The 57,671-nt window shown below is 34.8% G+C and carries 47 protein-coding genes, 4 tRNA genes and 1 pseudogene (1 of these 52 running past the window's edge); 10 read left to right on the forward strand and 42 right to left on the reverse strand.

Translation table 11 applies throughout. The features are described 5' to 3' along the window. Window positions 1–492 precede the first annotated feature (492 nt). Together M0P98_01945 and M0P98_01950 are read right to left on the reverse strand one after the other, a co-directional pair. Entirely contained in the window at window positions 493–3,084 is a 2,592-nt protein-coding gene (locus tag M0P98_01945) for a UvrD-helicase domain-containing protein (protein MCK9265639.1), read from the reverse strand. After that, window positions 3,071–5,716 carry a PD-(D/E)XK nuclease family protein gene (locus tag M0P98_01950; GenBank protein ID MCK9265640.1) on the reverse strand — a complete coding sequence of 882 codons (2,646 nt, stop codon included), beginning with the start codon at window positions 5,714–5,716 and terminating at the stop codon, window positions 3,071–3,073. Before M0P98_01950 ends, M0P98_01945 begins: the two co-directional genes overlap by 14 nt. 783 nt (window positions 5,717–6,499) lie before the next feature. Between M0P98_01950 and M0P98_01955 the strand changes: the two genes are divergently transcribed. Next, a complete protein-coding gene (locus M0P98_01955) occupies window positions 6,500–7,405 on the forward strand; it encodes a lysophospholipid acyltransferase family protein (GenBank protein ID MCK9265641.1) in 906 nt (301 codons plus the stop codon). A 46-nt stretch (window positions 7,406–7,451) separates the two neighbouring features. Here M0P98_01955 and M0P98_01960 read toward each other — a convergent pair whose 3' ends face one another. From M0P98_01960 to M0P98_02025, 14 genes and pseudogenes are all read right to left on the reverse strand, one after another. Beyond that, the gene (locus tag M0P98_01960) at window positions 7,452–8,240 is read right to left on the reverse strand and encodes a prepilin-type N-terminal cleavage/methylation domain-containing protein (GenBank protein ID MCK9265642.1); all 789 of its coding nucleotides are present in this window, start codon (window positions 8,238–8,240) and stop codon (window positions 7,452–7,454) included. 99 nt (window positions 8,241–8,339) lie between these two features. Continuing rightward, window positions 8,340–8,624 carry a hypothetical protein gene (locus tag M0P98_01965; GenBank protein MCK9265643.1) on the reverse strand — a complete coding sequence of 95 codons (285 nt, stop codon included), beginning with the start codon at window positions 8,622–8,624 and terminating at the stop codon, window positions 8,340–8,342. A 404-nt stretch (window positions 8,625–9,028) separates the two neighbouring features. Next, a pseudogene (locus M0P98_01970) lies at window positions 9,029–9,121 on the reverse strand (prepilin-type N-terminal cleavage/methylation domain-containing protein). Window positions 9,122–9,346: 225 nt separating this feature from the next. Beyond that, entirely contained in the window at window positions 9,347–9,979 is a 633-nt protein-coding gene (locus tag M0P98_01975) for a protein-L-isoaspartate(D-aspartate) O-methyltransferase (GenBank protein MCK9265644.1), read from the reverse strand. Between the two features lie 96 nt (window positions 9,980–10,075). Further along, window positions 10,076–11,119, reverse strand: coding sequence for an amidohydrolase (locus tag M0P98_01980; GenBank protein ID MCK9265645.1), 1,044 nt, complete (start codon window positions 11,117–11,119; stop codon window positions 10,076–10,078). A 24-nt stretch (window positions 11,120–11,143) separates the two neighbouring features. Continuing rightward, the gene (locus M0P98_01985; protein ID MCK9265646.1) at window positions 11,144–11,893 is read right to left on the reverse strand and encodes a prepilin-type N-terminal cleavage/methylation domain-containing protein; all 750 of its coding nucleotides are present in this window, start codon (window positions 11,891–11,893) and stop codon (window positions 11,144–11,146) included. A gap of 22 nt (window positions 11,894–11,915) precedes the next feature. Continuing rightward, window positions 11,916–12,716: a type II secretion system GspH family protein gene (locus M0P98_01990; GenBank protein ID MCK9265647.1), complete on the reverse strand. Its 801-nt coding sequence runs from the start codon at window positions 12,714–12,716 to the stop codon at window positions 11,916–11,918. Between the two features lie 216 nt (window positions 12,717–12,932). Beyond that, on the reverse strand, window positions 12,933–13,625 hold the full coding sequence (locus M0P98_01995) for a glycosyltransferase family 2 protein (GenBank protein ID MCK9265648.1): 693 nt from the start codon (window positions 13,623–13,625) through the stop codon (window positions 12,933–12,935). After that, entirely contained in the window at window positions 13,615–15,630 is a 2,016-nt protein-coding gene (gene recG / locus M0P98_02000; protein MCK9265649.1) for an ATP-dependent DNA helicase RecG, read from the reverse strand. The genes M0P98_01995 and recG overlap by 11 nt, the downstream gene beginning before the upstream one ends. 60 nt (window positions 15,631–15,690) lie before the next feature. Beyond that, window positions 15,691–16,467, reverse strand: coding sequence for a prepilin peptidase (locus M0P98_02005; protein MCK9265650.1), 777 nt, complete (start codon window positions 16,465–16,467; stop codon window positions 15,691–15,693). A gap of 38 nt (window positions 16,468–16,505) precedes the next feature. Further along, window positions 16,506–17,210 carry a hypothetical protein gene (locus M0P98_02010; protein ID MCK9265651.1) on the reverse strand — a complete coding sequence of 235 codons (705 nt, stop codon included), beginning with the start codon at window positions 17,208–17,210 and terminating at the stop codon, window positions 16,506–16,508. A gap of 266 nt (window positions 17,211–17,476) precedes the next feature. Continuing rightward, on the reverse strand, window positions 17,477–19,756 hold the full coding sequence (locus M0P98_02015; GenBank protein MCK9265652.1) for a hypothetical protein: 2,280 nt from the start codon (window positions 19,754–19,756) through the stop codon (window positions 17,477–17,479). Continuing rightward, complete coding sequence (locus M0P98_02020) at window positions 19,756–20,529, reverse strand: hypothetical protein (GenBank protein MCK9265653.1); 774 nt, start codon at window positions 20,527–20,529, stop codon at window positions 19,756–19,758. The genes M0P98_02015 and M0P98_02020 overlap by 1 nt, the downstream gene beginning before the upstream one ends. A 59-nt stretch (window positions 20,530–20,588) precedes the next feature. Continuing rightward, on the reverse strand, window positions 20,589–20,972 hold the full coding sequence (locus M0P98_02025) for an acyl-CoA thioesterase (GenBank protein MCK9265654.1): 384 nt from the start codon (window positions 20,970–20,972) through the stop codon (window positions 20,589–20,591). A gap of 220 nt (window positions 20,973–21,192) precedes the next feature. Between M0P98_02025 and M0P98_02030 the strand changes: the two genes are divergently transcribed. From M0P98_02030 to M0P98_02040, 3 genes are all read left to right on the forward strand, one after another. Continuing rightward, window positions 21,193–21,268 (forward strand) — tRNA-Pro (locus tag M0P98_02030). 61 nt (window positions 21,269–21,329) lie between these two features. After that, window positions 21,330–21,402 (forward strand) — tRNA-Lys (locus M0P98_02035). A 359-nt stretch (window positions 21,403–21,761) separates the two neighbouring features. After that, on the forward strand, window positions 21,762–22,745 hold the full coding sequence (locus M0P98_02040; protein ID MCK9265655.1) for a deoxyhypusine synthase family protein: 984 nt from the start codon (window positions 21,762–21,764) through the stop codon (window positions 22,743–22,745). A 29-nt stretch (window positions 22,746–22,774) separates the two neighbouring features. On the opposite strand, the gene M0P98_02045 is transcribed toward M0P98_02040, so the two are convergent. The 6 genes from M0P98_02045 to M0P98_02070 all read right to left on the reverse strand — a co-directional run bounded on the left by M0P98_02045 (window position 22,775) and on the right by M0P98_02070 (window position 34,786). Further along, window positions 22,775–24,469 carry a hypothetical protein gene (locus M0P98_02045; GenBank protein ID MCK9265656.1) on the reverse strand — a complete coding sequence of 565 codons (1,695 nt, stop codon included), beginning with the start codon at window positions 24,467–24,469 and terminating at the stop codon, window positions 22,775–22,777. A 42-nt stretch (window positions 24,470–24,511) separates the two neighbouring features. Further along, entirely contained in the window at window positions 24,512–25,789 is a 1,278-nt protein-coding gene (locus M0P98_02050) for a Gfo/Idh/MocA family oxidoreductase (protein ID MCK9265657.1), read from the reverse strand. 48 nt (window positions 25,790–25,837) lie between these two features. Further along, window positions 25,838–26,140: a DUF4387 domain-containing protein gene (locus tag M0P98_02055; GenBank protein MCK9265658.1), complete on the reverse strand. Its 303-nt coding sequence runs from the start codon at window positions 26,138–26,140 to the stop codon at window positions 25,838–25,840. A gap of 3 nt (window positions 26,141–26,143) precedes the next feature. Further along, window positions 26,144–27,514 (reverse strand): DUF1446 domain-containing protein, encoded by a 1,371-nt coding sequence (locus M0P98_02060; protein ID MCK9265659.1) that lies wholly within the window; start codon window positions 27,512–27,514, stop codon window positions 26,144–26,146. A gap of 44 nt (window positions 27,515–27,558) precedes the next feature. After that, on the reverse strand, window positions 27,559–31,716 hold the full coding sequence (locus M0P98_02065; protein ID MCK9265660.1) for a right-handed parallel beta-helix repeat-containing protein: 4,158 nt from the start codon (window positions 31,714–31,716) through the stop codon (window positions 27,559–27,561). A 460-nt stretch (window positions 31,717–32,176) separates the two neighbouring features. Then, window positions 32,177–34,786 carry a hypothetical protein gene (locus M0P98_02070; GenBank protein ID MCK9265661.1) on the reverse strand — a complete coding sequence of 870 codons (2,610 nt, stop codon included), beginning with the start codon at window positions 34,784–34,786 and terminating at the stop codon, window positions 32,177–32,179. A 213-nt stretch (window positions 34,787–34,999) separates the two neighbouring features. Between M0P98_02070 and M0P98_02075 the strand changes: the two genes are divergently transcribed. Both M0P98_02075 and M0P98_02080 read left to right on the forward strand, forming a co-directional pair. After that, window positions 35,000–35,071: transfer RNA gene (locus tag M0P98_02075), tRNA-Glu, on the forward strand. Between the two features lie 51 nt (window positions 35,072–35,122). Beyond that, window positions 35,123–36,160 carry a zinc-binding alcohol dehydrogenase gene (locus M0P98_02080; GenBank protein MCK9265662.1) on the forward strand — a complete coding sequence of 346 codons (1,038 nt, stop codon included), beginning with the start codon at window positions 35,123–35,125 and terminating at the stop codon, window positions 36,158–36,160. A gap of 57 nt (window positions 36,161–36,217) precedes the next feature. Here M0P98_02080 and M0P98_02085 read toward each other — a convergent pair whose 3' ends face one another. The 6 genes from M0P98_02085 to M0P98_02110 are packed head-to-tail and all read right to left on the reverse strand — an operon-like array spanning window position 36,218 to window position 40,839. Next, entirely contained in the window at window positions 36,218–37,126 is a 909-nt protein-coding gene (locus M0P98_02085) for a LysM peptidoglycan-binding domain-containing protein (protein MCK9265663.1), read from the reverse strand. 2 nt (window positions 37,127–37,128) lie between these two features. Beyond that, the gene (locus M0P98_02090; GenBank protein MCK9265664.1) at window positions 37,129–37,791 is read right to left on the reverse strand and encodes an OmpA family protein; all 663 of its coding nucleotides are present in this window, start codon (window positions 37,789–37,791) and stop codon (window positions 37,129–37,131) included. A 58-nt stretch (window positions 37,792–37,849) separates the two neighbouring features. Then, window positions 37,850–39,079, reverse strand: a complete 1,230-nt coding sequence (locus M0P98_02095; GenBank protein ID MCK9265665.1) for a hypothetical protein — start codon at window positions 39,077–39,079, stop codon at window positions 37,850–37,852. 2 nt (window positions 39,080–39,081) lie between these two features. After that, the gene (locus M0P98_02100; GenBank protein ID MCK9265666.1) at window positions 39,082–39,855 is read right to left on the reverse strand and encodes a TonB family protein; all 774 of its coding nucleotides are present in this window, start codon (window positions 39,853–39,855) and stop codon (window positions 39,082–39,084) included. Next, the gene (locus tag M0P98_02105) at window positions 39,813–40,211 is read right to left on the reverse strand and encodes a biopolymer transporter ExbD (GenBank protein MCK9265667.1); all 399 of its coding nucleotides are present in this window, start codon (window positions 40,209–40,211) and stop codon (window positions 39,813–39,815) included. Before M0P98_02105 ends, M0P98_02100 begins: the two co-directional genes overlap by 43 nt. A 25-nt stretch (window positions 40,212–40,236) precedes the next feature. Then, a complete protein-coding gene (locus M0P98_02110; GenBank protein MCK9265668.1) occupies window positions 40,237–40,839 on the reverse strand; it encodes a MotA/TolQ/ExbB proton channel family protein in 603 nt (200 codons plus the stop codon). Between the two features lie 215 nt (window positions 40,840–41,054). Here M0P98_02110 and M0P98_02115 point away from each other — a divergent pair, with 215 nt between their 5' ends. The 3 genes from M0P98_02115 to M0P98_02125 are packed head-to-tail and all read left to right on the forward strand — an operon-like array spanning window position 41,055 to window position 43,886. Next, complete coding sequence (locus M0P98_02115) at window positions 41,055–42,386, forward strand: DegT/DnrJ/EryC1/StrS family aminotransferase (GenBank protein MCK9265669.1); 1,332 nt, start codon at window positions 41,055–41,057, stop codon at window positions 42,384–42,386. A gap of 28 nt (window positions 42,387–42,414) precedes the next feature. Next, window positions 42,415–43,443, forward strand: coding sequence for an alcohol dehydrogenase catalytic domain-containing protein (locus tag M0P98_02120; GenBank protein ID MCK9265670.1), 1,029 nt, complete (start codon window positions 42,415–42,417; stop codon window positions 43,441–43,443). Between the two features lie 23 nt (window positions 43,444–43,466). Then, window positions 43,467–43,886, forward strand: a complete 420-nt coding sequence (locus M0P98_02125) for a secondary thiamine-phosphate synthase enzyme YjbQ (protein ID MCK9265671.1) — start codon at window positions 43,467–43,469, stop codon at window positions 43,884–43,886. Here the strand turns inward: M0P98_02125 and M0P98_02130 are convergent, their stop codons facing one another. Then, window positions 43,887–44,264, reverse strand: a complete 378-nt coding sequence (locus M0P98_02130; protein MCK9265672.1) for a RidA family protein — start codon at window positions 44,262–44,264, stop codon at window positions 43,887–43,889. Beyond that, window positions 44,222–44,728: an NAD(P)H-dependent oxidoreductase gene (locus M0P98_02135; GenBank protein ID MCK9265673.1), complete on the reverse strand. Its 507-nt coding sequence runs from the start codon at window positions 44,726–44,728 to the stop codon at window positions 44,222–44,224. Before M0P98_02135 ends, M0P98_02130 begins: the two co-directional genes overlap by 43 nt. A 60-nt stretch (window positions 44,729–44,788) precedes the next feature. On the opposite strand from M0P98_02135, the gene M0P98_02140 reads away from it, so the two are divergent. Then, window positions 44,789–45,901, forward strand: coding sequence for a PilT/PilU family type 4a pilus ATPase (locus M0P98_02140; protein MCK9265674.1), 1,113 nt, complete (start codon window positions 44,789–44,791; stop codon window positions 45,899–45,901). Between the two features lie 78 nt (window positions 45,902–45,979). Here the strand turns inward: M0P98_02140 and M0P98_02145 are convergent, their stop codons facing one another. The 12 genes from M0P98_02145 to serS form a co-directional block, all read right to left on the reverse strand. Beyond that, window positions 45,980–47,302 carry an amidohydrolase gene (locus M0P98_02145; protein ID MCK9265675.1) on the reverse strand — a complete coding sequence of 441 codons (1,323 nt, stop codon included), beginning with the start codon at window positions 47,300–47,302 and terminating at the stop codon, window positions 45,980–45,982. A gap of 36 nt (window positions 47,303–47,338) precedes the next feature. Further along, the gene (locus tag M0P98_02150) at window positions 47,339–47,956 is read right to left on the reverse strand and encodes a fumarate hydratase C-terminal domain-containing protein (GenBank protein MCK9265676.1); all 618 of its coding nucleotides are present in this window, start codon (window positions 47,954–47,956) and stop codon (window positions 47,339–47,341) included. Then, complete coding sequence (locus tag M0P98_02155) at window positions 47,953–48,894, reverse strand: fumarate hydratase (GenBank protein ID MCK9265677.1); 942 nt, start codon at window positions 48,892–48,894, stop codon at window positions 47,953–47,955. Before M0P98_02155 ends, M0P98_02150 begins: the two co-directional genes overlap by 4 nt. A gap of 6 nt (window positions 48,895–48,900) precedes the next feature. Further along, window positions 48,901–50,172, reverse strand: a complete 1,272-nt coding sequence (locus M0P98_02160; GenBank protein MCK9265678.1) for a hypothetical protein — start codon at window positions 50,170–50,172, stop codon at window positions 48,901–48,903. Window positions 50,173–50,264: 92 nt separating this feature from the next. After that, window positions 50,265–50,336 (reverse strand) — tRNA-Met (locus tag M0P98_02165). 57 nt (window positions 50,337–50,393) lie between these two features. Continuing rightward, complete coding sequence (rdgB, locus tag M0P98_02170; protein MCK9265679.1) at window positions 50,394–50,981, reverse strand: RdgB/HAM1 family non-canonical purine NTP pyrophosphatase; 588 nt, start codon at window positions 50,979–50,981, stop codon at window positions 50,394–50,396. Then, window positions 50,953–51,693: a ribonuclease PH gene (gene rph, locus M0P98_02175; GenBank protein ID MCK9265680.1), complete on the reverse strand. Its 741-nt coding sequence runs from the start codon at window positions 51,691–51,693 to the stop codon at window positions 50,953–50,955. The genes rdgB and rph overlap by 29 nt, the downstream gene beginning before the upstream one ends. Window positions 51,694–51,715: 22 nt before the next feature. Beyond that, window positions 51,716–53,623 (reverse strand): hypothetical protein, encoded by a 1,908-nt coding sequence (locus tag M0P98_02180; protein MCK9265681.1) that lies wholly within the window; start codon window positions 53,621–53,623, stop codon window positions 51,716–51,718. A 22-nt stretch (window positions 53,624–53,645) separates the two neighbouring features. Next, the gene (locus M0P98_02185; protein ID MCK9265682.1) at window positions 53,646–55,052 is read right to left on the reverse strand and encodes a hypothetical protein; all 1,407 of its coding nucleotides are present in this window, start codon (window positions 55,050–55,052) and stop codon (window positions 53,646–53,648) included. A 77-nt stretch (window positions 55,053–55,129) separates the two neighbouring features. After that, window positions 55,130–56,149 (reverse strand): Gfo/Idh/MocA family oxidoreductase, encoded by a 1,020-nt coding sequence (locus tag M0P98_02190; protein MCK9265683.1) that lies wholly within the window; start codon window positions 56,147–56,149, stop codon window positions 55,130–55,132. 44 nt (window positions 56,150–56,193) lie between these two features. Continuing rightward, window positions 56,194–57,057, reverse strand: coding sequence for a sugar phosphate isomerase/epimerase (locus M0P98_02195; GenBank protein ID MCK9265684.1), 864 nt, complete (start codon window positions 57,055–57,057; stop codon window positions 56,194–56,196). 224 nt (window positions 57,058–57,281) lie between these two features. Next, window positions 57,282–57,671: the 3' portion of a serine--tRNA ligase gene (gene serS / locus M0P98_02200; protein ID MCK9265685.1), read on the reverse strand. It continues 885 nt past the right edge of the window; 390 of the gene's 1,275 nt are visible here — the last part of the coding sequence; its start codon lies off the right edge, out of view; the stop codon is at window positions 57,282–57,284.

Below are 57,671 nucleotides of genomic sequence, written 5' to 3' on the forward strand. Positions count from 1 at the left end.
GCAAAATCCGTAAAGTAAAAATATCAAATCACTGGATTGATTTGGAAATACCAAAACCGACACGAAAAATAATTGAGAAATTAAATTTGCATATTACTTAAAACTTGCAAAGTTACGGGTTAATGGGATGAGGTTTATCCACCGAAGCTTGTAGTTTAGCGTAGGTGGAGGGGCAGTTAGCAGGCAAGGAAAAATACGAGGGATTGCCCTTATATGTCATTCCGGACTTGATCCGGAATCTCGTTTTTTACATCCCCCATTCCGTCTTTGCGAGCCGTTTTTTGGCGTGGCAATCTCGCCGAAGGCGAAAAAGGGTGAGAGGGGCAGTTGTCTTTGCTCCTTGCTTGTCATTCCGGACTTGATCCGGAATCTCGTTTTTACTACTACTGTTAAGTGGGTTAAGTGAGAGATCCTGAAACAAGTTCAGGATGGCAGATTGGGATGTTTGGGCGATAAAATGTACGGATAATAGAAGGCGAGGCAAAACAAACCTTAAATTTTACTAATTTTACCTTCTTTAAGAGAGACGATAAACTTCTTCACATTTTGAGTTTTAAATATATTTTGTACTGCCAATTCATATATTTTAAGTTGTTCGAAATAATTAGAAAGAGGCCCTGCTTCCAATTTATAATCATATAGGTAAACTATACCATCTTTAAATATAACTCTATCAATAAATCCTTCATAAACCTTCTCACCCTTTTTAACTATAAAGGGTAGTTCAGAAAAACGTTGGTCTGAACCATTATATTCAATCACCTTTCTTATTTCCATATTCCCTTGAATCTTATCGTATATATCAAGCAATACTTTCATTAAATCAGATATTACTTTCATTCCAGACTTTTTTAAATAAAACTTTGCCCTTTCCTCAAAATTGGATTTTGTAAAATCGATTTTATCTGAAGATATATCATATAAAAGTTTATGTAGTATCTGACCAAGAACTATCTTTTTATAATTATAATAACCAATATCTGCTTCCTTTGTGTAAGAGGTTAGGGTTGTGTGAGAAAAGTTGAATTTTGTTTCTTTTTTTTCTTCAGGGATATCATCTACTTTTATGTAAGGGGCTTGTTTCTCACAACCTTTAGCAAGATATTCGTCTTGAAGTTTTTTTATAGTATTTAGCCAATACTTAGTCTCACCACCTGAATCCTTTCCAGAAATAAAAAGGTAATGGCTTGCTCTTGTGCAGGCAACATATAACACCCTCATCTCTTCTTCTCTAAGAGAGTTTCTGAAAGAATTCCTTAAAGGTTCTTCAGATTCTGCTTTAAGAACATATTGATATGAAGAACTATCTCCTTTATCATAAATAAAATTGTCTCTCATTTTAACATTTCCGTCTTCTATATTTATAAGAAAGACAGCTGGGAACTCAAGCCCTTTTGCACTATGAACTGTTAAAACACGGACAGCATTGTGATGAACAGAAAAAATATCTGCTTTAGATTCTTTATTATTAGAGATTAAATCTCTAAAAGAGTCCGCAATTTCGTACAAAGGTAAATCTTGCCAATCTTGTAATATAAGCAGAAACTTTTCAACATTTGCCTTTTGCTGAGTATTTAAATCTTTAAGAATATTTTTCTCTTTAATTATTTTTTCAAAAACAAAAGTTAATTCTTCTCTTTTTAACATCTCCCGCCAATCTGTTATATCTTGAATTGAAACATCAGAAACACTATTAGATAAAATCCATAAAGAAAAATGGTCAGAAGGGTCTGCAAGAGCAAAAAGAAGAGATATTAAAAAGATTATTTCAGGTTCCTGATAAAACCCCATACCTCCAAGAAAAACAAAGGGGAACCCTGCTCCCTTTAAGGTCTGCTCAAGGAGAGTAAATTTAGTTCCTGAGCGTCCTCTTAAAAGTATGGCTATATCTTTAAAATCTATTGGTCTAAATTCTTGCTTCTCTCTATTCCACACTTTGCTCTTGTCTGCAACAAGTTTAAGAATTTTGTTTGTTACCCATTCGTATTCTGATTCTTTTGAGTTTTCACCTTGAAAAATCTGTATTTCTACTTTGTAAGGAAGTTCAATTTTAAGACCAGGATAAAGTTTCTGTTCATCCCAAGGAGGGATATCTTCAAACAATTTGTTAATAAATTCAAGTATACCTTTTGAACTACGATAATTATTGGAAAGCTTTTCTTCTTTTTTAAAATCAGATAAAGATTTTTTAGCAACGTCAAAAATACCGCTTTCAGCACCTCTAAATTTATAAATAGATTGTTTTTTATCACCAACAAGAAAGATTCCATACGGTTCTCCTGTGTCAGCCTTTGCTCCACTTCCAGATAGCCATTCTTCAAATAATGTCTCTATTATTTGCCATTGAACAATATTGGTATCTTGAAACTCGTCAACAAAAATAAAGTTATGCATCTCATCAAAATCTTCTAATATGTTTAGGGCCTTAGAAGAATCCTTTAACAATCTATTTGCTTCGTTCTCAAGGTCGTTAAAATCAAAAAGAGATAGTTCTTTTTTCATCTCTTTTTGAACGTTTGTTACCAATGTATATAAATTTAAGATACGTTTAGTCATATCACCAGTTGGATAACCCGAATTTATATATGACTGGTTCTTCCAAAAAGAAACAAGGTTTTCTCTCAAAGCATTCAATTTCATTGTTTTAAGTATACCGTCTGCCATATTCTCTGCAGATTCGCGGTTTAAAACTTTTCCAAAAGAACGATAAAAAAGCATATTACTCTCTTCTTCGGAAGCAATTTGAAAGAACGGGTCGAGCTTCAAATAAAAAGAAAATCTTTTAAGAAGACGTCTACAAAAAGAATGGATAGTAGATATGTTAAGTTTCATCATAACATTCTCTATATTAACCTTCTCTTGTTCTCCAAGTGATGGGTAAATATCCTTATATATCCTCTCAAAAATTCTGCTTTTCATCTCAATGGCTGCCTTTTCAGAAAAAGTTATAGCAAGTATCTTTTTCATCATAACAGCAGGATTGCTATTATCAAGCAGTTTTAGAAACTCGTTGGTTATTCTTCTTGTTTTACCAGTTCCAGCAGAGGCTTCTATTACTATTGCCTCAAAATTATTGTTTTTCATAAGGGCACACATCTTTAAAGTTACAGAAAAAACAGTTTTCGGGATTTTCTGCCACAAAATCTTCTCTTTCTAAAATCTGTTTTGAAATTTTTTCTAAATAGTCTTCCACAATGTTTAAATATTTAAATTTTGATGACGCATAAATAATCTCATTCTTCTTTTTTTCATCATCTTTGAAACTAAAATTCCAAATACTTCCAGAAATATACTCTTGCTCTATTTTATGTTTTCTTTTATACATCCATATATATAAAGGAAGCTGGATATTGGATTTTTTGAAAAAATCCCCTTCTGTATACGAAGGAGGCGCTGACGTTCCTGTTTTTATATCTATTATAGAAATATTACCAGAATAATCTTTTTCAATTCTATCTATTTTGCCTTTAAGGATTAATGATTTTAATTCTTGAGAAATATCCTCTTCAATACCAACAAGTTGTATATCGTAATGGTTCCTTACAATATCATTAAATTTATTTGTTACTTCCTCTATCCTCATACTCATTACGTCCCTGTAAAAAACAGATATCTGATTTGTTTCTTGTAACTCAGATATTTTATTTATTAGCCCTACCTTAAAAAGTTCTTTTAGTTCTTCCTGCTTATCTACAGGTATATCAAAACCTTTATATTTTTCAAAAATTTCTTGCATTACTTTATGTATAATCTGTCCCCATTTATCAGGGGATTCCCCTATTTCTGGCTTAGCATAAACTTTAAAACCTTCTACTTTCTCAATATAAAACCTAAAAGGACATTGTAGGAATGATTCAAGTTGAGTAACACTTATTTTAAGTTTTCCATCAACAACAAATTTTTCATAGAATTTTTCTCTTGAGAACTTAAAATTAAATAGGTTTTTCTCTTTAGAAACAAACAAGTCTTCCCCAAGAACCGACTCTTTCTGTTCAAAAAGAAAGATAGATTTCATCTGGTTTTTACCAGAAATTTTGGATGGATAAGTAAAAATAATCTCATCATTTTCTTTCTTCAACCTGTGGATATCTAATCTTTCACGAGCTACCCTTAGATTGTAGTCGGTAAACCCCAACTGTTTTTTTAAGTTATCTGGGATAAAAAGTTCTTCAATTGAAGAAGATTGTGGTAAATTTTCTTCTGTTGCACCTCCCAAAAAACATAGTTTCTTTTCTATTCCAACACTCTCCATAACCCCACTAACCTTAACTCCCTCGCCAAGCCCTTCTTGTATTTCTATCAATTCAAAAGATTTCTTTAAAACGGAAAGAAAATCAGCGCCTGTAAAAGAAATAGGAGTTTTTAATGCCTCAAGAACCATATCAAAAGTATATTTTACCTCAGGAAGCCCTGGGGTCCATCCCATTTTATCTATGATTGTATAAATCTCTTTAACCCATTTTTCTGATGTTTTTTTGTTGTATTCAGTATTTTTTATTAGAGATTTTATTATTTTTAAGTTGGTATCTTTATAATTTAAAAAATTCTCCTTAAAAAAACCTGTTCGTTCAAACCTTTCTCTTGAATATATAGAAAAGGTTTTTGCCTTTTCTTCATTAATTTTTGTAAAATGGGGGCTAGTAAGAAGCCCCATAAGTGCTTCCCAGTTATATGTATCTCCAAAACTAAAAATAGAAAGCAGAGTGTTAATAGCAGAATCTTGTGATAAAGAATAACCTGGAACAATTTTACAGGGAAGGTTATACCTGCCAAAAACTCTCTGAACAACAGATCTATAAGCAAGCATACTAGGAAACACCAACATTACATCGTTCAAATTTGTTATTTTTTTGGTTACAAAATTTTCTGAGATTATTTTTATTATCCCTTTAATCTCTTCTGGTTGGGATGAAAAATTGTAACACTTAATATTGTTTTCCCTCTCTTTCCCAGTAGGAGTTTCCCTTTTCCAATTACAAACATCTTCTAAAAAAAAGAACGTTTTATCAAGTATAAGGTCTTTTACGTCGGGAGAACTATCCTTATCGTAACAAAAAGAGAAATCTACTTCATCAACCTTTTGAAGTAACAATTTCATAAAAACCTTCTGGTAAGGGGGTATCTCATAAAACCCTTCCACAAGGAGTTTTTTTGATGAAATATTATTAATAAAACCAGACGCTTTAAGGTATATATCTTCAGAATCAATAAGTTTATTCTTCTCTAAATAATCTTCATACTTCTCCATTACATTGATAGCTTCAAGAATTATTTTTAAGTTGTCTTCAAATTTCCAATTATATTTTTCTATTCCGTCTTTGATTTTTTTAGTATCTATACCAGATTCACCGGAAATTTTTATATCTTTAATAAATTGAAGTATTGAAAGAGAAAGCCCTGTTAGATTAAGTTCAGATAAGATTGTCTCTCTTTTTTCTTGCAAAATAGTAAGAATAATTATATATTTTTCTATTTCCGAAATAATTCTAAAATCAGAATATTCGTTTATTAATTTAATCCCAAGAGTTTTTAAAGTATGTGTAGAGGGTAATAAAGATTGGTTAGGGTTAGAATAATGATATTTAAGTTTAAAATCTTCTAACTTACTTATATGAGGAGCCAGATACAGTGTTTCAAGAGGGTCTCCATTTAAGCGGTTGAGTAAAAACTCAGTTTTATCTTTAAAATTGAACGGAAAAGTAATAAGTGTTTTCATATTTTATTAGAATGTTGTATAAAATGCGTGTTATATATTATAATATAGATTGTTTTTATAACCAAAGGGATAAAAAAGTATGTGGTGTCTACTCACTCTGGTACTACGGCGCATACACCTTCTACGCCACAATCGGGCACTCTGAGAACTTACCCTTCTGCATAGAAGACATCTCCGAAGGGTTCAACAGGCTCAGAGTATAAGAACAAAAGGCTTGAACCTTTTGTTAACAGCCCCCCATTCCGTCTTTGCGAGCCGTTTTTTGGCGTGGCAATCTCGCCGAAGGCGGAAAAGGAAATGGGGGGTAAACAATAGTGTATAGGATAAAAACGAGGATTGCCACGTCGCAATTCCTATGAAAACTATGGAATAAAACACTCCTCGCAACGCCACAAAACGGCGACAAGGCAAGGATAAAGACATAAAAGAAAGGCGTATGGGGTGTCTACTCACTCCCTTATTTTGCTTCTCCCCTTGAGACTTATAGGTATTGGAATCCCCAAGGGTTTGCAGAGAGGTTAATGGGATGAGGTTTATCCACCAAAGCCAACCTACGCTAAAATAGAAGCTTCGGCAGGTATACCTTGGCGTAGGTGGAGGTGCAGTTAACAGGCAAGGAAAAATACGAGGGATTGCCCTGCTTGTCATTCCGGACTTGATCCGGAATCTCGTTTTTGCTACTTCTGTTACGTGAGTTAGGTTAGAGATCCTGAAACAAGTTCAAGATGACAAAATGGGGCAGGTAATAAAAAATCGGTTTACTTATGTGAGTATATGATGAAAATGAAAATAAAAAAACTAAAAAAAGAGGTTCTACATTTATCTATCTTTATAAATTCTGTTATATTCTTCTATTTTTTGAAGGCAATGCCAATATTTACCTACAAAACAATTAGTAGGTTTCTTGGAGTGTTATCTTTTGCTTTTATGGGCTCTACAAAAAAGAGAATCATAAATAATTTAAAGATATCTTATGGTGACAAATTTAGTCTGGAAGAAAGAAAAGAGATTGGTAAGGATATATTTTCTAATATAGTTTTTTCTTTTTGTGAGTTGGTTGGAACAACAAAACTTAACACCCAACAAATTATAGATATGGCTGAAATAGAAGGCGAAGAAATACTAAAAAGCGCCTTAAAAACTGGTAAAGGTGTTGTTGGGGTATGCTCACATATGGGTAACTTTCCTTTACTTCAATATATCCTTGTAAAAAAAGGTTACCCTGCAAACGTTATAATTAAAGCTCCATCGGCGTCTCTTTTTGCTAAATTCTGCGATAAACTTATAAGGGGAGCAGGGGTAACATATATTTCAAAACAAAACGCAAGAAAAACCATTACAGAAGCTCAAGATTGGATGGCAGCCAATAGAGGTGTCCTCTCTTTTTACCTTGACCAGCACGCAAGCAACGGAACTCCTACTCAATTTTTTGGGAAGAAGGTCTTTGCTCCAAATGGGGCTGCTCTCTTTGCAAAAAAATATAATTGCCTTGCTCTTGGGATTTTTTCTTATAGAATGAAAAGCGGTAAACATAAGATAATCATCGAAGGACCTTACCCATTGAAGGAGACCAACAACATAAATGAAGACCTAATAGCAAACACCTCTTACTTTATGGAGAGAGTTGAGCATTATGTAAAAGCAGCTCCAGAACAATGGTTTTCGTGGCTCCACCGACGTTTTAGATAGCCATATATTCTTTTAAGCAAAACACTACAAATATCCTAAAAATTAGTTACCATTCCAACAGTTCTGGAGGATTATTTCCAATCTTTACCCACCAGAACGGTGTAGCAGTTTTGCGATGTTTTCTTGTTGCTTCAATAAAACGGACAGTATTTACTGACTCAACGTGTCCATCAACAAATAGAAGGTTCTGATGCCCTGAATGCCTGAAATGCGTCATTCCTGTCGCCGAGTAAGGAGCATCAATAGACCCAGAGTCAGCTTCAAAATTTTGGTGGTTGTAATACGGGTGACCTGGTTTAAAGTAATTCTCCTCGGCAATTGCTTCTCCTATAATCCAGGCGTCAGACTGGTACTGAGTAATACGCCCTAAATTTATATATCCTGCAGTCCATAAAAGAGTCCATGTGCCAGAAACATACCCACCATTAAAGGGGTCTGCATTCCGTTCACTACGTCTTGCATAAGTCGCATTTGGTTTATTTGAGTCGGCTTGATAAGGCAAAGCTGATGGGCAAACGACTATATCAGGGGATATATATCCTTTAAGGGGTCCTGACCATACAGAATTTATCTTTATATGCATCCAGTTTTCCCAATCCTCAGCATACATAGCAAGCCCCAAACCTACCTGTTTGAGGTTGTTTATACAGACGGCAGATTTTGCCCGTGCCCGTGCTTTAGAGAGTGCAGGCAGAAGCATACCTGCAAGGATAGCTATAATCGCTATGACTACCAGTAGTTCTATTAAAGTAAAACCTTGCCTTAAAAGGTTTAAAGTATTAGGTGCCTTAGATTTTTTTGAATGACATAAGATCGGCACTTTTGATTTTTTCATTTTTATCACCTCGCTTATTTTTTCAAATAATACAATTTTCACTTGAAAACTCCCCTCCAATATATTACAGGGAAGTTTTAACTCTGTTTATACTCAACATCAATACCCATCATTAAGGGTTCTTAATCTTCCATCACGGTTTGTCATAGATGTTGTGCTTCTGGTATTGTTAGGGACTGCCTCTTGAGGTATTTCTCTATATAGATGGCTGTCGCTACCACTGCGAGGCAAGGTAGATACCCATTTTGCGTGACCTCCAACATACAATATGTTTACGCCATCCCACCCATGGTTATGGTTTTTATGTGTGAAAAGATAACCGCTACCTGCTGGCTTTTCCCAGAATACTTGAGAAAAATTGTAAGCCGCCTTAGTATCTGCCATAATAGCAGTGTCAGGGTGAGTCTGTATGTTTAACCCATAAGCATAAGCGTAAGAACAGGTCGGAGTTAAGTTAGATGCTACAGGGTCAGCAGCAGTGATGAGTTTACCAGGGATATTAACATCAGGTTTATGTGTAGTGCTTGGACATATAAATAGTTTGTAGTTTGTTACGTATGGTGTGGTGTGGTGTCAAGTTCAGGTGAATCGTTCCCTTCAGAGTCTTCAGGATATATCTGCCCGGTAAGTAGTGCAAGAGAAACATTTGTTACAGACCTGTCTACTTCGTGGTCGTGTGTAGGAAACCATCCATCCCAATCTTGAGCATAGATATATAAAACTACACCAAGCTGTTTAAGATTATTCAAGCAAGTAGCCCTGTTTGTCTTCTCTTTTGCTTTTGCCAACGCTGGAAGGAGCATTGCAGCAAGAATAGCTATAATAGCAATAACAACAAGTAGTTCGATAAGAGTAAACCCGATATTTTTTTTATTTCTCATACTGTGTCACCTCCTCTTATTATTGTTTTGTTAATATTTTTTTACCTTTTTACAAACAAATCTATATAAAAATTCGCCCTTGCTTATATTATAAAACAAGGGCGTGATTCGCTATTATTTTACCCTATCTATCAATTTTGTCAAAAATTCTAATTCCTATTAACCCCACTTCTCGTTTCGTTTTTGTAGGAAGAGAAACTATAAAAGAACATCATTATATGTTTACTACCAACCTTCTTTTCCTTCAAGATTTACAAATCGACACCCTCCAAGTTCCTCTATTACTCTTTTACCTTTAACTTTTTTTATAAGGGTCAATTCTTGATAATGTAAATCTCCGATAGGAATTACCATTCTACCTTCCTCTCTCAATTGGTTAAAGAGAGAGTTAGGCATAGTAGGTCCTCCGGCAGTAACTATTATTCCATCATAAGGGCTAAACTCCTGCCAACCGAGGGTTCCATCGCCAACTTTTATTTTTACATTGTAACCAAGTTGTTTCAAAACCTTTTCTGCTCTTTGGGCAAGTTCAGAACGTTTTTCAATTGAATATAGAACGCACCCCATCTCTGCAAGTATAGCTGATTGGTAACCGCTTCCAGTTCCAATCTCAAGAATTTTATCATTCTTAGAAATGTTTAATGCCTGAGTCATAAGAGCAACAATATAGGGTTGGCTTATTGTCTGACCTTCTCCTATAAGAACAGGCGAATCATTATAAGCAAAATGTCTTAAATCTTTTGGGACAAACAGTTCGCGAGGTACTCTTAAGAAAGCGTTTAGAACATTTTTATCTCTTATACCTCGAGGTATAAGTTGAGAATCTACCATCTCTTTTCTAAGTTTTAAAAAATCCATATTTTATTAAAAATACTTTCATAATTATAAAATTACTAATTTTAGGTTTGTTACAGTAATAATTATTAAAATGTTTAATTAGACAAAATAAATCAATTATTTTTTGGAGTCAAAAACTCTTAGGGCATTTTCAAAAAATATATCTTCTTTCAACTGCAAAGTTTCTTCTTTACTTAAACTGAGGGACTCTATATTATCTTTAATGGCTTTTATAACGTGGTAGGTATTATAGGTAAGCATACTCCTTTCTTGAGCAAATTGTGCCTGTATTGCAGGATCTGACCAGATATAGTCGTCCCGAGTAATAAAGGTCCATTCTTTATCAATCCCGGTAATCAACCCAAAAGGGAAATCCGACGCAAAAAGAAGTTTCTTTCTCATCATTTTATCTGCAAATGCTTTTGCGTACACACTATGTACTGCCGCACATGAAACATCGAAAAAAACTTGTTCAAGTTCAGAAATACCTGAATCCATAAACTTGAAAAATTGTTCAGGGTAAACATACCTACCCATATGAGCAAGTATAACTTTTATTTGTGGAAAGTTTTTGGTAAGATTTTTTATAAATTTTTGGTTGGTCTCTTCGCACATACCTTCACCAGATGTATGTAGCATCAATACAAGTTTTTCTTTATTCATAAATTCCAACAAAGAAGTAGGTACAAACTCTTCAGTTCTTGTCTGGATATTGGGTTTACCCAAAAAATCAAAGTACGGCTTTATACCGCTAAACAGAATACCCGAATCTTTCATATAATAAAACTGGTCAACAGTCTTATCTATGTTAAACGGGTCTGTAAGTAGAAACCCATATATATTATTGTTAACTGCCAGAAGGTCCCCAACATATCGGTTTGCTGCATCTATATCTACTTCCATAAGAGGGAATCCGAAAGCACAAATATTCAAAATCTTTTTACCGTTATACAAGTTTTTATATGCAAACAAAAGTTCTTCGATAGTAAATGATGTAAAAAAGCACAAAGGTTTCTCTGCTCTCTCTGGACTGATTTTTTTCATAATACCTACAGGGCCAATATGAGTATGAGCATCAAAAATCTTTTCAGGTACCCATTCCCGTAACTCATTTTCCCAAAGACCTATATGGTCCTGATACCTACTTGTTTGTTTGTCCATTATGCCAAAGATTACAAAAAATCCTTAGTCTCCCCAGGAAAGTTTTTTTTGTGTTTGATCTTGCAAAAGTATCCACCAAAAGCGGTAATTAGCAACTTCCCCTGTGTGAGTCATAGTTGCTTCTTGGAATCTATTTTCTGTTGCGGTTTCCACATGTCCATCCATAAAAAGAAGGTTTATTAAACCGTTATGCCGAAAATGTGCAGTTCCATAAGCACTCGGCGCAGTCATAGTCCCTTGCTGTGTGTTCATACGTTGGCATAGATAATAAGAACCACCAGGCAAAGAATTCGCCCAGCCACCAGGTATTGGTATTGTAAAAGAATCAGCAAAAATCCATAAATCACTTCTTTTATAGTCTATTGCAGAAGGACGAAACCATCCACTTGACGCATTAAAATAAGTATTAGTATTCCCACCATAAAGATAACCGCTTCTCCACCCATAATAACTGTCAGCCGGGCTTCTTGTATATTCATAAGGTTTTGCTGAAGGGCAACATATAACCTTTGGGTCTATATATCCTGTATAATTCCCGTATGTTTTGCCTTCTTTTGGGTGTCCAGTATTTATACGAGTGTTAGCCCATCCATCCCAATCCTCTGCATACATAAGGATACCTAAACCGACCTGTTTTAAGTTGCTAACACAGGTTGCTGCTTTAGCTCTTGCCCTTGCTTTACTCAAAGCAGGTAACAACATCCCTGCCAAAATTGCTATTATAGCAATAACCACAAGCAACTCTATTAGAGTAAAACCTTTTTTTCTTTTCATTAAATATCACCTCACTTGTTTTTTAATCCCACCATTTAGGAGAAGGCATCATCAAACGTGTTGGGCTATTATCCACTAAACTTTCGCCTTGATAAGGAGAAAAATAAAATTGTGATCTGTTGATAGCTAACCATTGGGCTATTCCAGGATTTCTTTTTGGTAAAGCGGCAGTAGATATTGTTGTGGCTCTACCATCAACATAAAGAACATTTAACCCATCACAACCGTGGTTCTCATTCCTCTCGTACAGACGCCAGCCATACCCAGAACCAAAATCTGCTGCTGGTGCATCCACCATAATAACAGTTTCTGGGTGTGTTTGCACGCTTAGACCAGCTGCATACATATAGGTTAGTGAGCACCCCTCTGGGGTTTTGTCTGCACTTAAACGAGTCGAAACATCCCTATATAGAGCGCCTTTAGGGTTTGTTGATGGTTTCCACCCGCTCTTATTTCCTGGGCAGATAAAGAGCCGATAATCTGATACATATTTTGGGGTTTCAAGAGATGGTTCTTCGGGGTTAGGCATACCTACAAGAAGTCCAAGAGAACAGTTGGTTTTTGATGAAAAATGTCCATAACCTGATGCAGAAGCCCAGTATGTATCATCAAAATTATAGTAAGGGAACCAGCCGCCCCAATCTTGAGCGTACATATTTAAAGCAAGACCTAATTGCCTCAAGTTATTCATACAAGCTGTCATCCGTGCTCTTGCCCTTGCTCTGTCGAGGGCTGGTAACAACATAGAAGCTAAAATCCCTATAATAGCAATAACAACAAGCAATTCTATAAGAGTAAACCCTCTTTTTTGTTTTTCTCTCATACTTATATCACCTCCTTATTTTTTTCAATAAACCTGCCTGTATAATCTCTGTTGGTATTACTCAAACAGAGTTATATTTAATATATTAGTACAGATGCACAGAGGTCAAAAAAAGTAGAGACTCACTCAAATTTTTAAACTTAACTCTAATTCTATTCTACCTTTTTACATTAAATTTTGTCAAGTTTTAGGTATAGGAAGGTGAATACCACCGTTTTATTTTTTTATTTTACGTATCGGCGGAAAAAGTATTGAAGCAAGCATTATAAAAAATCTTTTGGTATCAGTAAGGGGTCTTATTTTACTTTTTTCATCATCATAAATGGTTGAAATTAATACCGAAGATATCCCAAAACCTTTCCAGGAAGCTTTTATAAGAATCTCTGATTCTGTCTCAAAATGTGAGGTGTTAAGTTTTATTGAAGATAGAACCTCTTTTTTTATCAACCTAAACCCGCTCTGAGTGTCTGGTATCCATTGGCAAGCAACCCCAGAGATTAAAACAGACATACTTATATTTGTTAACCGTCTTATAAGAGGCATTTTTGTGCCTTTAATTTTTCGTTTCCCTACCCATATACTTGCCCTTTGATTTCTTTTGTATGCCCTTAAAAATCCCGGTATATCTTCAATTGGGTGTTGACCATCTCCATCAAGGGTAATAACTGCAGGTATACCTTTTTCAAGAATATATCTAAACCCTGTTTTTAAAGCCTCACCTTTACCTTTGCATACAGGATGACTCAACACTAACGCCCCACCCTCTTTTGCATAAATATTTGTATTATCTGTTGACCCATCATCTACAACTATAACATTTGAATATTCTTTCTTAAGTTTTGATACCAACGCCCCAATATTCTTCTCTTCGTTATGTGCTGGTATAAGAATACCTATCTTATCCTTCATTTATGCTCCTTATCAAAAATTTTTTCATAATCTCTTCTTCTGGCATAGTTTCAAATAGTTCTTCTGCTTTTAATCTTGCGATTTTTAATACCTCAAGGTCTCTGACTATGTTGCCAATTTTTAAAGGTGGGATACCGTGTTGCCTTGTTCCCATTAGGTCGCCCTGCCCTCTTATTTTGAGGTCTATTTCTGCTATTTCAAACCCGCTCTGAGAAGTAGCAAAGTTTTCTAACCTTTCCATTATTTCGTCTTGTTGAGTATATGAAATAAGCATACAATACCCAGTATCTCCACTCCTTCCAACTCTACCTCTAAGTTGATGAAGTTGAGCAAGCCCAAACCTTTCTGCCTGTTCGATAATTATATATGAAGCTTCAGGCACATCTATACCCGACTCAATAACCGTTGTAGAAACAAGGATAGATGTTTTTCCTGCCCTAAAATTTTTCATTATCTCTTCTTTTTCCTGATATGGGATTTTTCCGTGTATTAGTGAAATAGAAGTAGATGGTAACCTTCTTTTTATTCTCTCGTATTCTTTAACTGCCGACTCAATATCTTCTTTTGTATCAATAGCCGGAGTAACCACATAACCCTGCTTGCCTTCTGAAGACTGGTACTCAAGAAACTGATATATTTTTTCTTTCTCATCTTTCTGGAACAGGTAGGTTGCAACTTTCCTTTCACCTTTAGGAAGTTCTCCTATAGTGGAAATATCAAGAGCTCCGTAAAAAGTCATAGCAACACTTCTTGGTATAGGGGTAGCGCTCATAACAATATAGTGAGGGTTATCGCCTTTCTGTTTAAGAACTTCTCGTTGCTCTACGCCAAACTTGTGTTGTTCATCCACCACTACCATCTTAAGGTTTTTAAAAGAGAGTTTTTCGGTAATAATTGAATGGGTTCCTATAACAACATTAATTTCACCATTGTTAAGTTGGTCTCTAACATTTCTCTTCTCTTTTTCTGACATCTGCCCTAACAGAATTGCAACAGATAAGTTTTCCTTCATAAAGAAATCTTGCCAATTAAGATAATGTTGTTCAGCAAGTATTTCTGTTGGAGCCAAGAAAGCCGATTGGTACCCCTGTTTAGCAAAAAGCCATAAAGCAAAGATTGCCACCACAGTCTTCCCTGAACCTACTTCTCCGTGTATCAATCGTCTTATTGATTTACCTTGGTTAATATCAGAAACAATCTCTTCCATAACTATCTTTTGAGATTTGGTTAATTTAAAAGGTAGTAGAGATTCAAATTTTTTGATTGATTTCTTTTCTATGACAGTAAAAGAACCAGCAGGTAAAGCCTGTTCAGCTTTTTTATTTATAAGTAGGTTAAGTTGTAGTATAAAAAACTCTCTAAAAATAAGGTAACTTCTTGCTTTTTCAAGGTTCATATCAGATAAAGGAAAATGTATGTTTTGTAAAGCAAACCTTATACTTGTAAGTCCAAGTTCTTGTCTTTCTTTTAATGAAAACATCTCAACAATTTCATCGTCGAGTGTACTTAAAACAAGTTTTACCAGTTTTCTCATATACTTTTGGGTTAGCCCTCCTGATAAAGAATACAAAGGCAAAAGCCAATCTCTTCTACCAGGCTGTTCCTCTTCATAGAGAGGGTTGCTCATCTGAGCAACACCTTTATAAACACCTACCTTACCGTGTAAAAAAAATTCTTTACCTACCTGAAAAACATCTTTTAGGTACGGTTGGTTAAAAAACATTACTGGAATAAAACCTGTATTGTCAGAAATTATAACTTTAAGATAACTAACTCTACCTCTTACCCTTCTTTCTTCTCTTCCTAAAACCTTCCCTTTTATTGAAGCCATCTCGTAAGGAATAAGTGCGGAGATTTTTTTAAAATTGCGTAGGTCAAGATATCTACGAGGGTAAAAAAATAGTAGGTCTTCTGCTATTTTAATATTTAATTTTCCGAGGTCTTTTTCTCTTTTTGGACCTACTGAATTGAGTTGTGAAAAAGGAGTTTTAAGATTTAGATTCATTGTGTTTGTGTAAGAAGTTTTTCAAAAACGGAAAGTTCTACTTATATTTGCTGAGAAGTCTTAATTAATAAGAAATCCCATAAAGGTTAAACCTTTGTAGAAGAGTGAAATAATAGCCCCTATACCAAGATAGGGTCCAAAAGGCACATAATCTTCGACCGTCTTCTTTTTTGTTACTATAAGAAAAAGACTTATAATTGTCCCTAAAAGAGAAGCAAAAAAGAGTGTTAAAAAGACGCTTTTCCAACCCAGAAAAGCCCCTATCATAGCAAGAAGTTTTACGTCTCCACCTCCCATTGCTTCTTTTTTAAAAAGAAACTTTCCAAACAAACTTAAAAAAATAAGAAGTCCACCACCTAATAAGATACCGAAAACAGAATATAGCAAACTTTGGATATTTGAAAGGCCGGTATGCATACTTGGGAAAAGAAAAGATAAGATAGGTCCTAAAACAACCAACGGTAGAACAAAAACATCCGAAATAAGAAACGTGTCTATATCAATAAACCCTACTATTAAAAGAGAGTAAACAAAAAGTGTGTAAATAAAAAAGGCGGGACTTAAACCAAACTTGTTAAATATAAGAAGAAATAGTATACCACTTAGAAGTTCAACCAAAAAATATCTTGCAGAAATTTTTTCACCACAAAATCTACATTTTCCTTTTAATATAAGAAAACTCAAAAGTGGGATGTTGTCATAAAATTTTATGCTCTTACCACATTTAACACAAGATGAACCAGGGTTTATAAGAGATTTCCCTTTTGGTAATCTTAAAATAACAACATTAGCAAAACTTCCAAAAATAAGACCAAGTATAAATATAAGTATTTCCATAATGATATATAATAAATTAAAAAAAAGATAAAGTCAATTTAAATTTTTTTAATAACGTCTAAAAGAATGTTAGGCATATTTGTGGTAATAAGGTTGATACCGTTATCTATTAATTCTTTCATTTTTTTTATGTCGTCAACTGTCCAAAGAGCAAGCGTAACTCCTCTTGAAAAAAATTCTTTGGCTATTTCATAGTTCCAACTTTTGTAGTTTACATCTAATATAGGGATTCCGTTCTCAAGTAAAACATCAGGTGTTTCAGGGAACCTTGAAGAGATAAGGGTTGTTGAGATAGAAGGAAAAACCTTTCTTATTTCTTTAATATAATCTAAATTAAATGAGCCTACAATAACATTCTGTAGCATACCTGATTTTTCAATTAAACGACCTACTTTTGTAGGAGAAGCTTCTTTTATTTCTATTAAAATTTTAACTCTATCTTTCATTCTTTCCAAAACTTCGTCAAGAAAAGCAACCTTAACGTTCTGGAATCCTTTCCAGCTACCCGCATCAATTAAACTTAGATCTTCACGGGTCACATCTGATACCTTGCCTTTACCATTGGTCGTTCTATCAAGGGTTGCATCGTGCATAACAACTATCTCACCATCTTTTGTTTCTCTAACATCCAACTCAATAAAATCAACTTTGAGTTGAACCGCCTTATCAAATGCAAGCATAGTATTTTCTGGGTATATACTTGAAAACCCTCTATGCGCAACAACTATTATTTGTGTGTTCATTTTCAATTCCTTCCGAAGGTCAGACCTTCGTTTTCTCTTAGTTGCAAGCCTCTGCAAAGACAACTCCCCCTCCACCTATGCCAAGGCATACCTGCCGAAGCTTGTATTTTAGAGTAGGTTGGCTTCGGTGGATAAACCTCGCAAGACAAAATACAAAAGACGGAATGGGGCAAAGACGTAAAGACCCCCTCACCCTTAATCCCTCTCCCCCAAGGGTAGAGGGCAAAAATGGGGAGTGAGTAGACACCTCTTACTTTTTTATCACTTTATTTGTACCAATAAGGAGTCTTTTTAGCCCAACTGCTATTAGGATATCTTTTATGTAACAATTGGAACGCTTCACGGGAATAATCCCCAGTTTTTAAATTCTTCGACCTTGGGTATCTTGTTGACCTAACCGCAAGGTGTAAAGATTCAGGAACCCTTTTGTTATTGGGATTTTTTTTAGCATACTCTATTACCGCATTAGATAGGTAGTTTGGCGCTATTAGAGATAAGATTAGTTTATTCTCTTCTTTTGCCTTTTTTATATCTGTTTCAGATAAAAAATCGAGCATATATTTAATTTTAGGGAACCCGTACTTGGATTCATTCAACTTACGGAAACCTCCACCTACTCCCAAAATAGGTTTTCCCCACCAATGCCTACGAAAATTATCCATTTCATTCATCTTAATTTTTTCAATTATTATCTCGTCTGTGTAAGAATCCAGATGTGTGTTTATTCTAAGGTATTTTAAAATAAAAAATACTGCCTCAAACTTCTTCTCTTCCAAATTCCTACTTTTTAAAAACCTGTTTAAATCCTTTTTTAATCTTATATCTGTTTCAGATAGTTTTAGAGCAACCTTTTCAGTTGCGGAAATATCATCAAGGAGTACACTTCTTAAAAAAGTAGCAAAACGTATCTGTTCTCTTATATTTGGAGTAAAAAGGTTGTCGTTTAATGAGACCTCTACCCATCTATTTAAAGGTAAATATATATTAAAGAAATCTTTTACTTTATTATCAAGCACAACTTCTTGTCCAGGGGCAATTGAGTAGCATGATTCCTCATAATAAACAAGGTGTGTTTTTCTTAAAGAATGATTTAAAGCGTCTTCCATATTTGAAGATACCTGAGCTCTCAAGTCCATAAAAGAATCCCATAAAGCCCAATCTTTTTTATCGTTTAAACCTTTTAATAAACTTTCAAGTTCATTTTTAATTTCTTCTCTATTCTTTTCATATTTTACCTTATATAAAAGAAGGTAATACATTACACTAAAATATGCTGGAGAATCTTCTTTAATACGATAGGCAGACTGAATAATTTCTGTTTTGCTGGTATCGTAAGGACGTAGGTGTTTCAAAGCAACAATAAGCCAAGGTAAAGATTTTTCTCTAAGATAAACAGACGCTGAGTGTCCTGTCTTTTCTTCATACTCAGTTTGAAAAGATAACAACCATCTGGAAAAATCTCCCCCTCTTCTCATTATAAAATTGGTATCATTTTTTTTAAAACGGTTATACAGTTGTGTAAAGTCATATATATTTAACCTTAAATTTTCTGAATAAGAGAGTGCAGAAAGTAGTTCTTTTTCAGTATCAAGCATTCTTTCATAGGGTGCAATTCTAAAATTTACATACCCAATAAGGTTTTTTGCTGAAGGATGCACAGATTTAAGTGTTTTATCTCTCAAAATATTTTCAAACTGCCGATTTGCTTTCTTCATCCACTTTTGTTTAACTTTATTTGATTTATTGATAGATGTTCTCCTATCTTTAATATTTTTCAATACCAAATCTCCTTCAAAATGAGCTCGCCTCAAAAGAGTTCTACCAACGGCGAGGGCAGAATAATCTCTCCAGGGATGTTGTTGATTTTTAGAAATTTCTCTAAAACGTTTTTCTGCCTCCTCATATTTTCCAGAGTAAAAGCATGCCGCTGCTCTCTGATACTCTCTATCTTGTTTTAAGAGAGGGTTTTTAATGTTCATATCTAAGGTTTTTTCAAATGGTTCTAAACGACCATCTCCAAAAACAGCGTCCTGACCATCAAGCCATATTTCTATTTCTTCTTTACTATAGATTTTTATACGTTGATTTAATGTTTTTGTGGCTGTATAAAAAGCGTCATCACCAATATTATAAAAATAATCAAAAAATGCACCTTGATGCCATTTGTCTATACGAACATCTTTTGTTGTGATTTTTTTCCTTGCTTCACGCCATTCCGCTTCAGGTGAAAGAGGTTCAGAGTTAGATAAAGGCTTTTCATTTGACCAGAAACTATAAACCTCAGGTTTTGGTATCTCTATATTACCAGTAGTTAGACCTTTGTATGCTTGGTATAAAGAAGAGATTTGCCAATTTGGAGATAAAATACCTGGTGAGGTGCCTGAAAAATCAGATTTATAATAGTGTGGTTTATGCACTTCAAATATTCCCTCAGTGTTACTAACAAACGTAGGGAAGTAAGGACCGCACGCTTGCAAAGTTAAGGAAGTGTGTAGAAAAAGTAAAAAAAAGATTGTTCTCTTGATAAGAAAACTATTTCTTCTCATTATTTATCTCCGTTTATATGGTTTTCAACTTTTGAAATAATTTCTTTAAAATTTTCTTCTGTCCAGGGTTTTGAGTTAAAAATACAAAATTTTCTATTTCTAAGATATTTAGCAGGCGGCAAAGGTTCATCTGTGGATATACCAACAAATTCTTTAGTAACCTTTGAACCCATAAAAGATTCTCCCACCAACATATTTCTAATAGAAAAATCGTCAACTCCCATCCTAAAAAACATTGGAGTGGCATATTTTACTGGTAAACTGTCAAGCCAACTGCCCTCATAACTCCAAGAGGCAAGTGCTGTCATTGTTAAAATTTTATAATAAGGAAGATTTTTCTTTAAAGAAGTAAGAAGTTGTTTATAAAAAACCTGTTCTGAAACTTTAGCATCAAAATCTATCTGACAACCAGAGATTCTTTTATTGTTACATACATTAAGAATGTTTTTTACCGTCTCTTCAAGTTGGTTAGAAGTAGGTATAAAACTTTGCCTGTTTTCTATTCTAAAAACAGCAATAAGATAAACATCATCTGGAACAATAAGAGGGTTTCTTCTGGGAGTGAAAGAGGTTATCCCGTTTTTATATAATGTAATACCAGCATAAAAGTTTATCTCAACGTCAGACCCTTCTAAAAAAAGGAGGTTTTCTGTTCTCTCCCAAGCCCAGATAGCAGTTTTAAAAGTTTCATTTTTTAGGGTAGAAGAATAAAGAAGGTTTGGTTTAAAGAACAATAGCCCGGCAAAAAGAATTAAAAAATATTTTTTAATCATTAACCCCTTTAAAATCTTACTTAACAATTTATCATTATACGAAAACAAATAAATTTAACCTAACGGAGGTTTTCTTTAACGGATAGTGGAAGCCGTTTGGGTTTAAAATCTTTACCGACACAGGCAAGGACAACATCTGCTTCAACAAGAAGTGTTTCCCCTTTAAAGACTTTTTGTTTGAAATGGATAGTGGAAGCGGTAAAATTTTCTACCTCTGCTGATATGTCTATCTCGTCAAGGTATCTTGCTGGTCTTTTATATTTTATCTCCACAGAGATAATCACAAACTGTGTACCTTCTTCTGAGTGTAATCCAACATCTATGTTTTTAGAATAAAAAAACTCGGTTCTTGCGTCTTCAAGAAACTCAAGATACCTTCCATAATAAACCACTCCAACTGTGTCTGTGTGGTGATAGTAGACCTTTTTTTTGAGTAGAAACATTTTATTTAATGAACCTTTTTGTTGACCTGCTAATAACCTTCTTCATTATTTTTTAAAATTTTACTTTCTCGTAGTCTTAATGTCAAATAATGTTTAAATAAAAAAGAGATTTATAATGTTAGACAAAATAATTATTCTCTTTTGTTGACGAAAATAAATATTAAGTGTAGAATATTATTTTGTTAATCTTGCTCCATTTAAATTAAGTATATATATTATACGGGGCGTGGCGCAGTCCGGTTTAGCGCGCATGGTTTGGGACCATGAAGTCCTCGGTTCAAATCCGAGCGCCCCGATTTTTTTTGTTAAGGTTGACATTTTTTTAAAAACCATTATAATTTATAGCATACATATTTTGGGCCGCTAGCTCATCCGGTAGAGCACCGCCCTTTTAAGGCGGGCGCGACAGGTTCGAGTCCTGTGCGGCCTACTCCCCTTTAGTTCACCTCAAAACAATGCTTTTATAAAAACTAATAATTTGACAAAAAATCTTAATAGAATTATTATAATTTAATGAGAATAATAAACAAGAATTACCAAAATTTTTCTGCAAACCTAAAGTCAAGAATCAGAAACCAGTTATCAAGTCGCTTGGATAAACCGCCCTCTTTGTACTACATTGGCTAAAGTGTTAAGTTACCCAAAATAATCTTTACTTAAGCACTTTTGTTGTTATAAAAACCACGCAAAAACACCTTGCTTCTCTACCTAAATGTAAATTGAGTTATAAGTTTTACAAAAATACAATAACGAATTTGACAGAAGCAGGTAATACACAGGAGGTGAAATATGAAAAAAAACTTTATACCTATAAAAGAGTTTATCAAAAACAATTTTAAACATTTTAACTCGGCTGTTCTTGCTGATGCTTCAGAGGCGTATGTGGAACATTTAAATAATGATGGAAAGATGATGATAACCTTAGCTGGAGCTATGAGTACTGCTGAATTAGGTATTACATTGTCTGAGATGATTAGGAAGGATAAGGTGCACTCAATAACCTGTACAGGCGCCAATCTTGAAGAAGATATCTTTAATCTTATTGCTCATAATCATTACGAAAGGATACCTCATTATAGAAATTTAACACCACAAGATGAAGTTGAACTTTTAAATAGAAAACTTAGCAGGGTAACTGATACTTGTATACCAGAAGACGAAGCTATGAGATGTATTGAACAGCATATCTTAAAATTCTTTTTAAAAGCAGAGAAAGAGAATAAAAGGTACTTCCCTTATGAATTTATTTATCAAATCATTGAAAGCGGTGTGTTAAAAAATGACTACCAGATTGATCCAAAAAACTCTTGGGTTATTGCTGCGTGTGAAAAAAACTTACCTATATTTGTTCCAGGTTGGGAAGATTCCACTTTAGGTAATACCTTTGTGGCTTTTGTAACAAAGGGCGCTATTAAAAACATATCTACTGTAAAATCTGGTCTTGAAACTATGACTTTTTTAATAGATTGGTACAAAAAAGTTTCAGCAAATCATAAAATGGGGTTTTATCAGATTGGGGGCGGGATATCTGGAGATTTTCCTATATGTGTGGTCCCTTTAATAAGGCTTGACCTTGAAGATACTTCATGTAGACTATGGGACTATTTTTGTCAAATTTCAGACAGCACAACCTCTTATGGGTCTTATAGTGGTGCCATCCCTAATGAGAAGATAACCTGGGAAAAAATCAGTATTGATACCCCCAGTTTTGTAATAGAAAGCGATGCAACTATTGTAGCGCCTCTTATGTTTGCCTACATACTTGCAGAATAAGGTTTGAGTTGTTCCATTATATCTTTTTATCAAGATGATTTTATGTTTAATTCTAAAGAACCTTCAAACTCTGGTATATCAACAGATTTTTCTACTATATCTTCGCCGTTTTGAGTAAAAAGATATACTTTTTGTTCCATACAACTTTTCCCTTTTAAGGTAATTGTAAGTTCTCTATTAGATTCATTGTAAGACGCTTGGCTAATATTAGAAAAAAGACGGTTTTCTGCATATCTTGAGATATGATCATAACTTGCCATAATGTGTGGAATGCTTCTCAATTTATCTGAGATACCTTTTATTATTAGTTCCCAATCCTGTGGATTTACTTGGGCTATTCTCTGTTCATGGGTAGCTATACAACCAAAAAAACCTCTATCTATACCCTGCTTAATTCTGTTGAATGCTTTATCTATAGATTTTTCTACGTTGGTGTAAGGACTTTCTTTGTGAAGAGTTGTGCATCCATACAACATATCTGTATGAGGAACTAAATAGTTCTTACCTTTGGACGTAGAGAGCACATTAAAAAAATGGTTATCTTCTGGAATATAGCCAAAACAGTAATCCCTATTAGCATACGGAGATAACTTCCAAGAACGTGCGTCAGGGTCAAAATATGATTTACCCACTCTAATACTTGTCATTAAGTATTTGTGTCCTCTTTCCTTTAGAAAAGGTAAGGAGTTTATCCCTATCTCTGCATAATGAACATTTACTGTTTGAGAGTAGTTTATCCCCCATTTTTTAAATTTTGTGTCAACTCTTTCAAAATTTCTTTTCAACTCTTCATTTGTAAATTCTTCACCATTATGCTTTAAATATATCGGGCATAAATCTTCGTTATCCATATAAGCAAAATCAACAAAACCATGAGGTGAAAACTCCACAAGCCCTAACTCTTCTTTCTCTTTAAATCTTTTGGCATCTTCATCTAAAATGTCGTCAATAAAAAGACCAGCGTTTGGTATAAACCCGTAATCATTTAATATATCGAGCCATTTTAAGCCAGAAAGGGTTTCTTTATATTTCAAAACACGGCTCCCGCCAAAAGATATATCGTCTATTCTTCCTGTAACAAATGGAGGCATTATTTTCATTATATAAGGTTTTTTTGCTACCCAAACAATCGAGTCTCTAAAAACTCTATCGAGAGGACCTGCAAATCCAATATACTCATTCTGCCAAATAAGAGAAGATATAGAAAATAGTATAACCCTACCTGCACCAAAAAACCTGAATGAAGCAGATGGGATACCTTCTTCATTAGTTAAAAAAACTGACCAGTCTTCTTTTGCTACATTCGGCAAAGAAGGGACAGGGGTTTCAAGTATAACTTCTTCTTCAACGATACTACTAAATGTACTCCCTTCTTTTAACTTTAGAGAAGTTATTTTTGTATCTTTCCCAGGAATAATGTTTAGACTCTTTAAAACAGTTGTGGGATATAAGGATAGGTTTCCGTCTAAAGACAAAAGCCCCATACCCTCTGATACAGAATTCAGAATCGCTTGCCACTCTGTACTATCTATGTTTTTACCAATATTCTCTTGGGCAAAAATTAACAGATGAGCGTCTTTGAGAATTTCAGAAGAAACGCTTGTCTGACTTAGGTCAACTATTTCAAAAAATATACCAAAATGTTTAAGTGCCCTTAAAACTGAATTTTTAAAACCTTCATACTCAAAAACTTGAGAAGAATCTACTATTACATAAGTCTTCATAATACCTCCAAAGTATTGTTAAGTTATAAAACTATTTTTAATTTATTCTTTACCATATTTTGCCTGCTCTTTTTCCCTATATCCCTCTGCAGCCCATATCTTCTTTGCAAAAACAACACCTTCTTTTGAGGGCTTAATATCTCCTAAAATGCTTGGAAGCGGATAACCCTCTTTATATCTTGTAGGGTCGGGGTTCCAGTCGTCCTTTGCATATTTTGCTCTTTCGCTTTTCTTTCTTAAATCAGGAACCTCCAGAGTATTTGAATCGTTCAACGCCGACCGGTATGCCAGAATGCCTGTTATAGACATTGCCACTCCCTTGTAAACATCCAGATACGGCTGTTCACCGGTCTTTATTGCTTGCGCAAAAAAGTAGTTGGTAAAGAAATCGCCACCTGCATGCCCGTACTTACCAGCGTCTCTTGCGTAAGATGGAAATTCGGGTTTATATATTTTCTCAATAGGTTCATCAGGATTCTTGTCAAAAGGTTCCTTTCTTACTCTAAGCATATTACTGTCTCCAACACGCAAGTTTTCCATTAGCCCTCTGTTACAGTGGATACGTACCCAGTTACCGTGCCCCCTAAGCCCACCGTGTACTGCTTTGACAATTGCTCCGTTATCCATCCTTGTAATTATGGAACAAGCCATATCTCCTACCCTAACTGTTTTCTTACGGTTCTTATCATAAAAATCATACGGTACCACAAAACCATTAACCTTTACTGGCAAAGTATCGGTAATAAACATTACAGGACCTAATGAATGCGTGCAATAGTAAGTTGCAGGATGCCAGTTTCTCCAATGGTTCATCCCCGGAGAAATGGAGTTGGCCGAAGATGCTTTCATAGGGTGTACATATTCGCCTTCACCATAAAGAAATTTCCCCATATCTCCTTTCTGGTAAAGTCTACGCATTTCTTGATTGAAAACCATATAAGGATAGTTTTCAGCAAAACTATATATTTTCCCGCTCTTCTCTACTGCTTCAATGAGAGCCACTCCTTCCGCCAACGTAAAACATGCCGATGTTTCACTCATAACATGTTTATCTGCTTTAAGAGCTTTTATAGCAAAAGGAGCGTGCTGGTGAAAATAGTTCGCCAACACCACAGCATCCATATCGTGTTCAAGAAATTTATCATAGTCTGTATAGGTTGAAACATTTAGTTCTTTACCCAAACTATTCAATCTTTCTTCCCATATATCACATAAAGCAACAAGTTCCATACCAAGGGGTTCAACCGCTCCTCTCGCAAACCCAGCTCCTCTTCCTACACCAACAACCCCTACTCTTATCATTTTTTCTTTTTTTGCCATTTATCCTCCTGTAAAGAAAAATTTATATATTTAACATAAGAATATCTTTTAAAGAATATTCTCAAGCAGACCTGCTTGCTGTGCTCCGTAAACATCTCTATCGCCTGGAGCACCTGAACTAATTTGCCTTGGAAATACCACCTTAACAGCTAGTGCAGCTGAAAAATAGTATATTTTCACGCTATCTTTTTTCAGGCCATAAGATTTAGCAATAACAGATTGGTCTATTTGTTTTGTGTTAAGAGCCCTTTCAAAGTCATCTTCTGTGTTAAAGATTATATCTATAGTAATAAAGAATGGTCCTGCGTTTTTACTCCGAAAAACATCCGCTCTTTCATACAGTTTTTTCATATATCATATCTCCTTAAATTCAACGGGAAACAAGTAACCTGCATCCTTAACTTCCATAAGATGATAAACACTAAACTCATATACAGGACCTCCTGAAAAATCTGATGGAGAAAAAGGGAAAGCAACATTACCGGCAGTAGATTTCCTTCCCTCAAACCCATAATGTAATATCAGAGAGCGAGCAAGAGCACACACAGTGTCGGCTTTATCTTGAGTCTGAGCTATTCCTTCTATAACGATACCTACTTCATAGGGCGTCTTATCAATTTCTGGTTCAAGTTCACCCAGCACTCCATCTCTACCATAAAATAGAAAATTTAAGAGATAACCTTCTTTAATAATATCAGATGGCAACATCTCCTTGATTTTTTCAGAAACATCTTTTTCCATATTAGGAATGTTCTTAATTACATCTTGGCTCCTTATCCCTCCTACAGCAATTGTATGATAACCCCGTTTAACAACTCCTTCAAGTTTTATCGTCTGGTTTCCTTGTGCTGGTTTGAAAAAACTACCCGTTACTCTAACACAACAGTTACTCTTCTGCACAAATTTGCATCCAGAAAGATCAACATATCCTTCTGGCTCATAAAACCCAAATGGGCTTAACTGTTCATAAAGACTATGGGCAGCGACCGAAATTTTTGTACATTTTCTTAAAGGATTTGTAGGTTCAACCTCAAAATAGTCTTTTCCGATTATTCCGAACATACAATCGCTGGCTGAAGCAGGAACACTTGCAAGAGCGCCACACTCAAGTATTTTTGCAAGGTGGTATGATAGACCTACATCAAACCCCTCCATTATAGGGTAAGATGCAAAAATTGCCGTATCGCAGGCACGACCCGCAAGTATTATATCAGGTTTGGCTTTTAGTGCATCAATAAATGGAGCAACACCCATCTGCCCCACAATCCTTACAGATTCATCAACAATTTTCGGAGTAAGATCAGGAACCGTTTCTCCAAGAGGTTTGACTCTATTTTTTTTTAACGCCTGTTTTACTATTTTTTTATTTATATCTGCCGGTATTAAAGCAATTTTTAATGATAAAGACTCTTCTTCTGATATTTCTTTTATTATTTTTTCAGTAAAATTAAGATGAACTTTGCTCCCAGAAGTTCCTGCACTACCAATAATCAGAGGTATTTTTGCCGTAACAGCGGCTTCTATTGCCAATTGAAGATCTCGCTTGATTTGAAGTTTTTTGGTAAGAGATTTTCCGCTACCAAGGTAGAATGGTCCAGGATCGGAAGAACCTGCATCAACACCAATAAAATGAGGGTTTTTTTTCATACCTTCTTTTAAACTTTCAGCCGGATATCCGTACCCAAGAAGCCCAGTCAAAGATAAAATCCTTACTTCTTTATTCATTTCTTGTTGTCTCCGTAAAAATTAGTTGAACAAAATTTATGCATCTATTTTAAAAATTTAATAAATCCTGCGTTTTCAATCCGCCAAATAGCGTCACCTGTTGGTATCCATGCAGACCAGCCGCCTCTTTTAGAAATACCTATATTGAAAGATAGTTTATCAACTTCATTAGAGTTTATACCGATTTTTTTGAGAGGTATCTTCATCTCTGCTTGCCAACTCAAATTTTCTTCATCAATAATATGTGATTTATATTCTATCGATTGTTCAATATCTTTTACAACATTAAACGGCATATTAAACATATTTACCAACCCATAATTACCTTCAAAATCTCCTTTAAAAATGTATATAGGACCTGTTGGCATATCTTCAAGCCACCAACCTCTATTATGAAACCCAAACTGACTTTCTATTGATACCTCCAATATTGGAATATGTTTCTTTAGACGTTCTGGCATATTTTCCAACCATGGGTCAACCTCATTCTGCACACCTATATACAGGTAATCTGTGTCATAATTTAACCAGACGTACGAATTTGGACCTTTCTCTTCGCCACTTTTAAAATGTTTGTTTATCGATATTCCATTATTTTTATCTAAATCTCCCCATTCTTCTTTTTTCAATTCTCCATCTATGTTTATAGAAGATGCTCGGAGCGGAACATTGAAAGTGAGAGTTGGGCTGATTCTTTTCAAAACCTGCATAGATTCACTTATACCAGAAATGGCTTTAAAATCGGTATAAAAATATCTACCAATATCTTCTTTTGTTCTGCTGACAGGCCAACTTGCCCTTAAAACATCTTTGTATACTCCTATATTGTTCATACATACAGGGTCACATCCTGTTAAACCATAAATAGGCGAACCTAATCTGAGTTGAAAATCCATCTCTTCAACATTCAAAAAGATAGGGTCTTGTCCATCCCAGTTGTTCTCAAACAATGTTGTACCTCTGGTATCTCGTCCAAAGGTAACAAAACGTCCTTGGGTATTGATATTTCTTTCAATTATACTGCCTTTTATTTTTCCCCATCCTGATGGTTGGTTCTTCATCAGTTCAAAGATTGGAGGGTATCTATAACTCCAAGGTGGTTGTTTAGTCCTAAATTTCTTATGCTGGGCTGATAATCTGTTCATTGAATTTATATTTGGTCCTGCATCTATATCTTGACCTACACAAAAAATATTTGACCTGTCGCCCTGAGATATACTTGTACCTTCTCCCTCAATAAAGATGTTATTGGTAAGATAATTGCCGGGAAAAGTACTGGATATCCCATTAGGGAATTTATAGAAAATATTTTTATCTACTACAAGTCCAGAGTTCATTGCGTCAATATGTATAGCATTTATACCGTGTGAAAAATTTGGCGAGGAATGGTTGCTTATATGGTGAAAGAAATTATTCTTGATAATAGTGCCACGGTTCATAAGAGCTGTTGATTCGCCATAAATATACATTGCACCAAGTTCTTGACCTTCAGAAAGCACGTCGTGTATCTCGTTGTATTCAATTATATGGTCGTTTTCATTAAAATATATTGCCTGCATAGGGGTATCATTTATTAAGTTATGGGAAACTATTTGCCCAATACCTTCTATCCAGACAGCCATTCTGTACCCACCGCAAAATCTGTTGTAATGGTGTATATGATTATTTTCAACAGTATGTTGTGCAGGTATAAGTTTTGTTCTGTCGCCACCGTTAAGAGCCACACCGCCTTCGCCCATATCGTACATATCACAACCAACAACTTTATGTGCCCAACCGCTCTCTATCCTAATAGCAAACTGGCCAGTATTTCTTATAGTGCAACCTGCTATAAGGTTGTTGGTTCCTTTCTTTATTTCTATTCCGTTTCGCCAGGTCCCTTCAAATAGAAGCCCAGACAAAACAATGTTAGACGTACTGTTAAAAGATACAATAGGTTTATCTAAAGTTGTAACTATTATCTCATTTTTTGAGATATCACTGGGTGGATAAAAATATAGTTTTCCTGTATCTCTATCAAGATAAAACTCTCCAGGAGAATCGAGTTCACTTAAAATATTATAAACAAAATACGGATGTTTTTTAGCTACAGGCGCTACTGCTAACCAAGAGCAAGCATCAGGCAAAATATCAGGTAGAAGGTTTATTACTTTTTTTTCTGTATCTATTGAACCTATCTTAACATGTATAAGAGAATAAGGTTGGTTTATACCAAGGTATCCTTTCACCCACATATCTTTTTCTTCTTTCCATCTTTCAGGTCTATCTCCAGAGTATATAAATTTTCCCCGCTGATACTCTGTCTTTCGATAAATTCCTTCAACTTCAGTCAACCCAGCAACCCTTTCCCAACCTTCGTTAGGCCATCGAGCCAGTTTCATTATTTTCCCGTCACATATAAGTTCAAGAGCACCAGGACGCGGTTTTCTTATATGCCTCCCTCGAGGCAACAATTGACCATATTCTGTTATTCCTGCTTCTTTTAGGTCTGCAACCCAAACTTTTCCTCTTGCTTCCTCTGGGAGCCTTTCAAGAATTTTTACCTCATCAACCAACTTAAAATTTCTAACCTGTTTACCTCCAATAATCCGTACCTCTTCTCCTTGATAGTTGCGATAAACAACAGGTGCATCTTGCTCTCCTGAGTCTTGTTTTCCAAAAACAATGGTATCTGTTAAAAAATATTTTCCTCCCCTAAAATATACGTTTATACCACCTGCAGGCATCCCCTTCTCTTTGATTTTTTTTACCTCTTCTTGTGCCCGTCTTATTGTTGCAAAAGGTTTTTCTTTCGTCCCAGCATTTAAGTCGTTACCTTCCAAAGAAACGTATAAGGAATAGTTTGGGCAATTTACCCATTCTGCTCTTTTCTGCCTAATATTTTTTATTGTTGCTCCATCAGGTACCCCTTCTATCTCTTCAAGTCTTCTTCTTATATCAAAACGATAGCCATCATTGGGAAAAGAAGAAGATTCCTCTTCTCTTAAAAGTTCTTCATAAAGCGGTTTTGAAAAAGAATAATTTCCTTGAGATTTGTATATATCTGCTATAAAGAGTCGTGCATTAAAAATATGGTGTTTTGAAGCGTTTTTAGATTTGATTATATCAAGATATGCCTGCCGTGCTTTTTCGTAGTCTTTCTGTTCCGTATATACTTCTGCTTGTTTGAATAAACCATATATGCGATAATAAGGAGACAGATTCTTTAGTTCAAATATTTTTTTAAATGTGCTATGAGTATTCTTATAGTCTTTTTCTAACCTATAACTTTCAGATATATTAAATAGAGCCAATTCCAATCCATTATTTGGGAATCTTTTAAGTTTTTCGTATTCAGAGCGAACTTTATTATAATCTCTATTTTTAATAAAGGTATCGGCTTTTTCAAAAATTTCTTTTTGCGAAAACCCTTCTGGACCTTTACTAAGTTCTTCTACTTCTTTTCCTGTTAAAACTCTGTTGTACAAAATTATCTCATCTATATCTACTATAATTGAACCAACTCCAAGTTCAGAGAAACCTACCTTAAACTGGTTAGGATTACCTACCGCAATATATTCTTCTTCATACCCTGTTGAAGAAATAAGCATACCGTTAAGATAAAGATTTATTGTTTTTCCATCCCAAGTAAAAACAAGATGTTGCCATTGATTATCTGTTATAGCGGCGTTAATTCTTATATTGCAACCACCTTTTTTTCCTACACCTAAAATTACACCAGATACAGGATCGTAAGTGGTGTATATACGCCACCCTTGTGTATAACCTGAGACAGACATAATGTGCCCGTCTTTTCTTTTACTTGCAGGAACAATACTACCAGGTGCTATTCTACGGAACCATACCTCTGCTGTAAACTGTCTGTTTTCTATATTGTATGTTGGTCCTTGATAAAAACCTCTATCAAGCCGTACAGCATTTTTCTCAGACCATCTGCCTTCAACTACCTTAATATCGTCAAAAATTTCTTTTGTACTTCTATCAATATAAGGAACATACTTTAAATCTCCTCCGTTACCGCTTAAATCTTTTACTACACTTTCGCTACCAGAAACATTTTCGAAAGTATAATACCTTACAACGTTTTTATCTTGTTTTAGAGCGTCTCGTTTTTTCAACCATTCTTGATAACCAATACTTTCAGGTTTTGCTATATAAAGAATAGAAAAAATAAAAAAAAGAGTGTATCTTAAGATTCTCATATAACCTCCTTTTTAACAGTTTCGTTCTACTAAATTTGACTAAGCGATATCTTTTGTCTTTTCTTCGTTAAAAAAATATGTGTCTATGAACGCCCAAATTTGTTGTCCTGAACTTGTTTCAGGATCTCTCACTTAACCCACACAGTTTGTCATTGCTAAGGCATGTCTGCCTAAGCCAACCTACGCTAACCTACAAGCTTCGGCAGGTATACCTTGACGCAGGTTGAAACGCTTTATGTGACTGGGCAGTCTCTCTTTTATCTTATACACTATTGTTTATTCCCATTCCTTTTTCGCCTTCGGCGGGATTGCCACGCCAAAAAACGCCCTCCTACGCCAAGGCTTTGGTGGATAAAGCTCGCAAGACAAACTACAAAAGACGGAATGGGGGAAAACTAACAGCCCATCCCCATACGCTACACTTGACTAAGACGAAGGTCTGACCTTCGTATTCAGTTAATTAAAAGAAGAGTTTTACAGAACAACTCTTTTTGAAATTATCAATTTCAACCGTTTCGGTATCTGAACAATAAGAACCGCCTTTCACCTTTACTGGCTTTATACCTTTAGGATGTGGAACTCTTATCTTTACTTTGTTTAGTTTTTTATTGTTTTTACACTCAAAGTAAGCGGTTATACTATTATTCTCTTCAAGTTCTGAAATAGTTCCAAAAGATATTTTACCAAAATAACTTGTAGCGTTTTCAATCTTTATTTCTTTGCCGTTCTCAAGCCATTTTCTTGGGATTGCTGAAAAAAGATTAAGAGTATCGCCATCTTCAAGATAAAGCATCCAACGTGTTTGCATAAGAAACCAGGCTTCTTCATGAGTTTTATGTTGACCTGCCTCAAAATAGTGTTCCCAAAAAGTGTATGTTTCTCTATCTATGAGAGCCGTCAGTTGGTTATAATAGCATTTTAGAAAAGATTTAACTTCACCTCTTTTAATATGAGCAAAATCGTGTCTTGAATAGTAGGGTTGGCTTAAAGCTGCATTCTCAAGTGTAACCGGAAACTGGTTAACCTTTAAAAGAAAATTGGACCCAAGTTCATCAGGGGCTAAAACCTCGCTTATTATAAGCCATAGAGAACCAGTTGTTACTCCTCTAACAGCAAAAGCGCCGTGAGAGAACCAGTTCCCGCCGTCTGCAAAAAGAATAATATTGCCGTTATGTTCCACCCAGGGAGGCATAAAAGGCGCCCAAGAACCATCACCTACTGGGACTAATGGAGCGTTAGACATAGCAAAATAGAAACCGTTCCTAATATCTTCTTTATATTTCTCAACTTCTACTTTCAATTTATTAGAGTATTTTGGCTCAATATTTTGTGTCATTTCTACCACTCTTTTTAAACCAATATAACTGCCAGCATTAAGAAAAAATGAATGGTAATAATCGTTTGGATCGGCTACTTTTCCATCTAACATTCCGTAAAACCCTCTCTTTCGGTTATCTTCTGTCTTGTTTTTTTCTCTCCATTTTAGTATATATTCAACAGCTTTCTTTATATTTGGTAAAACTTTTTTTACCCACTTCTCATCTCCTGTGTATCTAAAATGCTCTCCGGCTGTCCATAAGAGAGGACCTGTTTCACTTTCGTATCTACCAAAGTTCTGTATGAAACCGTTCTCATACTGTCTTTCAAAGAAAAACTGGATAGATCTTTCTGCAAGTTTATGCCAACCTACAGAATCAAAATATTGTATAATAGGCGAACTCTCTGTTCCTATCGGACTATACCAACCTATATGGGGCGCAACCGGCTCGTTTGGCTCTTTTCCGAGAGCTACTATATCACAATGAAAAAGACCTGCTTTTATTATCTCGTTTATCTTTTTTTCTGGGACATCAAAGGATGCAGTATTATCAAGTTTCTCTTTCCAATAACTTCGAGCTCCATTGAGATGAGTATCAAAATCAATTTTCAACAGGTTATCACCTCTTTTTTCTGGTAAAGGTGAGTGAGGAATAAACATATCAAAAACCGTTTTATCTCCGGGCGGTACAAGAATTGCCACCTCTTGTTGAGGGATTGGTCTTTGGTTAAGAAGGGTTAATGAGAGTATTTTATCATTAATGTAAGTAAACCCGTTTGAACCATCAAACCTTATCCCTTCTAAATCTTTTCCAACAAGAAAATATGGACTTTTAAACCATGCATAACAAGGGGTTTTTCCCATATTAACTGCCTCAACCCTACAACATAAAACCACCTCTTCTTCTCTACCGTACATCTCTTTTTCAAGAAAATCCTTTATTTTTTCTTTACCATCTTCACCCAACATATTTCCACCTGAATTTGCGTAAGCAGCAAGCCAATCCGTACCCCTTACCTTATCTTTTTTTAGTACGCTTTTTTCAAGTGAAGCAAAAGCAGTAATATGGTACTCCATAAATTTCTCTTTCTGAACACCTCTAAGGATAGGCAAGAAACCTTCATCAAGTCTTCTTGTAACATCATACCGGCACGAGGATCCTTGTCCAGTCGCAAAAAGAAGGTCTCTCTGCCACAATGGGCTTTTATAAGCAAGATAAGAAGGCGTTATTTTTCCAAAAAAACCATATCTTTCCTGATAACCAAAACGGAATATTCTCATATCTCTCGATATACCCAACCAGGTTGGGGCATATTGTTCTCTATTTTTTGATGCACTATTTTCAAAGGTCTCTTCCTGCTGATTCTCAAAATCTGTAAAATCTGCTACTATCTGTTTTGCTTCAATATCTTTTATTACCTCTTGGTAAGAACGATTATCTTCTGCAGGCAACACTACCACTTGATATTCAGATATCCAGATAGGGTTTTCAGAACATAAAACGTCCCTGAGAAAAAAAGAGAAAGGGGTCTTACCACGAATATTAACTATTGTAGCAAATGCACCAAGAGAAACCATAGACTCTGATATTAAAATTTCAATAACTGCTGAACCTGGCTCAAAAGAAAAATTTTTATTATGAGTTTTGCCTTTCCCTGATACAACACGAACAGATTTTATCTTGCCATTAACTGCTTCAACCCTACCCTCACCAGATATATTATTCCATAATACCTTTATTTTTTTATTCATACATTCACTCCTTTTTTTGGTTGAACATATATAACAATTGCAAATAAATATAAACTACCCAGTTTTTTTACAAACTAATAAATAAACCACAATCAATTGAAATTATATCATTTTAACCTTTTTTATCAATAAGATTGACAAAACAAAGAATAGGTTGTATAATAGTTAATTGGTTCTTGTGTTAATGTAAATATACATTTTGTTTAAAGATACGCCCCCATCGACTATTGGTTAGGTCACCACTCTTTCAAGGTGGCAGGAGGGGTTCGAATCCCCTTGGGGGCGCTTTTTTAATGTCCTTAGTAGTTAGAAAGTTTAAACCTTTTGGAGAAACAAATGAAACGAAAGATTCTGACTATTGACGGAGCAGGAAGATTTGAAGTGGAACTGCAAGATGTACCCTCTTTAAATGAGTATGATGTTCTTGTGGAAGTCAAAGCATCAGGAATAAGCCCCGGTACCGAACTTGGCGGTATAAAACACTTAAGAGCTAACCCTTCTAATTCAACTAATAGCAGAGCTTTTGGATATCAGAATAGTGGAATAGTTGTAGAAATAGGTAAACAAGTAAAAAACCTTAAAGAAGGAATGAGGGTTGCCTGCATGGGTAGCGGTGCAAGACATGCAAGCATTGCTGTTGTTCCACAAAATCTATGTATTCCTATCCCTGAAAACGTTTCATTCCAAGAGGCTGCCTTCACAAACCTTGCAGGAACTGCTGTCCAAGCAATAAGAAGAGCTCAAACAGAATTTGGAGAAAACTTTTTTATTGCAGGCTTAGGTATCGTTGGAAATATGATAGGTCAACTGGCATCTTTATGTGGTTGCCATACTGTTGGTATTGATTTCTTTGAAAATCGAAGAGTTATATCCAAAAAAGTAGGGTTTGAACTTGTTTTAACTCCTGAGAATGATAGTTGGATTGAAGAGTGTCAAAACTTTTCTGCCCCGTACGGGATAGATGCAGTCTTTTTATGTTTTGGAGGAGACGCTACCCTATTTTTTCAAAAGATTCTTAAGATAATGAAAGTATCTCAGGATGGACATTTGATGGGTAGAATTGTTATACCGGGTGGATGCGAAATAAAAACAAGGTTTGCCTCCACATTAGGTAACCTTGATATAAGAAGTTCCGCAAGAACTGGCCCCGGATACCACGACGACTCTTATGAACAAGGTAACGATTATCCAAAAGTGTTTGTTCCGTGGACAACAAGACGTAATATTGAAGAGTTTTATAAAGCAGTATCAAAAAGGTCTTTAAATATCAACTCAATTATAAGTCACTCGTTTTCTTTAGATGAAGGAGCAGAGGCTTGTAACCTTCTGGTAGACTATCCAGAAAAAGCTTTGGGTGTAGTTCTACAACCTTAATTGTTTCTTGACCTTTTAAAAAGTGGCTATCTATTATTATATATCAAAAAAACAATATTAAGGGATTGTAAGTTTTTGCCCTACAAAGATTTTGTCGGTTTGAAGGTTGTTAAGTTTTTTTATTGCTTGAGATGTTGTGTTGAAGCGGCTTGCAATCACACCTATACTATCTCCCTTTTTTACAATATAGGTTTTTGTCCTATTTGAAGAGTTCTCTTCTTTGATTGTTTTTTCTTCGTCTTTATTCTCAGTATACGTAGCAGGCAAACTGTTTGTCTTTGACAATTCTGTCTTTAATCTATAAAGTTCGCTCTCTTGCCTTGTAAGTTCATCTATAAAAATCTGAAAATTCTTTCCGGTTGTTTCTTCCATTTGTGAAATTTGTGAAGAGTTCTTTTCAACCTCAGATAATATTTTATTCAAAGAATCAGCAACTTTCAGTTGAGATTGGTTTATTTCTAAAACATCACCTTGTATAGAAGAAAAGTTTTTACTAAGTGAAGATATGGAAATAATAATATCGTTATAAGTTTCTTTCAACCCTTTAATATCTCTACGTATTTCAAAATCTTTCTGCTGATTCACAAGGTTTTCCTTTTTCATCTCTTCTGCAAACTTATAATCCAACTCATCTATCTTCCCAATAAGTTTTCTGATATCTTCTTCCATTGTAGAGATTTTTGTTGAAAGAAGTGCCTTCTCATTTGATAAGTCTTCTACATCTTTTGATAGTCTGTCATTTTTTTCTGACAAAATCTTAATATTGTTAGAAAAAATCGAGTTGTTTTCATTGATATTTGTTTCAAGAGCTTTTATACGTTCACCTATAACTTTTGAAGTAGCATAAAAATCATCTTGAACGTTTGTCACTTTACTCTGAACAAACCCTATATCATCTTTTGTAGCAACACAACCTGAAAAAAGCAGTAAGACTACACATAAAAATAGAAGACTTAATCGTTTCATATTTACTCCGCTATTTTAAATTCTACCCTTCTGTTTTTCGCCCAAGCTTCTTCGTTACTTCTTGGATCAACAGGATTATCTTTACCGTAACTCACAGTATATAGTCTTTTTGGAGAAACTCCTTGTTCAACAAGAAACCTTCTAACACTTAACGACCTCTGTTCTCCAAGAACAAGGTTATATTCTCGGGTACCTCTTTCATCACAGTGACCTTCTATCAAAATCTCCATATTGGGGTTTTGGAGAAGATATTGGCTTATCTTTATCAAAACTGGCACATCCGCAACTCCTATATCATATCTATCGTAGTTGAAATATACATTACTAAATATTTGTGCTAATTCAGGAGAAAACTCCGAAGGTGACTTAAATTTCTTATCTAAAGGGATAGGTTGTAAAGGGATGGATTCTCCTTTAACTGCTTGCTGTTTTTCTTGTGCAGTAGCCATACCTTTCCCAGTAGAAACGTCTGTGGTTCCTGTTGATTCAGGTGTTACAGTTGTTAAAGGGGTTACGTCTTCAGTAAAAATAGATAACGCAGAAGGTTTGGTTATATCTGTTTCTCCCTTCTCTTTCAAATGCTTGTCTCTTACGTCTTTAGAAGACTGGCACCCTACAAAAAAAGATATAATTAAACATATTGATAAGATTTTAAGAACTCTCATTTTACCTCCTATCGTTTAAAAAATGGTTTACTTTATTATACAATAAGACTTTGTTTTGTCAAAAAGGACTCCAATTTGGGCTGAACGCATTATATTTACTACTTGTTATTCTTCTCCTATCTCCTGTGAGTATATCTATAACCATAATCGTATGAGGACGCCTTTTAATATCAGAATATACTATGTGTCTACTGTCTGGTGCCCAAGAGATCTCTTCGCTTCCAAGTGTTTCGCTTACTATTTTCGTTTCCCCTGAAGATACATCATAGATAGCTATACCAAAATTACCTGCTTTCATAAAAACATACGCAATATAGGTTCCATCAGGAGACCAACTAGGCGAGGTTGAATACCCAGAAACATAACTTATCCTTTTAATTTTTGTTCCGTCTCTTGTCATAGTATATACCTGAGCAGTTCCTTGTCTGTCAGAAACAAAAGCAATCATTTTACCAGAAGGAGATAAAGACGGTGATGCATCAGTGGTTTTACTATATGTCACTCTTTTAAGGATTTTACCATTAAAATCTGTAATATATATTTCAGGATGTCCTGTCTTGCTTAAAACTACTGCCATCTCTTCTGTTTTTTTGCAAGGAGAAGCACAAGCGTTTAACCCTGGTTCTGCAAGGATTATAGTTTCAACGCCTGTTAAAATATTTTTTTTAACAAGTTTAGGCCACCCATCTTTATAAGAAATCAAAAGAATTTCTTTGTAAGGGGTAAGCCACTTAGGGTAGTGAACAAGAAACTCTGAGTTGGTCAACTTTGTTAGATTGTCTCCATCATAATCTATTTGATAAATCTGGTATTTACCAGAAGAATCAGATACAAAAAGAATCTTACTTTCAGCAATACCTGGTTTACCTGTTAGGTGTAGCATAATATCATTACAAATTTTATGTGCCAAAATATGTGGGAACTTTGTTTTTTTATAATTTTTTTCAAAAAGAAGTTTCTCGTCAAGCCTATCTTCAATACTTATCTTTACACCGTCAGATAGTTTGTCGCCAAGTAGAAGGATTTGGGTAGTATACTTCTTCTTTGCAACAGAAATATTGTCCGTAAATATAGATTCGTTCACAGAAAAATATCCAGAGTATTCAAGATCTCTACCTAAAACCGAAACAAGTTTTTCCCAGTAGTTATCTTTATTTTGTGAAAAAAGAATCGATATATCAGCTTTCTCTTTAAAATTTTTTGTTATTTTAAGAAATATCGGGGAAGACGCATAAAGATTTACCGAAAATAATAATATAAAAAATAGTACGCAACTTTTTATTTTCACTGTTACACCTCCGTGCTAAATTCAATAACAATATCTAAATATGGTTGTTTTATATCAGAAGGAAAGTTGGGTATGTTTTTTGTTGATTTGACAGCTTCAACAACAGAGATATCAAACCCTCTATTTCCTGAACTTAACTCAAGAGAAACACTTTCTATCACGCCACTTTTGTAAACCCTAAAAGAAACGGTAGTCTTCCTGATACCCAGAACATTGGGCACCTTCCAATTCTCTTTTATCTTACTTTTTAAAAGCATAACATACCAGTCTGGAATAGCATCTCGTTGTCTTACAACTGACATCTCTAAAGAAGTACCTTGTAGTTTTTCAATCTGTACAGATTTTCCTTTATAGACTTCCTTTTCTGTTTTAACTGGTCTACTTTCTATTTTAGCAATTAGTTTTTCTTTGAAACTTTCGCTTGAAAAAGAAGAAACTTCTTTCTTTTCTGTGCTTATAGAAGTTTTTTTAGATTTTTGTTCTTCAGAAGTTTTTTTGGATTTTGGTCCTTCTTTGGCTCTGGAAGGTTCAGGAACAATCTTTTTTTTCTGAATCTCTTCTTTTGTTTCGACCACTTGACTGGTCTCTGATAATATTTTTGATATAGGGATATTTATTAACTGAATATCTATCACTTGATGAGAAATTATATTATTTTTTTTCCACGGTGAACCAACAAGGATAAAAAGCCCAAAACAATGGATTAGAAAAGTTATACCTAAACTCTTCTTTTTTATTCTATCTGTGTAGCCAGTCCAATCTTCTCTATTTTGCATTTTTTGGATATATCGAGGACTTTTATAATATTTTTGTAAGAGACTTCTTCATCTCCTTTTACTATAACAGAGATGTCTTCCCCTTCGTTGACCCTTTTTTGAAGTATATTGTGTATCTCTCTCAAGGTAGCTTTTTTACCTTCAAGGTAATACGTATTATTGGAAGCGACAGTAATAACTACGCTTTTTTCAATCTTTATCTCCGCAGGAGAAGAAGCTGGAAGATTAACTTCTATACCTTGCTCAATAAATGGAGATATGATAAGCAAGATGACAACAAGTGTTAAAGCCACATCAACAAGGTTGGTTATATTTAACTGAGGTAGTGTTGTATTATTATTTCTTCTGCTTAACATATTAATACTCTCCAATACTGTATTTCTATTCAGTATGCTTCAAGTAGTTCACTATAAAAGGAAGAACAGATTCCATTCTGTCTAAAATGTTGATAACGCGTCCTCTATAATAATTATATCCTACTGAGGCAGGAATAGCGACTATCAAACCAGCAACAGTTGTAATCAGAGCCTCCGAAACCCCAGCAGCAACAACCTTGACAGAAGAAGAACCTGCAACAGAAATACCCATAAACGACAACAGAAGCCCCCAAACCGTACCAAGAAGTCCAAGGAAGGGCGCAATTGTTGCTATGGTTGCAAGAGAGGTAATGTTTTTTTCAAGTTTAGACTGCACTTGTAAGAAAGCTTTTTGAAGGTATATATCTATCTGCTCCAATCCTGTTTTTTGTTTAAGTTCTATTCCATATTCAAGAACTGAGTTTAAAGGGGATTTTGTAAAATTTTTTACTTTACCGCTCTTAAGATTCTTTTCAAAAAGTCTATTTTTTTTCTCTACGTCTTTCAGAAAAAAGAGTTTTTCTATAAGTATATACCAAGAATAGAATGAAAGTACGCCGAGAGATACCATTATAATTTTTCCCGCAATATCACAATGTTGCCACGAAGCAATCCATATATTTCCCATAATTAAATATTATATACGATTTATAAGTTTAAGTCAATAAATTTCCTTGTTTTACAAGGTTTTAAATGGTTATTTTATGGTGCTTTATAAGAAATAAAAGATATAAAAATAAAAGTGATACCTTTACCCTCAATTTTGATAAGTAAACTTGACAACACTTGACAGATTGACTACACTTAAAACAGTTCATTATAAAAAATAATATGGAGGGAAGTATGAAAGAGAAATTAGCTATAGAAGGTGGTAAACCTGTTTTAGAAAGAAGTGATTATAAAAACTGGCCTATTGTTAACAACGCAACCCGTGCTTACATTAACGAAGTAATGGATAGCGGTGTTTTCGCTGGTGGAACTGCTCCGCAGGTTTCTGCACTTGAGAAAGAATGGGCAGAGTATCTTGGTATAAAACATTGTCTTACAACATGTAGTGGTACTGCTGCATTGCATATGGCTCTTTCAGCTATAGGGATAAAACCAGGTGATGAAGTTATCACCTCTGCATTTACTTTTCTTGCTTCTGCTTCGTGTGCTATACATCAGAACGGTGTGCCAGTATTTGTTGATATTGATAACAGAACATACAATATAGACCCTTCTAAAATTGAAGCAGTTATAACTGAACGAACAAAAGCTATAATTCCAGTACATATACAGGGATTATCAGCAGATATGGACCCTATCCTTAAAATAGCAGAAAAACATAACCTGTTTGTAATAGAAGATGCCTGTCAAGCGCACGGAGCCACATATAAAGGTAAGAAAGTAGGCACTATGGGCGATGCTGCTGCTTTTAGTCTTAATAACTATAAAAACCTGTCTGGAGGCGAAGGTGGTCTATTTGTAACCAACGATGAGGTTCTATTACAGAAAGGTAACCTAATAAGATGTTTTGGTGATGAAATTGACGAAGTTAGCCACAGAAGAAAATATAATGCATCTATCCTTGGGTATATGTATAGAAACCATGAGTTGCCTGCAGCGTTTACCAGAGGTCAACTTAAACATCTTGATGAATATAATGAAATAAGAATTAAAAATGCCAACTATCTTACAGAACAACTAAGTAGAATACCAGGAGTTATCCCTCCATATTGCCCGCCAGAATGTAAACACGTATATTTTATGTATAATGTAAGGTTTGACCCACAGGCGGTTGGTATAAATTGTTCCCCTTTAAGGTTTAGGACAGCCATAGAAAAATCTCTATATAAAGAAGGTGTTTTAGTAGGACAGTGGCAAACTATGCCTGTTCCAGCACAAGATTTGTTTCAAAGTAAGCTTGGGTACGGTGGTTCAAAATATCCTTGGTCATTAAATGAAGATAAAGGAATCGATTATAACTATAATGTTGACCAATTCCCTGTTGCTAAAAAACTATGTGAAAATTATAGCGTAGTTCACGGTGTTCATGCACCTAACGACTTAAAACTGATGGAAAAGATAGTTTGTGCTTTCAAAAAAGTTTTTGCAGATATAGATACTGCTCTTAAACACGTTGACGACCCTGTTTATCCGGGAGCTGACGGTAAATTATATGGAGCAGGTTGAGTATTGAATAAAGATAAAGGAGATGAGAATGGAAAGTAAAGGACTTTATGGCAAAAAACATCTTGATATTCAAACAAGAACAATAAATATTCCACCACCTGATGAAAACCATGTTATAGTTAAAATACATGCTTGTGGTGTATGCGGAACAGATATAAATTTTGTTAATGATTGGGATGGTGACCCTATGGCTCTTGGGCACGAAATTGCAGCAGAAGTTGTTGAAATTGGAAAAAATGTAAAGAATATCAAGGTTGGGGATTCTGTAATAGTTGAAGATTGCTCTATGTGTGGGGTCTGTAAAGATTGTAAAAGTGGGCATGTTGAGTTTTGTAGAAATATGTATGATATGGAAGGTCAACCTGGTATGGCTGAATATATGTCGGTCAACTTTAACTCTCTTAACAAGTTTGATGGTCTTGACTATGTATCAGCATCTTTAACTGAACCTCTCGCGGTTTCTCTCACCTCTGTGCTTAACGCTGAAATACCTTTAGGGGGGAGTGTTGTAGTGCTTGGACCTGGTCCATTGGGATTGATGTCAGCCAAAATTGCAAAGTTGAGAGGTGCAGGATTTGTCGGAATAACTGGGTTACCTAAAGATAACCCAAGAGAGGAAGCAAGACTCAATCTGGCGCAAAAATGGGGTTGCGACCTTGTCCTAGAAAACGGAAAACATAATATTGAAGAAGAAATTAAGAAAGTTTTTCCTGATGGCGTGGATAGGGTAATAGTCTCTTCTCCACCACAAAGTATGGAAGATGCGTTTAAGATTATACGGTTTGGAGGTATTATTACTTTTTATGGTCTACATTTCGGAGGAAAAAATAAAATTAGTGTAGATATAAATGATATGATATTTAGAAAAATCACTCTGAAACCCACTTTTGCTGAGCCAGCAATAAATTTTCCTGTAGCTATAAACCTTCTTAAAGAAGGTCTTTTACCAGCTGCTGATATTATTACTAATACATTCGGTTTTACTCAGGCAAAAGAAATAATGTCTTCTATTATTGATGGTTCTCAACCTATTATAAAAGCTGTTTTTGTTCCATAATTAAAAGAAAGGAATATGAATATATGAAAAGTTGGAGAAAAGAACTCTATTTCAATATACCTCAACGGGTAGGATTGGTTAATATAACAGAGGAAGTACAGAAAGCTATTGATGAAAGTGGAATAAAAGAAGGGTTATGCCTCGTTAATGCTATGCATATAACAGCCAGTGTTTTTGTGAATGATGACGAAAGTGGTCTACATAAAGACTATAAGGTTTGGCTTGAAAAAATTGCTCCTCATCAGCCTATTTCTCAGTATGCACATAACAACACAGGCGAAGATAATGCTGACGCCCATATAAAAAGACAAATTATGGGCAGAGAAGCGGTGTTAGCTGTAACCAAAGGAAAACTTGACTTTGGACCTTGGGAACAGATTTTCTACGGTGAATTTGATGGAAATAGAAGAAAACGGGTATTAATAAAAATTATAGGGGAATAATCACCCTTTAATAGCAATACATTCTATCTCAACCAAAGCTTTTTTAGGAAGGCAAGCAACCTGGACTGTGCTTCGTGCTGGTTTATGTTTAAAAAAACTTGCGTATACAAGGTTCATCTCATTAAAATCTTGCATATCTTGTAAAAAAACCGTTGTTTTAATCACGTTTTCAATCTCACATTTTGCTTCTTTTAGTATTACTATTATATTGTTTATAACTTGTTGGGTTTGTGCTGAAATATCTCCCTTAATTATCTCGTTAGTAGAAGGGTCTATAGGAATCTGACCTGATAGAAAAACAAGGTCCCCAGAGACTACTGCTTGAGAATAAGGACCTATTGCCCACGGCGCTTTGTCTGTTGAAATTGTTTTAAACATTCTTTGATGCCTCCTTGTATAGTAGGAAATTCTTCATCTACTTTTCTTCCTTTTACAAATCTTTTACCTAAAACTTCTGCACCTTTTTTGTTAGATAAATTTTCAAAATTGTTCATTGCTCTATCTTTCCCTTTTCCGCTTCCATAAGTTAAAATAAGAAAAACTTGCTTTCCTGATAAATCTAACTGTTCAATGAAAGAACGCATAGCAGGGGAGATATCAAAAGCCCACACAGGACTACCCAAAAATATAAGGTCTGTCTCTTTTACGTCAGGTATTGATTCAAGGGTAACACTTTTCTGCTTAAAAGCATCTATACAATTTTTCACAAAAGAACCAGTATTTTTTGTTTCTAAACTTGATATTGAAACATTAAATTCTTGTTCCTCAAGTGTCTCTTTGAGTAAATACGATAACTTTCTTGTTCGCCCTGATAAAGAAAAGTAGATAATAGCAATTTTCATATTTATATGGTAATATATATGTTGACATATTTCAATTTAATTTTCAACAGGAGCAGAATAATGGTAAGTGATAACAATTTGATTTTTGCGTTAATGAAAAAATCTAAAGAGATTGGTGCATCTGATATACATATTCACGTTGGTTCTCCCCCTGTAATGAGGATAAAGGGAGCTCTAATTAGGGTTGATGATGTGCCACTTCTTACCAATGAAAAAATAGACGAAATTGTGAAAGATGTGTTGGTAAAAGAGAGAGATAAGGTAACTCTTGAAGAACAAGGTAGTATAGATATTTCTCTTAGCGCACAAGGTATTGGAAGATTTAGAGTTAATTTTTATCGCCAAAGAGGCTCAACATCTATTGTTGCTCGTAGAATTTCTGATAAGATTCCTGATTTTCACTCCCTACACCTACCAGAATCTATGGCAAACACTTCTCGTTTTATTAATGGACTTGTCTTGGTAACTGGTCCTACTGGAAGCGGAAAATCTTCAACTCTTGCAGCTATAATCAATGATGTAAACAAGAAGAAGGCGTGCCATATATTATGTATTGAAGACCCTATAGAGTTTCTTTATACAAACGATAAGGCAATTATTACCCAGAGAGAAATAGGAATAGATGTAGATTCTTTCCGTGGTGCTCTTAAATATGCTGTGAGAGAAGATCCTGATATTATACTCATAGGAGAGATAAGAGACACTGATACAGTAGAGTTTGCTCTTCACGCAGCTGAAACAGGGCACCTTGTGTTGGGGACTTTACACAGTTCTAACGCTACACTTACTGTTTCAAGATTACTCAATTTTTTCCCCCAGAACAGACAACCACAAGTAAGAAAAGACCTTGCTTTACACTTGAGAGCCGTATATTCTCAGTTACTATTGCCTTCAATTAAGGAAGATATACAGAGAGTACCGGCTTGCGAAATTATGTTTGTAAACTCTCTTATTTCCCGCCTTATAACAGAAGAGAAGGATGAAAAAATAATTAAAGCAATCAAAGCAGGTAAAGAAGAAGGTATGGTTGATTTTGAGAATTCTCTTGTAAACCTTGTGAATACTGAGTTTATAGATAAAGATACTGCTCTTCTACATGCAGAAAATCCTCAAAGCGTAGAAATGAAATTGAGAGGTATATATTTAAGCGAAGAGGGCGGCATAGTAAATTAGTTCTTTCCCTATTACACAAACTTATTGTTGTAACTTTAGCCATAAGAAAAACAGGTTATCTATTGTAATTTATAAACCTTATTTCGTATAGTTGTGAACCGTTTTCTTAAAGGTTTTCTCCTGAATAGCAAGGTATTCTTCTTTTGTAAAGGGCATTTTTGCTTCTTTTATTATCGTTTTTGCTTCCACAGCACCGTCCCATAGCAAGTCAATTGCACATAAAGCAAGCATTTTAGCAGATGTTACATAAGCCATTTTTTTATCTTTTATATTATAATTGTTCCCATGGGATGAGCCTTCAGCACCGCCCAGATAAGGATGAATTGAAGGAATTACTTGAGAAACATCTCCCATATCTGTAGAAGAGGCTCTCGGTGGACTATAGAAAAAATTTTCTTCAGGTATAAAAGATAAAACATTCTTTTTATAAATTTCTATCAACTTTTTATTCTGAACCGTCGGCATATATCCAGGGATTGTTTGTATAGAAACCTTCGCACCTAAAGCAAGGGCTCCTGCTTTTAAAGCCCTATCTGTTTTGTTAGCTGTTTCGATTATAGATTCAACGCTTGACGCTCTCACCTGAGTTTCCATAATAACTTTAGGTGGCACCACATTTACAGCTGGATTAAGTATTTCATATACTGAATGAACTCTAACCCTATCATTATCTTTAAATGTTTCGTTCTGAGCATTAAGAGCAGTAAGTGCTATATTTGCCGCCTGTAAAGTATTTATACCTGAGTGGGGACCAGCAGCGTGAGCCGCTTTACCTTCAAAAGAAGAAAATTTAAATACAAACCCATTATGAGATTCCGTAAACCCTGCTTTGTTACCCATTGTTGTATGTATCATCATTGCCATATCTACATCATCGAAACATCCAATTTTTATAAATTCTTGTTTACCTGCAAGAAATGATATTTTCCCCTTTTTTCTAAGTGATAACCTATACTCAATATCATTAAGTTCTTCTGCAGGGACAGCCATAAAAGAAATATTGCCTGACAAATAAGGCATAATACCGCTATTTTTAAAAGCAATAGCAGCTCCAAGCAGACCTGCTATCTGAGCGTTATGTCCGCACGCATGAGCTGCTCCTGTTTGTTTATCAGCTAAAGGATGGTCAGGAACAGGTAGAGCGTCCAATTCTCCAAGCAGAGCAAGAGTTGGACCCTTTTTACCACCTTTCAAATCAGCACGCACGCCTGTTATTGCTAGCCCTGAACGAAAAGGTATATCTTTTTTTTCTAATATTTCCTGGACATAGGAAGAGGTTTTAAATTCTTGAAACCCTTTTTCTGGCATCCTAAAAATCTTCTCCCCAATTTCTATTATTTCTTTAGAGTGTTTATCTATAACCTTACATATCTCTTTTTTTGCTTTTTCTCTCTTTTTCATAAAATCTCCACTTTTTAGAAGAGCAATTCAAAAATATTAGATTTCTGTATATTTGTAATCTAAAGGAATTCGATTTTTATCATATACCTGTTTAAGTTTATCTTTTGAACTAACAACAATATTATTAAAATAGTTGTTACCTTTACTATCAATATCTACAAGGAAAGGACCAAAATTTTTTACATCAAAAATCCACGTCGCTTCGGTGGCACCTATATCTTCAAGAAAAAACACTCTCTCTACCCTCACAATCTGTCTTGCTAAAAGAACAGGGTATATAGCTATAGGGGCAAGGTGTACCGCACCAATTTTTTTCATAGCGTCCGTAGTTGTCTTTCCCATTGTTCCTTTCCCTATAAGAGCCCTTGTTTTTAGTTTTTCAATAAGAATACCTGCATACTTTTCCATTCTTATGCTTGTTGTGGGAGTTAAACCTAATACCTCCCAACTCGAATTATCCTTTTTCATCACAGGACCTACGTGCATCATTACATTTATATTTGAATAATCCAGTTCAGGAAGAATGTTTTCCTCCACCGCTCTTATATAAAAGGACTCTCTACCGGTAAATATTTTTCCAGTAAGAACAACCTGTTCTCCAACATTTAGGTCTCTTGTCTGTTTTTCATCAAGAGGTAAAATAAGTTCTCTCATTGGGTTTCTCCTCTTTCAAACCAATCTGGATAATCAGCAAATTCAATTTTTCCATCAGGGTATATTCTCGCAGTAGCACGACGGCATACTGAACACTGACAGTTGAAAGCAACCGGAAGAGCAGCAGTATGAGAAGCAGCATATTCTATATGGAGATCCAGAAGCGAAACTCCTCCCCCCAGCCCCATTGAACCTATCATAAGAGAGTTTATATCTTCCATTAAAGAAATCTCCATATCTGAAATAAGTTTTTCAGGGTGCCTGCTACCAACAGGTATTAGAAGTGCAGATTCTTTTGCCAGTTTCATGCATAAATCAGCTGTACCTCCTATGCCTACGCCTATAAGATTGGGCGGACAACTCTTCCCCGCTTCCATTGCCCTTAAAGCAGAATCTATAATAAATTTTTTTATACCTTTAATTCCATCCACAGGTGTTGTCATTCTATAAAATGTGCCAAAAATTTCTGACCCCCCACCTTTAGGAGTAAATGTTGCTTCTATATAATCTATCTCTGAAGAAAACTTTATCTCTATTTTTGGAAGAAACTGTATCACATTAGTTCCTGGATTATACCTTGTTAAAGGATGTACCATAGTTTTACGCAAGTAATTTTTTTGTGTTGCTTTTTTTACAGCGTCGCAACATATTTCATATATAGAAGAGAATCCTTTTTCAAGTAAAACATTGTTACCTACCCTGAAATAAAAAAGAGGATACCCAGTATCGGGACACGCCAACAAAGATTCTTTTTCACAAGTATTCAGATTATCAAGGGTTGTTTTTATGCTATATTCGGCCATACTACCTGAAACTTCTTCGTTGGCAATTGTCTTGATACAATCTTTCACATCTTCAGGGACAGTTGTAACACTCTTTACAATAAGGTTATCCAACACTTCTTCGATTCTTGAATTAAGTATTACATTTTTTTTCATAATTTCTCACATTAATTTTCTTAGTTCTTTATACGCTTCTTTTAAAAGAGAGGATGTATCATTCTTTAAATTGAACGCATCTTCTTCCCATTTGTTTATCTGGGATAATAGTTTTTCGTTATCTATATCTCCTGAATATTGTTTGTTTTTAAAAGAGAAAAACCCGTTAAGTAAAGGAAGATAAGTATTAGTGTAAGAGACAGGGATAGGAATAAAAAAAGAATATAATGGATTGCTACAACAAGCATAATTTAAAGAATTCATTGGGTTTTCTTTATCAATAATTTGAAATTGAGCCGATACTGTATCAAACATATTGCATCTACCATTTTTACATAAACTGTTAGGAAGATTTTTTGTGTCTCTTGTAAAAGAAGAGATAACTTTTGGTGAAAGGGTATCAATATTTTTTTTAAGAAGGTATTTTAACCTTTTTCTACGGGTAAGAGTATTTTCTGATGGTGGTTTAGATTCCCATTTTTTTGCCGTAGGAGTTGTAAAATTGTTAGTAGTAACCCAACTTCCTTCTAAAATAAATTTAGAAGTATATTCCTGAAAATTGTTTTCTACCAGAAGCCCTTTTTGAGTATCTGTAAATAAAAATATATTACCTTTCTTACCGCTAGCGCCTCCTAAAACTTTTTCATCGATCAGTTTTTCTATCAAAGGAGGGATATCATCTACCGAACTTGCTCTCTCAGAAATATATCTCATTATATGGCATTGGTTTAGTAAAGGTTTACCAGAAGGGTCTTTAACAAAAGAACCCGTATTATTAGCCCCAGCTAAACACTTCTCATTAAAAAAATGAGCATATCCCATATTTCCTATATCTCTACCTGCTTGAGAAGATAAAAACCCTTTACTCTTCAAAGAAAAAAACGATTGAGGGAAGTTTTTTTGATCTCTTATTTTAAGCAGTATATTTCTTTTTGGTTCGACAAGTAGAAAAGAAGAACAATTTAAAAAGTTATCTTGATAAAAATTTGGAGGTAAATTAGAATAAAATCCGTGAGGCAAACAATTTAACAAAATTAAGTTATCTACATCAATACCAGTAATATCTGATTGACCTTTAATTTCCTCAAGCCAATGAGGTGAGATACGAGAGAGTATGGAAGTAAAATCTTTTATCCGAGCATTTAAAATATTGGTAGGAAGTTTTTTTATACTCTGTATTTTTTTAATTAACTTGACATGTAATAAAAGTGTTTCTTTTGTATACTTACCTATTTTTTTACCGTTTTGATAAGCAGTACCACTTAATTCAATGAACATTTTTCACTCCAATTGAACTACATCAAAAGGTTTTATTCTTTTAATATTTCAAGTAATAAACCTTTTACTCACACTTAGCAATTCAAAAAAAGTAGCGGGATGGGGATTCGAACCCCAGACGGGCCGGGTATGAGCCGACTGCTCTGCCACTGAGCTATCCCGCCAAAAAATAAATCTTTTATTTATTATTATATGAGATTTACTATTTTACTCTTTTTTTATTATTTTTGCAAATAAAGGGCAAGTTGTTTAAACGCATTTGCTCTATGGCTTCTAATATTTTTCTCTACACTGGTTAGTTGTGCAAAAGTTTTTCTTTCAGGTAAAACCATAAAGACAGGGTCGTATCCAAACCCATTGTTGCCTTTGGGTTCAAAAGAAATAAACCCTAAAACCTCACCTTTAAAAATTTTTATCCCTTTTGAGTCAATAAAAGCGATTACTGTCACAAATTTTGCTACCCTATCTTCAATGTTTTTATAGGTTGATAGCAAGTTAAGAAGTTTTTTTATATTTTCCTGGTCATTACCGTGTTCTCCAGAAAACCTTGCAGAATTAACCCCCGGTAAACCACCAAGTTTATCAACCTCAAGTCCAGAATCTTCACCAGCAACCGGTTCTGTATGAAGTTTTTCTTTCAAATGTAAAGCTTTCGTAAGAGCGTTCTCTTCAAAAGTTTTCCCTGTCTCTTCAGGAAAAAATATATCTGAAGGTGTTGGTAGAACGGCAATATTTGTTAATTGCATTATCTTCTCAACTTCTTTAATCTTATTAAGGTTTTTAGTAGCCAAGTAAAAATAGGATTTCATCTTTCAGTATCTCTCGCTCAATTTCAATAATCTCTTTTATACCCTTTTCTGATATTTCAAGAAGTGAAGAGAGTGATTTTTTATCAAAAGGCGCTCCCTCTGCTGCACCTTGTATTTCAATAAATTCACCATTACCTGTCATAACAACATTAAAATCAACAGACGCAACTGAATCTTCTGAATAATCAAGGTCTATCAAATGTTTTCCATAAACTATGCCAACACTTATAGCAGCAAGGTAATCCCTTAAAATCGGCAACTTAATCTTGCCTGATTTTTTAAGTTTTGAAAGTGCCTCTACAAGAGCTATAAATGCTCCTGTTATTGCTGCTGTTCTTGTGCTGCCATCTGCCTGTAAAACATCACAATCAACATAAAGTGTTCTTTCTCCGATTTTTTGCAAATCAAGAATTCCTCTCAAAGAACGACCTATCATTCTTTGTATCTCTTGGCTTCTACCTGCAAGATTAGAGTTTCTTTGGCTTCGCTGGTTTGTTGAGGCTGGAAGTAACGAATACTCAGCAGTAAGCCAACCGTTCCCAGTATCTCGTAAAAAAAACGGGACTTTATCCTCTTGGTTAACAGCACATATAACCTTAGTGTCTCCAAGTTCTATCAAACATGACCCGAGAGCATATTTAAGAAAACTTTTTGTAATTTTTAGTTCTCTTATTCCCGATTCACTTCTGTTGCCTCGTCTTTTCAATTCCATTTTATTAATTCCTTATATAGTTTTAAAGAAAAATAGGAGACAAAAAAATATAGAAAGAAAAATCTTCATCATTCTTTCTTATCTTCATATTCAACTCCCAACAATGTAACTTCTTCCATATTTCAATTGTCCTACGGTTAAAAGAGGCATCGTTCACATCATAACAAAGGTTGATAGCATATTTCCAACTACTACCTACGCTATGATTGAATCCTGCATTAATACCTGATATATCTCCTTGCTCATCATACCTTGTTCCAAATGAAAATTGTTTATCTTTATAGTCTACAACCATATCATTTGCACCAAAAACATATTTACCTTTCACCATATCCCATTGATTGTCTCCTAATAAAGATATATTTTTGGTTATTTTAAAATCGTATTTTAAGGTTGTTTCTTCAAAATCTTTATTGGTTATATTATATAGGTTCTCAAACGAAATAATCTGAGGGTATTTTTCATAACGCCATATTGACCAGTCCAATGCGGTTTTTGCATAAAGACCATTGTTTATGTTCTCCACTCTATCAAAATATTCAAGCTTATCTTTATTGTATTTTGCTGTTCTGTATAAGAGAGAAAATGATGGGTTCAAATATCCTACAAAATCTGTCTCTTCTCTTTTTAATAGGATTGAACTTTTTAATCCTATCTCACCCAAAAGATTCAATCTGTTTTCTTCAGAATTTCTATAGTCAACCCCTGCCAATGATATGTATGGTGAAAAAACAAAATATCCAGATTCATTACGAGTAGAAAGAGTTAAAGACTCAACACTTCTTAAGGTATACTCTTTATCTTTATAAAAATTTGTTATACGGAAATCATTTTCTAAATATATGGGGGTTTGAGGCACTTTTAATATTGGAGTATAAAACCTCAACTCTGGTATTTTTTCTATATTTAAAAAATCGTCTCCTGCACTATCTCTAAATCCTATATGAAAAATTCCACTTTCAAAATTCTTAGTTAATGCAATATGGTTGTAGGTTCTACTTTTATTGTAGTATGTGTCTTTAAAGAAATCATAAAAAAAATCTTTATCATACATCCATCTCCAATCAATAATAACATTAAAAGGTATACTGGAAAGAGAAAAAGGTTTAGATAGTTCAGTAAATCCACCATATTCAAATTCACCCTTATCAAATTGATAAGAAAGAAATGCAGATAGTTTAAAATTCTTATCTTCAGAAACAACCTCAGGACCAGCACCTATACTTTTTGTGCCAATATTAACTTTTGTGGCTAATGAGATATCAGAAGTTTCTGAGACTCTATGATTAAATATCATCTCCAATGTTTTACCCACACGGGAAGTATGCCCTGTACTTATCAAGAAAGGTGATGACTTGGTCTTATAATCAATGGTAATACGCGGAAAATAAAAGACAGCAAATTTTTCTCCAAGAAAAAGTTTCATCTTTTCTGCTTTCAAGTAATCTTTATGCACATACTTAATCTTCTCCACAGCCAACCTATAATGAGGGTTCTCTTTATCGCAACTTGTTATATACCCTTTATACAAAAAAAGTGTTGTTTTATCTCTCTCTACTTTTTCTGCTTTTCCATATAAAGGTGGAACTTTAAAGGTAGAGTTAAGCATTACTCCTTCTTCTTGGTACACATTATAAAAAAAACTTTCAGCCCTAAAAGTTCCTTCTATGGTTTCAACATCAACAACCCCTTCTATATTTATTTCACCTGTAGATTGGTTAAATATTGCTTCGTTACATATAATATTTATATCATCCAAAACAACTTTTACGTTGCCTGAAAGAATAAATTTATAAGGTTCACTTGACTCATCAAACTCAACATTCAGGTTGTCTGAAGTATAATAGATGGTCTTACCGGCAGGAAACAGCGAGCTACAAAAAAAAAGAAAAACCAATATAAGAAAAGATGTTATAAACTTTATCTTCATAGTAGAAAAACTTCACATAACCTTAGAATGACACCAATGAAAAATTGAGATATTTTTCAAATGCCTCCTTAATTGGAGCAAGCACATTATCAGGAACAACACTTACATGGTGACGATGTCCAAGGTAGCCTATAGTCTGAAGAATCTTCTGTAGGTTTTCTATCTTTGCAACGCCAGCACATCCAAAAAAATCGGCTGGTATAGGGTCATCAGTAAACTGGGCTTCACCAGCATAAAATTCAAGTTTCCCATCACGGGTTAGCATACCACCATAAGTAAATGGTCCTTCGGATATTATTCCTTGATTACACCCAAACGAACACCCTTGCCCAACACTGTTTGCTAAAATAACGTGGTCAACAATTTTACCTTCGGTTTTCATCATCTTTTTTGGAACAGGGCCACAATGAAAAAGTATACACTTATCTTCTTCTTCACCATAATTATTGTTCCAATCAAGGCATGTAACAACATTTCCAGAAGCCCTGCTTAAAGCGTACATAGTCACAGCATTACCTACATCTACCTCACAAGCGGCGGGTATTCCCCGATTGTTCAGTTCACTCAAGACTACACAAGGAGAAATATTAAGCACCTCTTGCATCTCAGTCCAACAACGTAGAGCGATTGCGTCAAGTTGATACTCTTCTATTATCTCATCAAGCACAACGGCAAGTTTAACAATAGTTTCAAAAGAAGAATGAGGTACACCCTGCCAATCAGAATAACTGCTTAAGACCGATTTTTTCTTTTTAATAGAAGAGCAGTTAGATTTAAGAAGTTTCATACGGTGAAAAATAGACGATAAATCAAAAGTTTCCACAGTAATACCGTGACTCTGTAAAGCTACCTCATCTATCCTAACTGTCTTAAAAGGGGTTGTTCGAGCACCTATAGCTCCAACTGTCATTTTTCTCATTCCTTTGACAACCCTGCAAAGTCTATCAAAATAATCAATATGAGCTTTAAAAGCATTGTTTTTAGGATGGATGGTGTGGGGAGTTAAAGCTGTAAAAGGTAAATTATATTGACGAAAAAGATCCATAATAGATAATTTTCCACAAAAAGCATCTCTTCTGAGTTCAGGTCTCATCTTATCAAGTTCATCTGGGTATGCCTGAACCAATATTGGAACACCTGCTTCTTCAAGTGCGTTAATTGCCCCTGATTCATCTCCAAAATTGGGAAGAGAAAGAATTACTCCATCAAATTTCCCTCTATTTTTTTTCAGAAATTCTGCATATATTTTACCTTCAGCAACAGTCTCTACTGCTCCAAATCTGGTAAGTTTTTCATCAAGAACTATACTTTTATGGCCTGCCTTTTTTAAGGTATCGGACATTTCTTTCCTTGCCGATTCAATAAGAGAACCAGGAAAGAAACCTCTATTGCCAAAAAATAATGCAAACGTTGATTTTTGTGAAAACATATCATTCCCTCCCTATGTAGAGAGATAGTATATAAAAAAAAGAAGAAGACTTGTTTTAAAGTATAACGTTTTCTCTTTTATAAAGGTTTAACATCAACAGGAGCATCCTTTTTATAGGATTCCATTATTGCTTCAATAACATTTACAGCGCTAATCATATCATCGAGAGGCATAACAAATTTTTTCTTATTAATGATAGCGTCAATAAAATGGTCAATTTCAGCTTTAAGAGCACCGCCAACTATACCGTTATACTCTGGCCAATGAGAAATATCTGGCAACTCATAAGGCACATCTGTATCTTTTTCTCTATATATTTCTACCCCTTGGTTAAACTTATTAAGGATTGCTGTTGCTTTAGAGCCATATATCTCAAGGTTTGATTTCAAACCACAAGGAAAATTGGCTGGTAGTACCCAACTAAATTCAAGGTGAGCTACTGCATCTTTTCCAAGATTAGCAAGAACGTAGATACAGTCTTCACTCTTCCATTTTTTGTTAACTTTAACTACCCGTTGAGCAAAAACACGGGTAATTCTTTTTCTTGTACACCACTGTAACGCATCTATATCGTGTATCCCCACATAAAAAAGCATAGAAGTAGAATCTTTTAACCGTTTTGCAATAAGTCTGCTATTTCTTCTTCCAGCAGAAACATGTATAACATCTCCTATCTCTTTATTCTTTACAGATTCATACATTCTTACATAACCCGGTTCAAAACGGAGTAGATGCCCTACCATTATTCTTACACCGTTTTCTTTGCACACTTCCTTAATTTTTTTACAATCTTTCACAGTTCTTGCCATAGGTTTTTCAAGCAAAATATGTTTTCCTGCTTTTGCTGAGGCAACTACCGGTTCAACATGATTATCATCAGGTAGACAGATATCAACAGCATCAAGATCTTCATTAGCAAGCATCTCCCGATAATCGGTGTAAAAAGCAGCACCGAGACTCTTCTTTAATTCTGCCCCTCTGCTTTTATCAACATCTGCAATTGCTACAAGTTCAGCACCGTGAGATTCAGCATAAATACGAGCATGGTAAGTACCTATAAAACCAGCTCCTATAACTCCTACTCTCAATTTCCCCATTTCTTCCTCCTTTTAGCTTGTTAACAAAACAGTTAAAGATTGTATCAGACCAAATCAAAAACTCTTTCAAGAAACTTTTTACATTCAGGGATACCAACCTCTGGGTCAGGAAGGTTATATTCAGGATGCCATGCTTCGTACTCTATAGAAACAAAACCTGTATAATTAATGCTTTTAAGGTTTCTTACTATCCACGGAATATCAAGTTTACCTAAACCATAAACTGTACAATAGAGAGTATTAACTATATTTCCTTGAAACCAGAACGGATACCCATCTTTAAGGTGTGTATGAACAATGTAGTCTTTCTGGTCAAAAAAACCTTGCCTATAATCTTTAAGGTTTCCATAAAGATTTCCCGGTTCATATATAACTCCAAAATTGTTAGAGCCAACAGTAGAACAAAATTTAGCAAGTTTATCTGTATAAACGCTCATAGAAAGGCAATGGTTCTCCATCCCCATTTTTACATCCTTTTCCTCAGCATAAACGACTGCTTCTCTAATATAGGGTAATACCCTCTCCACTATAACAGGGTCAAAAGGAGCAGCAGGGTCTGGGTTGTAGGGAATACCTGTGCCAACTCTAATCACCGAAGCACCAAGGTCTACTGCAAGGTCTATCTCTTTCTTCATCTCTTGTAGTTCATTATCTCTTACCTTTTCATCTTCGGAAGAAAATTTACTACCAACAGAACCAGCAAGTGAACATATCTCTACATTATACTTTTTAGCAAGAGCTACAACATTTTTCCTTTCATCTGTACTCATACTTCTTAACACATGCCCTGAAGGATTTGAGGCTCTTGCGTCAGCATACTTTAACCCAACCGTATTCATAAATTTTAAAACCTGTTCAAAATCTTCCGTATGTTTTGTTAAACTTATTGTGCAAAAAGAAATTTTCATTTTCCTCTCCTAATCCTTTATGTTTTTATCTGCCAAACTTGGCTATGCTTTAAGCGTTAATTACGCAGGAAAGCCTTATGTGCCTGCGGCAATCCTCGTTTTCCCTTAACCTGCATACAGCCCCTCCTCCTACGCTAAAATACAAGCCTCATCCCATTAACCACTCTGCAAACCCCTGAGGACATACTATCCCAAGCACCTCCAAGGGGTAGAAGGCAAAAAAGTTAAGGTTTAATAACTTCCATTCCACCCATATATTTCTGCAAAACCTCAGGTACAATAACAGAACCGTCAGGCTGTTGATATTGCTCAAGAATAGCAATTATCACTCTCGGTAAAGCAACCCCTGAACCGTTCAATGTATGTAGATATTCTTTAGCACCACTCTTCTTCCTATATCTAATATTCCCTCTTTTAGCTTGAAAATCCTCAAAATTAGAACAAGAGGAAACTTCCAACCATTTTTCAGTCCCTGAAGCCCAAACTTCAATATCATAACATTTGCTTGCTGAAAAACTTAGGTCACCAGTACAGAGTTTTAATACTCTATAAGATAACTTTAAAGATTGAAGAATACTTTCGGCTTCAGAAAGAAGAGTTTCAAGTTCATTATA

The organism is bacterium, assembly GCA_023230585.1.
Taxonomy (GTDB): domain Bacteria; phylum Ratteibacteria; class UBA8468; order B48-G9; family JAFGKM01; genus JALNXB01.

Excerpts from the sequence above, each read along its gene's own strand:
- M0P98_02155 (MCK9265677.1), bottom strand. The coding sequence starts at position 48,894 with ATGAAAAAAAATGTAATACTTAATTCAAGAATCGAAGAAGTGTTGGAT.
- M0P98_02160 (MCK9265678.1), bottom strand. The coding sequence starts at position 50,172 with ATGTTCATTGAATTAAGTGGTACTGCTTATCAAAACGGTAAAAAAATA.
- M0P98_02120 (MCK9265670.1), top strand. The coding sequence starts at position 42,415 with ATGGAAAGTAAAGGACTTTATGGCAAAAAACATCTTGATATTCAAACA.
- M0P98_01985 (MCK9265646.1), bottom strand. The coding sequence starts at position 11,893 with ATGAAAAGAAAAAAAGGTTTTACTCTAATAGAGTTGCTTGTGGTTATT.
- M0P98_02190 (MCK9265683.1), bottom strand. The coding sequence starts at position 56,149 with ATGGGGAAATTGAGAGTAGGAGTTATAGGAGCTGGTTTTATAGGTACT.
- M0P98_02015 (MCK9265652.1), bottom strand. The coding sequence starts at position 19,756 with ATGAGAAGAAATAGTTTTCTTATCAAGAGAACAATCTTTTTTTTACTT.
- M0P98_02130 (MCK9265672.1), bottom strand. The coding sequence starts at position 44,264 with ATGTTTAAAACAATTTCAACAGACAAAGCGCCGTGGGCAATAGGTCCT.
- recG (MCK9265649.1), bottom strand. The coding sequence starts at position 15,630 with ATGAATCTAAATCTTAAAACTCCTTTTTCACAACTCAATTCAGTAGGT.
- M0P98_02180 (MCK9265681.1), bottom strand. The coding sequence starts at position 53,623 with ATGAAGATAAAGTTTATAACATCTTTTCTTATATTGGTTTTTCTTTTT.
- M0P98_02045 (MCK9265656.1), bottom strand. The coding sequence starts at position 24,469 with ATGAAGACTTATGTAATAGTAGATTCTTCTCAAGTTTTTGAGTATGAA.
- M0P98_02150 (MCK9265676.1), bottom strand. The coding sequence starts at position 47,956 with ATGAGAGAACTTATTTTACCTCTTGATGAAAAACAGACAAGAGACCTA.
- M0P98_02080 (MCK9265662.1), top strand. The coding sequence starts at position 35,123 with ATGAAACGAAAGATTCTGACTATTGACGGAGCAGGAAGATTTGAAGTG.
- M0P98_02060 (MCK9265659.1), bottom strand. The coding sequence starts at position 27,514 with ATGAATAAAGAAGTAAGGATTTTATCTTTGACTGGGCTTCTTGGGTAC.
- M0P98_01990 (MCK9265647.1), bottom strand. The coding sequence starts at position 12,716 with ATGAGAGAAAAACAAAAAAGAGGGTTTACTCTTATAGAATTGCTTGTT.
- M0P98_02040 (MCK9265655.1), top strand. The coding sequence starts at position 21,762 with ATGAAAAAAAACTTTATACCTATAAAAGAGTTTATCAAAAACAATTTT.
- M0P98_02185 (MCK9265682.1), bottom strand. The coding sequence starts at position 55,052 with ATGTTTTCACAAAAATCAACGTTTGCATTATTTTTTGGCAATAGAGGT.
- M0P98_02020 (MCK9265653.1), bottom strand. The coding sequence starts at position 20,529 with ATGATTAAAAAATATTTTTTAATTCTTTTTGCCGGGCTATTGTTCTTT.
- M0P98_02055 (MCK9265658.1), bottom strand. The coding sequence starts at position 26,140 with ATGAAAAAACTGTATGAAAGAGCGGATGTTTTTCGGAGTAAAAACGCA.
- M0P98_02010 (MCK9265651.1), bottom strand. The coding sequence starts at position 17,210 with ATGAACACACAAATAATAGTTGTTGCGCATAGAGGGTTTTCAAGTATA.
- rdgB (MCK9265679.1), bottom strand. The coding sequence starts at position 50,981 with ATGAAATCCTATTTTTACTTGGCTACTAAAAACCTTAATAAGATTAAA.
- M0P98_01980 (MCK9265645.1), bottom strand. The coding sequence starts at position 11,119 with ATGGACAAACAAACAAGTAGGTATCAGGACCATATAGGTCTTTGGGAA.
- M0P98_02005 (MCK9265650.1), bottom strand. The coding sequence starts at position 16,467 with ATGGAAATACTTATATTTATACTTGGTCTTATTTTTGGAAGTTTTGCT.
- M0P98_02050 (MCK9265657.1), bottom strand. The coding sequence starts at position 25,789 with ATGGCAAAAAAAGAAAAAATGATAAGAGTAGGGGTTGTTGGTGTAGGA.
- M0P98_02025 (MCK9265654.1), bottom strand. The coding sequence starts at position 20,972 with ATGTTTCTACTCAAAAAAAAGGTCTACTATCACCACACAGACACAGTT.
- M0P98_01955 (MCK9265641.1), top strand. The coding sequence starts at position 6,500 with ATGAAAATAAAAAAACTAAAAAAAGAGGTTCTACATTTATCTATCTTT.
- M0P98_01945 (MCK9265639.1), bottom strand. The coding sequence starts at position 3,084 with ATGAAAAACAATAATTTTGAGGCAATAGTAATAGAAGCCTCTGCTGGA.
- M0P98_02195 (MCK9265684.1), bottom strand. The coding sequence starts at position 57,057 with ATGAAAATTTCTTTTTGCACAATAAGTTTAACAAAACATACGGAAGAT.
- M0P98_02110 (MCK9265668.1), bottom strand. The coding sequence starts at position 40,839 with ATGGGAAATATATGGATTGCTTCGTGGCAACATTGTGATATTGCGGGA.
- M0P98_02105 (MCK9265667.1), bottom strand. The coding sequence starts at position 40,211 with ATGTTAAGCAGAAGAAATAATAATACAACACTACCTCAGTTAAATATA.
- M0P98_01965 (MCK9265643.1), bottom strand. The coding sequence starts at position 8,624 with ATGGCAGATACTAAGGCGGCTTACAATTTTTCTCAAGTATTCTGGGAA.
- rph (MCK9265680.1), bottom strand. The coding sequence starts at position 51,693 with ATGGAATTGAAAAGACGAGGCAACAGAAGTGAATCGGGAATAAGAGAA.
- M0P98_02115 (MCK9265669.1), top strand. The coding sequence starts at position 41,055 with ATGAAAGAGAAATTAGCTATAGAAGGTGGTAAACCTGTTTTAGAAAGA.
- M0P98_02135 (MCK9265673.1), bottom strand. The coding sequence starts at position 44,728 with ATGAAAATTGCTATTATCTACTTTTCTTTATCAGGGCGAACAAGAAAG.
- M0P98_02090 (MCK9265664.1), bottom strand. The coding sequence starts at position 37,791 with ATGAGAGTTCTTAAAATCTTATCAATATGTTTAATTATATCTTTTTTT.
- M0P98_01995 (MCK9265648.1), bottom strand. The coding sequence starts at position 13,625 with ATGAAGGATAAGATAGGTATTCTTATACCAGCACATAACGAAGAGAAG.
- M0P98_01960 (MCK9265642.1), bottom strand. The coding sequence starts at position 8,240 with ATGAAAAAATCAAAAGTGCCGATCTTATGTCATTCAAAAAAATCTAAG.
- M0P98_01950 (MCK9265640.1), bottom strand. The coding sequence starts at position 5,716 with ATGAAAACACTTATTACTTTTCCGTTCAATTTTAAAGATAAAACTGAG.
- M0P98_02065 (MCK9265660.1), bottom strand. The coding sequence starts at position 31,716 with ATGAGAATCTTAAGATACACTCTTTTTTTTATTTTTTCTATTCTTTAT.
- M0P98_01975 (MCK9265644.1), bottom strand. The coding sequence starts at position 9,979 with ATGGATTTTTTAAAACTTAGAAAAGAGATGGTAGATTCTCAACTTATA.
- M0P98_02070 (MCK9265661.1), bottom strand. The coding sequence starts at position 34,786 with ATGAATAAAAAAATAAAGGTATTATGGAATAATATATCTGGTGAGGGT.
- M0P98_02100 (MCK9265666.1), bottom strand. The coding sequence starts at position 39,855 with ATGCAAAATAGAGAAGATTGGACTGGCTACACAGATAGAATAAAAAAG.
- M0P98_02125 (MCK9265671.1), top strand. The coding sequence starts at position 43,467 with ATGAAAAGTTGGAGAAAAGAACTCTATTTCAATATACCTCAACGGGTA.
- M0P98_02145 (MCK9265675.1), bottom strand. The coding sequence starts at position 47,302 with ATGAAAAAGAGAGAAAAAGCAAAAAAAGAGATATGTAAGGTTATAGAT.
- M0P98_02140 (MCK9265674.1), top strand. The coding sequence starts at position 44,789 with ATGGTAAGTGATAACAATTTGATTTTTGCGTTAATGAAAAAATCTAAA.
- M0P98_02085 (MCK9265663.1), bottom strand. The coding sequence starts at position 37,126 with ATGAAACGATTAAGTCTTCTATTTTTATGTGTAGTCTTACTGCTTTTT.